This is a genomic window from Ruegeria sp. CE8 (assembly GCF_056537465.1).
The window spans coordinates 225016-280618 of record NZ_JBQFRP010000004.1; the positions used below are offsets into that span (position 1 = coordinate 225016).

General features: G+C 58.8%; 59 protein-coding genes (2 of these 59 running past the window's edge). 23 read left to right on the top strand and 36 right to left on the bottom strand.

The window, feature by feature from the left end; genetic code table 11:
- Positions 1-197 carry the start of an MBL fold metallo-hydrolase gene (locus ACR0AA_RS09575; protein WP_480755905.1) on the bottom strand. 850 nt of this gene lie to the left of the window's left edge, so only the first 197 of its 1047 coding nucleotides appear in the window; its start codon is at positions 195-197; its stop codon lies off the left edge, out of view.
- Positions 197-1900 carry an acyl-CoA dehydrogenase family protein gene (locus ACR0AA_RS09580; protein WP_480755906.1) on the bottom strand — a complete coding sequence of 568 codons (1704 nt, stop codon included), beginning with the start codon at positions 1898-1900 and terminating at the stop codon, positions 197-199. Before ACR0AA_RS09580 ends, ACR0AA_RS09575 begins: the two co-directional genes overlap by 1 nt.
- A gap of 156 nt (positions 1901-2056) precedes the next feature.
- Here ACR0AA_RS09580 and ACR0AA_RS09585 point away from each other — a divergent pair, with 156 nt between their 5' ends.
- Positions 2057-2989: an L-threonylcarbamoyladenylate synthase gene (locus tag ACR0AA_RS09585; protein WP_480755907.1), complete on the top strand. Its 933-nt coding sequence runs from the start codon at positions 2057-2059 to the stop codon at positions 2987-2989.
- Here the strand turns inward: ACR0AA_RS09585 and ACR0AA_RS09590 are convergent, their stop codons facing one another.
- Positions 2990-3544, bottom strand: coding sequence for a YqgE/AlgH family protein (locus ACR0AA_RS09590; RefSeq protein WP_480755908.1), 555 nt, complete (start codon positions 3542-3544; stop codon positions 2990-2992).
- A 145-nt stretch (positions 3545-3689) separates the two neighbouring features.
- On the opposite strand from ACR0AA_RS09590, the gene ACR0AA_RS09595 reads away from it, so the two are divergent.
- Together ACR0AA_RS09595 and ACR0AA_RS09600 are read left to right on the top strand one after the other, a co-directional pair.
- Positions 3690-4502, top strand: a complete 813-nt coding sequence (locus tag ACR0AA_RS09595) for a protein-disulfide reductase DsbD domain-containing protein (RefSeq protein WP_480664253.1) — start codon at positions 3690-3692, stop codon at positions 4500-4502.
- Positions 4503-4515: 13 nt separating this feature from the next.
- On the top strand, positions 4516-4935 hold the full coding sequence (locus ACR0AA_RS09600; RefSeq protein ID WP_480664254.1) for an NUDIX hydrolase: 420 nt from the start codon (positions 4516-4518) through the stop codon (positions 4933-4935).
- Here the strand turns inward: ACR0AA_RS09600 and ACR0AA_RS09605 are convergent.
- The 6 genes from ACR0AA_RS09605 to ACR0AA_RS09630 form a co-directional block, all read right to left on the bottom strand.
- The gene (locus ACR0AA_RS09605; RefSeq protein WP_480664256.1) at positions 4932-8330 is read right to left on the bottom strand and encodes an efflux RND transporter permease subunit; all 3399 of its coding nucleotides are present in this window, start codon (positions 8328-8330) and stop codon (positions 4932-4934) included. The genes ACR0AA_RS09600 and ACR0AA_RS09605 overlap by 4 nt on opposite strands.
- Positions 8331-8335: 5 nt before the next feature.
- Positions 8336-9790: an efflux RND transporter periplasmic adaptor subunit gene (locus ACR0AA_RS09610; protein WP_480664258.1), complete on the bottom strand. Its 1455-nt coding sequence runs from the start codon at positions 9788-9790 to the stop codon at positions 8336-8338.
- Between the two features lie 105 nt (positions 9791-9895).
- Positions 9896-10438: a molybdenum cofactor biosynthesis protein B gene (gene moaB, locus ACR0AA_RS09615; protein ID WP_480755909.1), complete on the bottom strand. Its 543-nt coding sequence runs from the start codon at positions 10436-10438 to the stop codon at positions 9896-9898.
- 6 nt (positions 10439-10444) lie between these two features.
- A complete protein-coding gene (locus tag ACR0AA_RS09620; RefSeq protein WP_480755910.1) occupies positions 10445-11065 on the bottom strand; it encodes a LysE family translocator in 621 nt (206 codons plus the stop codon).
- The gene (locus ACR0AA_RS09625) at positions 11062-11661 is read right to left on the bottom strand and encodes a metallophosphoesterase family protein (RefSeq protein ID WP_480755911.1); all 600 of its coding nucleotides are present in this window, start codon (positions 11659-11661) and stop codon (positions 11062-11064) included. The genes ACR0AA_RS09620 and ACR0AA_RS09625 overlap by 4 nt, the downstream gene beginning before the upstream one ends.
- On the bottom strand, positions 11658-12425 hold the full coding sequence (locus ACR0AA_RS09630) for a uracil-DNA glycosylase (protein WP_480755932.1): 768 nt from the start codon (positions 12423-12425) through the stop codon (positions 11658-11660). Before ACR0AA_RS09630 ends, ACR0AA_RS09625 begins: the two co-directional genes overlap by 4 nt.
- A gap of 759 nt (positions 12426-13184) precedes the next feature.
- Here ACR0AA_RS09630 and ACR0AA_RS09635 point away from each other — a divergent pair.
- From ACR0AA_RS09635 to ACR0AA_RS09670, 8 genes are all read left to right on the top strand, one after another.
- Entirely contained in the window at positions 13185-14120 is a 936-nt protein-coding gene (locus ACR0AA_RS09635) for an aspartate carbamoyltransferase catalytic subunit (protein WP_480664265.1), read from the top strand.
- Positions 14117-14635: a hypothetical protein gene (locus tag ACR0AA_RS09640; RefSeq protein WP_480755912.1), complete on the top strand. Its 519-nt coding sequence runs from the start codon at positions 14117-14119 to the stop codon at positions 14633-14635. The genes ACR0AA_RS09635 and ACR0AA_RS09640 overlap by 4 nt, the downstream gene beginning before the upstream one ends.
- Positions 14620-15006, top strand: coding sequence for a hypothetical protein (locus ACR0AA_RS09645; protein WP_480755913.1), 387 nt, complete (start codon positions 14620-14622; stop codon positions 15004-15006). The genes ACR0AA_RS09640 and ACR0AA_RS09645 overlap by 16 nt, the downstream gene beginning before the upstream one ends.
- The gene (locus ACR0AA_RS09650; protein WP_480755914.1) at positions 15003-15464 is read left to right on the top strand and encodes a hypothetical protein; all 462 of its coding nucleotides are present in this window, start codon (positions 15003-15005) and stop codon (positions 15462-15464) included. The genes ACR0AA_RS09645 and ACR0AA_RS09650 overlap by 4 nt, the downstream gene beginning before the upstream one ends.
- Positions 15461-16741, top strand: a complete 1281-nt coding sequence (gene pyrC, locus ACR0AA_RS09655) for a dihydroorotase (RefSeq protein ID WP_480755915.1) — start codon at positions 15461-15463, stop codon at positions 16739-16741. Before ACR0AA_RS09650 ends, pyrC begins: the two co-directional genes overlap by 4 nt.
- Positions 16741-17346, top strand: a complete 606-nt coding sequence (gene plsY, locus ACR0AA_RS09660) for a glycerol-3-phosphate 1-O-acyltransferase PlsY (protein WP_480755916.1) — start codon at positions 16741-16743, stop codon at positions 17344-17346. Before pyrC ends, plsY begins: the two co-directional genes overlap by 1 nt.
- Positions 17343-17612 (top strand): hypothetical protein, encoded by a 270-nt coding sequence (locus tag ACR0AA_RS09665; protein WP_480664277.1) that lies wholly within the window; start codon positions 17343-17345, stop codon positions 17610-17612. The genes plsY and ACR0AA_RS09665 overlap by 4 nt, the downstream gene beginning before the upstream one ends.
- Before the next feature lie 196 nt (positions 17613-17808).
- Positions 17809-18282: a YHS domain-containing (seleno)protein gene (locus ACR0AA_RS09670; RefSeq protein ID WP_480664280.1), complete on the top strand. Its 474-nt coding sequence runs from the start codon at positions 17809-17811 to the stop codon at positions 18280-18282.
- 81 nt (positions 18283-18363) lie between these two features.
- Here ACR0AA_RS09670 and ACR0AA_RS09675 read toward each other — a convergent pair whose 3' ends face one another.
- Entirely contained in the window at positions 18364-19347 is a 984-nt protein-coding gene (locus ACR0AA_RS09675; RefSeq protein ID WP_480664282.1) for a quinone oxidoreductase family protein, read from the bottom strand.
- A 191-nt stretch (positions 19348-19538) separates the two neighbouring features.
- Between ACR0AA_RS09675 and ACR0AA_RS09680 the strand changes: the two genes are divergently transcribed.
- Positions 19539-20396 (top strand): DUF2189 domain-containing protein, encoded by an 858-nt coding sequence (locus ACR0AA_RS09680; protein WP_480664284.1) that lies wholly within the window; start codon positions 19539-19541, stop codon positions 20394-20396.
- 37 nt (positions 20397-20433) lie between these two features.
- Here ACR0AA_RS09680 and ACR0AA_RS09685 read toward each other — a convergent pair whose 3' ends face one another.
- Positions 20434-21420, bottom strand: coding sequence for an NAD(P)H-quinone oxidoreductase (locus ACR0AA_RS09685; protein ID WP_480664286.1), 987 nt, complete (start codon positions 21418-21420; stop codon positions 20434-20436).
- A 55-nt stretch (positions 21421-21475) separates the two neighbouring features.
- Complete coding sequence (locus ACR0AA_RS09690; protein WP_480664288.1) at positions 21476-22168, bottom strand: COQ9 family protein; 693 nt, start codon at positions 22166-22168, stop codon at positions 21476-21478.
- A 111-nt stretch (positions 22169-22279) separates the two neighbouring features.
- Between ACR0AA_RS09690 and rpsU the strand changes: the two genes are divergently transcribed.
- Both rpsU and ACR0AA_RS09700 read left to right on the top strand, forming a co-directional pair.
- Positions 22280-22486: a 30S ribosomal protein S21 gene (gene rpsU, locus ACR0AA_RS09695; RefSeq protein ID WP_005614280.1), complete on the top strand. Its 207-nt coding sequence runs from the start codon at positions 22280-22282 to the stop codon at positions 22484-22486.
- Between the two features lie 291 nt (positions 22487-22777).
- Positions 22778-23875, top strand: coding sequence for a CAP domain-containing protein (locus ACR0AA_RS09700; protein WP_480664290.1), 1098 nt, complete (start codon positions 22778-22780; stop codon positions 23873-23875).
- A gap of 48 nt (positions 23876-23923) precedes the next feature.
- On the opposite strand, the gene ppk2 is transcribed toward ACR0AA_RS09700, so the two are convergent.
- Entirely contained in the window at positions 23924-24841 is a 918-nt protein-coding gene (gene ppk2, locus ACR0AA_RS09705) for a polyphosphate kinase 2 (protein ID WP_480664292.1), read from the bottom strand.
- Positions 24842-25135: 294 nt separating this feature from the next.
- Here ppk2 and ACR0AA_RS09710 point away from each other — a divergent pair, with 294 nt between their 5' ends.
- The gene (locus ACR0AA_RS09710) at positions 25136-25975 is read left to right on the top strand and encodes a CPBP family intramembrane glutamic endopeptidase (protein WP_480755917.1); all 840 of its coding nucleotides are present in this window, start codon (positions 25136-25138) and stop codon (positions 25973-25975) included.
- A 3-nt stretch (positions 25976-25978) separates the two neighbouring features.
- On the opposite strand, the gene ACR0AA_RS09715 is transcribed toward ACR0AA_RS09710, so the two are convergent.
- On the bottom strand, positions 25979-26437 hold the full coding sequence (locus ACR0AA_RS09715) for an Lrp/AsnC family transcriptional regulator (protein WP_480664296.1): 459 nt from the start codon (positions 26435-26437) through the stop codon (positions 25979-25981).
- A 138-nt stretch (positions 26438-26575) separates the two neighbouring features.
- Here ACR0AA_RS09715 and ald point away from each other — a divergent pair, with 138 nt between their 5' ends.
- Positions 26576-27694: an alanine dehydrogenase gene (ald, locus tag ACR0AA_RS09720; RefSeq protein WP_480664298.1), complete on the top strand. Its 1119-nt coding sequence runs from the start codon at positions 26576-26578 to the stop codon at positions 27692-27694.
- Positions 27695-27884: 190 nt separating this feature from the next.
- On the opposite strand, the gene ACR0AA_RS09725 is transcribed toward ald, so the two are convergent.
- Positions 27885-28691 carry a mechanosensitive ion channel family protein gene (locus ACR0AA_RS09725; protein WP_480664300.1) on the bottom strand — a complete coding sequence of 269 codons (807 nt, stop codon included), beginning with the start codon at positions 28689-28691 and terminating at the stop codon, positions 27885-27887.
- Positions 28692-28905: 214 nt separating this feature from the next.
- Here ACR0AA_RS09725 and ACR0AA_RS09730 point away from each other — a divergent pair, with 214 nt between their 5' ends.
- Positions 28906-29604 (top strand): glutathione S-transferase family protein, encoded by a 699-nt coding sequence (locus ACR0AA_RS09730; protein WP_480664302.1) that lies wholly within the window; start codon positions 28906-28908, stop codon positions 29602-29604.
- On the opposite strand, the gene ACR0AA_RS09735 is transcribed toward ACR0AA_RS09730, so the two are convergent.
- The 3 genes from ACR0AA_RS09735 to ACR0AA_RS09745 form a co-directional block, all read right to left on the bottom strand.
- Positions 29585-31192: a GMC family oxidoreductase gene (locus tag ACR0AA_RS09735; protein WP_480755918.1), complete on the bottom strand. Its 1608-nt coding sequence runs from the start codon at positions 31190-31192 to the stop codon at positions 29585-29587. The genes ACR0AA_RS09730 and ACR0AA_RS09735 overlap by 20 nt on opposite strands.
- A 74-nt stretch (positions 31193-31266) precedes the next feature.
- A complete protein-coding gene (locus ACR0AA_RS09740; protein ID WP_480664306.1) occupies positions 31267-31716 on the bottom strand; it encodes a YtoQ family protein in 450 nt (149 codons plus the stop codon).
- Between the two features lie 78 nt (positions 31717-31794).
- A complete protein-coding gene (locus ACR0AA_RS09745) occupies positions 31795-32427 on the bottom strand; it encodes a class I SAM-dependent methyltransferase (RefSeq protein ID WP_480664308.1) in 633 nt (210 codons plus the stop codon).
- 85 nt (positions 32428-32512) lie between these two features.
- On the opposite strand from ACR0AA_RS09745, the gene ACR0AA_RS09750 reads away from it, so the two are divergent.
- A complete protein-coding gene (locus tag ACR0AA_RS09750; protein ID WP_480664310.1) occupies positions 32513-33397 on the top strand; it encodes a LysR family transcriptional regulator in 885 nt (294 codons plus the stop codon).
- A gap of 42 nt (positions 33398-33439) precedes the next feature.
- Here the strand turns inward: ACR0AA_RS09750 and pheT are convergent, their stop codons facing one another.
- The 11 genes from pheT to ACR0AA_RS09805 all read right to left on the bottom strand — a co-directional run bounded on the left by pheT (position 33440) and on the right by ACR0AA_RS09805 (position 45008).
- A complete protein-coding gene (pheT, locus tag ACR0AA_RS09755) occupies positions 33440-35836 on the bottom strand; it encodes a phenylalanine--tRNA ligase subunit beta (RefSeq protein ID WP_480664312.1) in 2397 nt (798 codons plus the stop codon).
- Between the two features lie 71 nt (positions 35837-35907).
- Positions 35908-36681 carry a type 1 glutamine amidotransferase gene (locus ACR0AA_RS09760; protein ID WP_480664314.1) on the bottom strand — a complete coding sequence of 258 codons (774 nt, stop codon included), beginning with the start codon at positions 36679-36681 and terminating at the stop codon, positions 35908-35910.
- Between the two features lie 83 nt (positions 36682-36764).
- Positions 36765-37571 (bottom strand): CE1 family esterase, encoded by an 807-nt coding sequence (locus tag ACR0AA_RS09765; RefSeq protein WP_480755919.1) that lies wholly within the window; start codon positions 37569-37571, stop codon positions 36765-36767.
- A gap of 62 nt (positions 37572-37633) precedes the next feature.
- Positions 37634-38356 carry a hypothetical protein gene (locus ACR0AA_RS09770; protein WP_480755920.1) on the bottom strand — a complete coding sequence of 241 codons (723 nt, stop codon included), beginning with the start codon at positions 38354-38356 and terminating at the stop codon, positions 37634-37636.
- On the bottom strand, positions 38353-39426 hold the full coding sequence (gene pheS, locus ACR0AA_RS09775; protein WP_480755921.1) for a phenylalanine--tRNA ligase subunit alpha: 1074 nt from the start codon (positions 39424-39426) through the stop codon (positions 38353-38355). Before pheS ends, ACR0AA_RS09770 begins: the two co-directional genes overlap by 4 nt.
- Positions 39427-39491: 65 nt before the next feature.
- Positions 39492-40559: a Hint domain-containing protein gene (locus tag ACR0AA_RS09780; RefSeq protein ID WP_480755922.1), complete on the bottom strand. Its 1068-nt coding sequence runs from the start codon at positions 40557-40559 to the stop codon at positions 39492-39494.
- 118 nt (positions 40560-40677) lie between these two features.
- Positions 40678-42048, bottom strand: coding sequence for a glutamate--cysteine ligase (locus ACR0AA_RS09785; protein ID WP_480664320.1), 1371 nt, complete (start codon positions 42046-42048; stop codon positions 40678-40680).
- 66 nt (positions 42049-42114) lie between these two features.
- On the bottom strand, positions 42115-42642 hold the full coding sequence (locus ACR0AA_RS09790) for a hypothetical protein (RefSeq protein WP_480664322.1): 528 nt from the start codon (positions 42640-42642) through the stop codon (positions 42115-42117).
- Entirely contained in the window at positions 42639-43487 is an 849-nt protein-coding gene (locus ACR0AA_RS09795) for a GNAT family N-acetyltransferase (RefSeq protein WP_480755923.1), read from the bottom strand. The genes ACR0AA_RS09790 and ACR0AA_RS09795 overlap by 4 nt, the downstream gene beginning before the upstream one ends.
- Positions 43488-43545: 58 nt before the next feature.
- The gene (locus ACR0AA_RS09800; protein ID WP_480664326.1) at positions 43546-44274 is read right to left on the bottom strand and encodes an endonuclease NucS domain-containing protein; all 729 of its coding nucleotides are present in this window, start codon (positions 44272-44274) and stop codon (positions 43546-43548) included.
- 8 nt (positions 44275-44282) lie between these two features.
- The gene (locus tag ACR0AA_RS09805; RefSeq protein ID WP_480664328.1) at positions 44283-45008 is read right to left on the bottom strand and encodes a 16S rRNA (uracil(1498)-N(3))-methyltransferase; all 726 of its coding nucleotides are present in this window, start codon (positions 45006-45008) and stop codon (positions 44283-44285) included.
- Positions 45009-45020: 12 nt separating this feature from the next.
- Between ACR0AA_RS09805 and ubiA the strand changes: the two genes are divergently transcribed.
- From ubiA to ACR0AA_RS09825, 4 genes are all read left to right on the top strand, one after another.
- On the top strand, positions 45021-45983 hold the full coding sequence (gene ubiA, locus ACR0AA_RS09810; protein ID WP_480664329.1) for a 4-hydroxybenzoate octaprenyltransferase: 963 nt from the start codon (positions 45021-45023) through the stop codon (positions 45981-45983).
- Positions 45984-46048: 65 nt separating this feature from the next.
- Positions 46049-47965, top strand: a complete 1917-nt coding sequence (locus tag ACR0AA_RS09815; protein WP_480755924.1) for an OmpA family protein — start codon at positions 46049-46051, stop codon at positions 47963-47965.
- A gap of 1 nt (position 47966) precedes the next feature.
- A complete protein-coding gene (locus ACR0AA_RS09820) occupies positions 47967-48287 on the top strand; it encodes a hypothetical protein (protein ID WP_170446384.1) in 321 nt (106 codons plus the stop codon).
- A 170-nt stretch (positions 48288-48457) separates the two neighbouring features.
- Positions 48458-48988, top strand: coding sequence for a hypothetical protein (locus ACR0AA_RS09825; RefSeq protein WP_480664333.1), 531 nt, complete (start codon positions 48458-48460; stop codon positions 48986-48988).
- Positions 48989-49038: 50 nt separating this feature from the next.
- Here the strand turns inward: ACR0AA_RS09825 and ACR0AA_RS09830 are convergent, their stop codons facing one another.
- Genes ACR0AA_RS09830 through pgsA form a run of 3 tightly spaced genes read right to left on the bottom strand, consistent with a single transcriptional unit; the run spans position 49039 to position 50404 of the window.
- A complete protein-coding gene (locus ACR0AA_RS09830; RefSeq protein WP_480664335.1) occupies positions 49039-49482 on the bottom strand; it encodes a molybdenum cofactor biosynthesis protein MoaE in 444 nt (147 codons plus the stop codon).
- Positions 49483-49486: 4 nt separating this feature from the next.
- Positions 49487-49732, bottom strand: a complete 246-nt coding sequence (gene moaD, locus ACR0AA_RS09835) for a molybdopterin converting factor subunit 1 (protein ID WP_109312976.1) — start codon at positions 49730-49732, stop codon at positions 49487-49489.
- Between the two features lie 3 nt (positions 49733-49735).
- The gene (gene pgsA, locus ACR0AA_RS09840) at positions 49736-50404 is read right to left on the bottom strand and encodes a CDP-diacylglycerol--glycerol-3-phosphate 3-phosphatidyltransferase (RefSeq protein ID WP_239339191.1); all 669 of its coding nucleotides are present in this window, start codon (positions 50402-50404) and stop codon (positions 49736-49738) included.
- 178 nt (positions 50405-50582) lie between these two features.
- On the opposite strand from pgsA, the gene ACR0AA_RS09845 reads away from it, so the two are divergent.
- Positions 50583-51467, top strand: coding sequence for a DMT family transporter (locus tag ACR0AA_RS09845; RefSeq protein WP_480664337.1), 885 nt, complete (start codon positions 50583-50585; stop codon positions 51465-51467).
- On the opposite strand, the gene uvrC is transcribed toward ACR0AA_RS09845, so the two are convergent.
- The 4 genes from uvrC to ACR0AA_RS09865 all read right to left on the bottom strand — a co-directional run.
- Entirely contained in the window at positions 51464-53338 is a 1875-nt protein-coding gene (gene uvrC / locus ACR0AA_RS09850; RefSeq protein WP_480664339.1) for an excinuclease ABC subunit UvrC, read from the bottom strand. The two genes, ACR0AA_RS09845 and uvrC, sit on opposite strands and share 4 nt — an antisense overlap.
- A 290-nt stretch (positions 53339-53628) precedes the next feature.
- Entirely contained in the window at positions 53629-54408 is a 780-nt protein-coding gene (locus tag ACR0AA_RS09855; RefSeq protein WP_480664341.1) for an SDR family oxidoreductase, read from the bottom strand.
- 20 nt (positions 54409-54428) lie between these two features.
- The gene (locus ACR0AA_RS09860) at positions 54429-55400 is read right to left on the bottom strand and encodes a calcium/sodium antiporter (RefSeq protein ID WP_480664343.1); all 972 of its coding nucleotides are present in this window, start codon (positions 55398-55400) and stop codon (positions 54429-54431) included.
- A 168-nt stretch (positions 55401-55568) separates the two neighbouring features.
- On the bottom strand, positions 55569-55603 hold the final stretch of the coding sequence (locus tag ACR0AA_RS09865; RefSeq protein ID WP_480664345.1) for a S49 family peptidase. The gene runs 763 nt beyond the window's last position; the window shows 35 of its 798 coding nt (coding positions 764-798); its start codon lies off the right edge, out of view; the stop codon is at positions 55569-55571.

The following is a 55603-nucleotide window of genomic DNA, read 5'->3' on the forward strand; positions in this document are numbered from 1 at the left end:
GTCTTGTTCGACGACATGCCCGTATCGATCACGGTCCAGCCGTCGCCATCGTCCAGCGCGTAGATATTGACGTGATCCAGCGCCATAGGCAGCGGCAACCGCATCCAAAGCACACCCTCGGCGATTTCGATCGCCTCACCCTCGGCCGGAGGTTCGGGCCACGGGTACCGGATCGCCAGAGGTGTATCGCCGTCCATCAGCCTGCAAGCTCCTCGGCGCTGAGGCCATAGACATCGTCAGCCCCGTTCTGCGCCTGCGCGAGCAGACCGGCATATTCGGGCAACAACGCGTTGATGTAAAAGCGCGCCAGCTTGAAACGTGGGCCTCTCGGTTCGGCCAATGCCGCTTTGAGGTGGTAATGCGCCCCCAACACCCGGGCAAACGCATGCAGATACGGCACCGCGCCAGCAAATCTGTTGTTCATCTCGGACTGCGCGACCATCCACTCAGTGGTCTCGCGCAAGCTCTCCGTGGCTTCCCAAACCGGACCCGCCAGTTCGGGCATGGTGGCCCGAGCCTCTTCGGCGTGATCCTCGATCTCATCCAACAGACGCGAGGCCGCTTCACCACCATCCATCATCTTGCGCGCCACAAGGTCCATGGCCTGAATGCCGTTGGTGCCCTCGTAAATCGCGGTCACACGGACGTCGCGGTAGTACTGGGCCGCACCGGTTTCCTCGATAAAGCCCATGCCACCGTGCACCTGAACGCCGGTCTCGGATACGCGCATACCTGTCTCGGTACCGAAGGCCTTGCCGATCGGCGTCAGAAGGGCGGCGCGAGCGACCCAATCCGCATCACCAGTTGCATTTGCCATATCGATTGCAGCGGCGTTGGCCAACATGATGGAACGCGCGGCGAACGTGTCCGCGCGCATGCTCATCAGCATGCGACGCACATCCGCGTGGTCGATTATCGTGCCAGAGGGCGTCTTGCCCTGCTTGCGCTCCAACGCATAGGCCAGCGCATGCTGATAGGCACCTTCGGCTGCACCCACGCCCTGACCTCCAACGCCCAGACGCGCGTTGTTCATCATTGTGAACATCGCGGCCATCCCGCCATGTTCCTTGCCGATAAGCCAGCCTTTTGCCCCGTCATACTGCATCACGCATGTCGGTGAGCCGTGCAGGCCCATTTTGTGCTCCAGCGAGACAACCTTGAGATCATTGGCCGCGCCGGAATTACCGTTCTCATCCGGCAGGTACTTGGGCACCAGAAACAGCGAAATCCCTTTGGTTCCAGGTACTCCGTCCGGCAACCGCGCCAGAACCAGATGGCACACATTCTCGGCAAAATCGTTATCTCCCCATGAGATAAAGATTTTCTGCCCCGAGACAGAATAGGTTCCATCGCCATTCGGTTCCGCTTTCGAGGTCAGCGCACCCACGTCCGACCCGGCCTGCGGCTCGGTCAGGTTCATCGTGCCCGACCACTCGCCCGCCATCATCTTGGGCAGATACAGCGCCTTAAGCTCATCGCTGGCGTGATGTTCCAGCGCCTCGATCTGGCCCTGAGTCATCAGCGGCGCGAGTTGCAGCGACAGGCAGGCCGCCGACATCATCTCGTTCACGGCAGTCGTCACGGTCATCGGCAGGCCCATGCCTCCGTATTCCGGATCACCGCTCATCCCGATCCAGCCGCCTTCGGCAATGGCTTTCCAGCCATCGGCATACCCGGGCGAGGTGCGCAGAACGCCGTTTTCCAGCCGCGCGGGTTCAAGATCACCAGGGCGTTGCAGAGGGGCCATCACCTCTTCGCACATTTTCCCGGCTTCGGTCAGAATGGCACTGACCACGTCCTCGCTGGCTTCCGAGAATTTCTCGGTCGCGGCGATCTGGTCAAAGCCGATCGCGTGGCGGAACAGGAACTCATAATCAGAAATTGGCGCGCGATATGGCATGTCTTCCCTCGGGGCTGTCTGAGTGGCGTTTACGCCGGCGGGCTTGGAATTTCCAGCGCCCGCGTTTATGCATCTGGGTTCAGTCGATTACGTATCGGTCCACATGCTACACGCAATCAAAACGCGGCGTCACCACCCATGATCCCTAACGGCACAATGAGTTTACCCGCCGATCCGGCTGGAATCGCAGAGGCTGCGGACCTTCTTCGTCAGGGGCTTCTGGTCGCCATCCCAACCGAGACGGTTTACGGCCTTGGTGGGGATGCGCGGAATGGGGAAGCTGTGGCCAGCATCTATGCCGCCAAGGGGCGTCCCAGTTTCAATCCGCTAATCGCACATGTCGCCTCAGTTGAGGCCGCCCAACGTTTCGTAACATGGTCCGTTCAGGCCGAAGCGCTGGCCAATGCGTTCTGGCCCGGTCCGCTAACGTTGGTCCTGCCGCTGCGCCCGGGTCACGGGATTTCGTCTTTGGTGACTGCCGGACTGGAAACTCTGGCAGTCCGCGTTCCGGCCCATCCGGCAGCGCGTGCCCTGTTGACCGAGTTCGACGGGCCTGTCGCCGCCCCGTCGGCCAATCCGTCGGGTCAGATCAGCCCGACAACCGCAGAACACGTGTTATCTGGCCTGAACGGGCGCATTGCGGCGGTATTGGATGACGGCCCCTGCGGCGTTGGCCTTGAGAGCACAATCGTCGGCCTGTCCGGTGAGCCTGCGCTGCTGCGCCCTGGTGGTGTCGCACTGGAACAGATCGAAACTGTTCTGAACACACAGCTGCATATCCACAAAGCCGGGGACGCGCTGAACGCGCCCGGGCAATTGCAATCGCATTATGCTCCGGACGCACCTGTCCGTCTGAACGCAAACTCCACTCAGGGAGACGAAGTTGTGCTGGGGTTTGGAGCGGTGGATTGTGATCTGAACCTGTCTGCGACCGGCGACCTTACCGAGGCGGCCGCAAATCTGTTTGCCGCCCTGCACACATTGAATGACACTGGTCGACCCATCGCCGTCACGCCAATTCCGGATCAAGGGTTGGGCGCTGCCATCAATGACCGGTTGCGCCGCGCTGCGGCCCCGCGGCACACCTGATCAGGCGCGCCCTGACTCGGCCGACAGGATCAGCGGGTCGACACCCAGAGTGGCCAGCGCGGCCTCCCATTTCTCATCGTCGGGAACATCGAAGACCAGCTTGGACGACGCTTCGGTTGTCAGCCAGCCGTTCATGGCGATCTCATCCTCAAGCTGCCCCGGACCCCAGCCCGAATAGCCCAGCACCAGTGTCGAGTTCAAAGGACCCCTTCCCGACGCCAGATCCTCGAGGATGTCCAGCGTCGCAGTCATACTGAACTCATCTGTGATGTGCATGGAATGCAGGTTCGCCTCGTAATCCGAGCTGTGCAGGACGAACCCTCGCGACATCTCGACCGGTCCACCGAAGTGTACAAGGCGTTCACCCACGACCGGTATTCGGCAAGGGATATTGAGCTGGCCCAAAAGGGTCTTGATCCGCAGGTCCGAAGGCTTGTTGATTATCAGCCCCATGGCGCCATCTTCACCATAGCTGCACAGGTACACCACCGAATGGTCAAAGCGTGGATCGCCCATTCCGGGCATCGCAATCAACAGTTTACCGGTAAGATCCATAGGCCGACATCTCTTGCTGGGTCTTATTCAACAATGACCCTTGGTCACCGGTAATGGCAAGGGATCAGCGCATATTTCCGCAGATTTCATTCGGGTGACCGGAACGTGACTTGGAATCCCGGTCCTTACAGCGCATTTATAGGGAATGAGCATGAAAATGACATTTTCGGCGATTGCCGTAGCCTTGGGCGTGGGTTTCGCCCAGCCTGTAACTGCACAAGTGACCGGGTCCGTTGCTGAGTTGCAGATTCTGGACGGCGGGCGAACGGCTCAGGGCACTTATCTGGGTGCCGTGCGTGTGACGCTGAAGGATGGATGGAAAACCTACTGGCGCGCGCCCGGTGATGCCGGGATTCCGCCGGAATTCGACTGGAACCGCTCGGACAATGTGGGTGACGTGTCGATTACATGGCCTGCACCGGATGTCTTTGACCAAAACGGATTGCAGTCCATCGGGTATGAAAACCAACTTGTTCTGCCGGTAGAAATAACGCCCAGAAACCCCGCCAAACCGGTCCGGCTGAAGGGAACGATGGATTTGGGTGTCTGCAAGGACGTTTGTATTCCTGAGCAACTAGATTTCGATCACACCTTGGATGCGGAGGCTGGGCGTAACCCGGCCATCGCTGCAGCACTTGCCCAGCGTCCGTATTCGGCGCAGGAAGCCAGCGTGGTCCATACCAGCTGCCATTTGACGCCGACGTCTGACGGAATGCGGATTGAGGCGCGCGTGACGATGCCTTCGGCCGGTGGCCAGGAAGTTGCCGTGATCGAGCCGGGAAACCCCGCGCTCTGGGCCTCACAGACGGATACTAAGCGGCAAGGCAACACCTTGGTCGCAACGTCCGAGGTGATCAACGCCGCTGGTGGACCGTTTGCGCTGGATCGCTCGGAGATTCGCATCACAGTGCTTGGTTCCAATCACGCAGTTGACATTCAGGGGTGCAGCGCAGGCTGAACCCGGTGGTCCCATGACACAAACCCCGAAAATCGGCGCATTGGCGGTAGTTCTGCATGAGGATCGCGTGCTGCTGGTGAAACGCAGCAAGCAACCCGATGCAGGTCTATGGGGGTTTCCCGGTGGGCATGTCGAATGGGGAGAAACCGTTCTGCGCGCCGCACAACGCGAACTGCGCGAGGAAACCTCGGTAATCGCCGAACCGCTGCATTATCTGGACAACCTGGACCTTCTGCGCCGGGGCGACAGCGGCGAAACCCTGTCGCATTATCTGCTGGTGGGCGTGGCTTGCCGTTATCAGGCGGGCGACCCCGTGGCAGGCGATGATGCACTGGATGCGGGATGGTTCCCCGTAGATCAGATTCGCAGGGGCGAACTGCCGATGAGCGACCGTGTCGTCGACCTGCTGGAAACCGCCCTGCGCCGGGCTTAGGCAGCAGGCCCTCTGAGCCGCGCAAACAGAAGACCCGAGAGTGCGACGCTGAGGACAAGGATCAGCACTGCGCCGGCGGCAAATGCGCCCAACCCCATCTGCAGAGCCGCAAGTCCGTCTTCGCCTCCATAGAAGCCAGAAAGCACGCCGATGGGGGCGCCATTTATCGCCGGCCAAACCATTGTCATCCCGAACCACAAGATCAACACGAAACCAGTGCACGCCACGGCACCTTGCACAACGCGGTCCGGAGCACGGGCGGCGCGGCGCATTGCAGTCATCGGCCGCGACAGGTCATTCAGGATGGCCAGCAACGCGGGCACCAGAAGCAGAACCAACAGCATCCCGAAGCCAAGCCCGTAAACCAGCGTAATAACGGTGGGTTTAAGGAATTGCGCCTGCTGCGATCCTTCATACAGCAATGGGGTCAGCCCCAGAACCGTGGTCAGTGTCGTCAACATCACTGGTCGCAGACGGTCCGCTGTGCCCTCGACGATCGAAGGCACAAGCCCCCGCTCTTGTTGATAGCCGTCAATGGTCGTCACCAACACGATCGAATCGTTGATGATGATTCCGGTCATCCCCAACAGGCCCACGACGGTGAACATGCTTAGCGGGACATCCCAAAGGTAGTGACCCCAGATCGCGCCCACCAATCCAAACGGAATGATTGCCATCACCACAAGCGGCCGCGTCCAGCTGGCAAACACCCAGGCCAGCACAAGATAGATGCCCGTCAGGCACAGGATCAGACCGGTTCGGGCCTCGGACAGGAACTCGTCCTCTTGTTCGCTCAGCCCTGCCATGCGCCATTCGACTTGCCGTTCCGAGGCGATTTTGGGCAGGATTTCATCATTCATTGCTCTGGCAATTTCTTCCGCCCGTTTTGGATCATCCTCGGAGATATCGCCGTTCACCGAAATCACCCGCAGACCATTTTCACGACGAACGGTCGAGAAACCGGATTTTCGCTCGACCGAGACGATATCGGCCAGTGGCACATACACCCCCTCGGGGGTTCGCATCAGGGTGCGTTCAAGGAAATCAGCTGTCAGTTCGCCTTCGGGCAGTTCCACGCGGATCTCGGCGCTGCGCGGACCATCGGGGAAGGTCGCGGCCTCGATCCCATTCAACCGGTCACGCAACACGCGGCCCAGCGTTTCAATGCGGAAGCCCAACGCCTGACCCTGTGCCGTTAGGTCCAGAATGTACTCTTCCTTGTCATAGGCAAGGTTGTCTTCCAGTGCCGAAACCTCGGGGTATTTCGAAAGTTCACTCTGCAGGTCCTCGGATGCAGCCTTGAGCGTATTCACATCCGCGCCATAGAACTGAACATCGATGGCGTCGCCACCAGGTCCAGACCGCCAGCCGCGGAAGCTGAGCAGTTCGACCTTTGGATGGCGCGGGACGAATTCCTGCAACTCGCCGACAAATTCAAAGCTGGAATAGGGGCGCAGATCGGCGTCTATCAGTTCGATCGAAATACCGCCCAGCAAGTCAGTATCCTTGCCATCAGCAGCAGACAGTCCCCACCCGGCAGACCCACCCACCTCGGCCAGAACATAGTCGATAGGGTTGCGACCATGACGTTCTTCATAGATCTGCCCCAGCTCTTCGGTCGCGCGCTGCAGCTCGTGCATCATGGCCAGCGTATCGGCGCGTGTGGCCCCCTCGACCATGATGAAATTGCCGGTGACCGAGCCACGTTCGGGTGCATTGAAGAACCGCCAGTTTACGTCACCTTTAAGGAAAAGGGCGATCTGGCTGGCCAGGATTACGATCATAATCGCCACGACCACGTAGCGCGCCCAGACGACCCAGGCGATCAACGGTCGGAAAAGGGTGTCCCGCACCCACCGGAACCCGCGATTGACCACCCGGTTCGGAAAGTCATACCAGTGCTCTTTGGTGGAATGCGCGATGGCATGCGCCATGTGATTCGGCAAGATCAGGAAGCATTCGATCAACGAGGCAATCAGCACCGCGATCACCGTAAATGGGATGTCGCGGATCAACTCGCCAAACCGACCGCCAACCAGGGTCAGACCAAAAAAGGCAATCACCGTCGTCAAGGTCGCTGCAAAAACCGGCATCGCCATACGCCGCGCGGCGCGTTCGGCGGCGATCATAGGCGCCTCGCCCAATCTGCGCGCGCGGAAATCAGCGTGTTCGCCCACGACGATTGCGTCATCTACAACGATGCCCAACGTGATGATCAACCCGAACAGCGACACCATGTTGATCGACAACCCGCCGATATACATGAACGCGATCGCGGCGGACATGGCGACAGGTATCCCGGCGGCGACCCAAAAAGCGATGCGTGCATTCAGGAACAGAAACAGTAGGCAGACCACAAGGCCCAACCCGACAAGGCCATTGTCGACCAGAATATCCAAACGGTCGGTGATTGCCTGGGCGCGAGTTCGGATCAGCTCGACCGTGACGCCTTCGGGCAGGCTGGCCTGCATTTCGCGCACGACATCTTCGACCGTGTGCTGGATTTCAATCGCATCCCCAAGGTTCGAGCGGTCGACCCGCACGGACATCGCCGGGTTTTCGCCGACAAAGTAGCTGCGATCGCGATTGACCCCTTCCACGCGGATATTCGCTACGTCGCCCACCAGCAACTTGGACCCATCAGCAAAGTTGCGTAGGGCGATGCCTTCGATTTCTTCTGGCGTGCGTTTTTCCGTTCCTGTGCGGATGCGCGCGTTCGCTCCGGTCACATCGCCTGCAGGGTTGGCGTTGACCTCTGCTGCGACGGCCGAGGCGACCTCGGACAGCGTGATATCATTGGCAATCAGCTGGGCGGTGGGCACTTCGACCACAATGCGCGGCGCTGCAAGGCCGCGGATCGTGGTGCGAGTGACACCAACGGCAAACAGACGGTTGATCAATTCGTCCGTGAACTTGGCCAGATGATCCGGATCGACCGGTCCCGTAACAACCACGTCCGTGACCCGATCCCGCCACGCCCCACGACGGATTGTTGGCTCCTCTGCATCATCTGGCAGGCTGGTGACACTATCGACGGCGGTTCGGACCTCTTCAACAGCGCGGGACATGTCCCAGTTGGGCTCGAACTCCAACTGGATACTGGCCCGCCCCTCGCGTGAGGTCGATTCCGTGCTTGCAACACCTTCGACAGCCAGCAGGGCGGGTTCAAGAACCTGAACGATACCGTTGTCCACATCCTCCGGACCGGCGCCATCCCAATCAACGCTGACGTCCACACGTTCAAGGATTACATCGGGAAAGAACTGTGCCCGCATGTTCGGGATGGCCGCCGCGCCCAGAACCAGCATGACCAGCAGCAACAGGTTTGCCACCGTCCGGTGACGCGTGAAGTAGCTAAGGATACCGCCTGCCGCGCCGGGGATTTCGCGCATCATGGCGCCTAACCTCCTGCCCGGTTTTCAATTCTCTGGACCAGCGATGCGGGCACTTTCGCCTCGCCCAACTGCCCCAGAACCCGATCCTTGACGTCCTTTGGCATGCGCGTGCTGGCCTCAACCTGCGCCATAAGCTGCGCGCGGCGTTCTTCGGACAGTTCAACCATGTCGGGCGTTGCTTCAGCGCTGTCATCGATCCGCAATGGGCGCACACGCACACCAGACCCCAGCAACGGCGTCCGGCCGATCACAACCTCTCGCCCCACCAGCCCTTCACCGCGCAGCAGCACCTCGTCGCCCTGGCGTCTGATCAGTTGAACCGGCAGAGCCTCAAGCCGATCATCTGCGTCCAGCACCAGAACTGTTCCAACTGCATCGAGAACCGAGGATGGAAGGCGTACCACGTTATCCAGCGGCTGCTCCTGCACAGTAACCGTCACGAAATCGCCCGGCTTGAACCCCGACGCATCATCGAGGCGGGCATAGATCAAACGTCCGGTCTGCCCTTCGCCCGCCGATCCGCTGTCACGGCTTATCCGCCCTTCTGCGGTCAGATCGGTGCCCGTCACTTCAAGCGAGACCGTCACCGACGCATCAATCAGTTTGCCGTTTGCGTCCAGCAACCGAACGTATTGCGCGGTCGAGACTCGAAAGGCGACCTCAAGCGCATTCGGATCGACCAGTTCCGCCAGTTTTTCGTTCGCGGACACCAGCCGCCCTTCGACCAGCGTCACATCGGTTAGAGTACCACCAAAGCCGGCGCGGATGGTCATGTCATCCAGATCACGTTCGGCCGCTTCTAGTGCGATACGGGCGCGGGCCAAAAGCGTAGTCGCCTGATCAACTCGGGACTCGGCTTGGGCCAGCGCAATCCGGCGTGCCAGAACCGCCTGTTGCGCGGCAGCTTCGGCCAGTTCAGCCTCTTCCACAGCCGCGGCAGCACCCACTCCGCGGGCCTGCAAATCCTGTTGACGCTGCAAGGCGCGCCCGCGCAGTTCAGCCTGCGCTTCGGCCGAGTTCAGCTCATCCTGCGCCAGTAACAGGGACCGCTCCGCGTCACGCTCTTCGAATTGGGCATCCAGCAGATCCGACTTTGCCCGATCCAGCGCGGATTGGGTGTCTGCCGGATCAAGTTCGACCAGAACTTCGCCAGCGGAAACAACTCCGCCATCTTCGAAATCTTCGGCCAAAGAGACAACGCGACCGCCCAGCGCCGCCCGCAATTCCAACCTGCGGCGGCTTTGAACCTCACCAAATGCTTCCAGATACGGGGTGACCGTTTCCAGTTCCGCTGGCCGCACCGTCACTGCAAACACCCGCTCACGGGCTTGCGGCGCGGCCTGTTCCCGCGTCAGGACGTCCTGCACCGCGCCCGCGATCATCTGTGCCGCCACGAACAACAGGGCCAGCGTCAGGGACGCCAGAAAGACTCCTACAAGGCTTTGCCTCAGAAATCGCATTAATATTCACCCCGGTTGCATCAGGCTGCCATTTGCAAATGGTAGCTGGGCAACAAAAAATGCCAAGCCACAAAGCGGTTATGAACAGTTTAACGTGCGACCAGTCTACTTCCGTCGCAAATGTTCGTCCAATCTGGGCATTATTTCCACGAAATTGCAGGGGCGGTGACGGTAATCGAATTGTTTTTCCAAAATACCGTCCCACGCGTCCTTGCAGGCGCCCGGACTGCCGGGCAAGGCAAACAGATAGGTTCCTCCTGCAACACCACCCGTGGCACGGGATTGCACGGCTGAGGTGCCGATCTTTTCCATTGAGATGATCGTGAAAACAGTGCCGAACGCCTCGATTTCCTTCTCATAGACATCGCGATGCGCCTCGACTGTCACATCGCGACCCGTCAGGCCCGTGCCGCCGGTTGAGATCACCACGTCAATTTCTGGGTCAGCAACCCAGGCCCGTAGCTGATCGGCGATTTGGTTGCGCTCATCCCGGATGATTTTTCGATCGGCAACCGCGTGCCCAGCCGCTTCGATCCGGTCCACCAGCGTCTGACCTGAACGGTCGTCATCCGGCGAACGTGTGTCCGAGACAGTCAGAACGGCGATCCGAACCGGGATGAATTCCATGGTTTCATCAATGCGCGACATGTGGCGTCAGGCCCTTTCCATAACAGCAAGCCGGACGGCGAGGGCCGCGAAAATGCCCCCGGTCACCCAGCCCATAATTCGCGAGGCGCGCGGGTTCGAGATCAGAACCTTACCCGCGCCTCCGGCAAAGATTCCCACCAGCCCGTTCACCACAAACCCACCCAGCGCAATTACCGAGCCGAAAATCAGGAATTGCAGCAGGATCGAGCCTGCCGCCGGGTTCACGAATTGCGGGATGAAGGCCAGTACAAACAGGATGACCTTGGGGTTTGTCAGGTTAACCACCAAACCGTCCCGGAACGCAAATCGGGTGGGTCTGGTTGACGCATCCGCCGAGACTGCCCCATGTCGAAACACACCCCAGGCGAGATAGAGCAGATAGGCCACACCCATCCAGCGGATTACGTCAAACAGCCATGGCATGGTCGCGACAGCGGCCCCCAAACCAAGGCCTGCCACCAGAACGTGGACCATCGCACCAACAGAAATACCCGCGCTGGCGGCGATTGCCGGTTTTGCACCGGACCGCAATCCCTGCCCAAAACAGAACATCATATCCGCACCGGGCGTAAGGTTCAGGGCAATGGCCGCCGGAATAAACGCCAGAAGAGTAACGGTTTCGATCATGTGGCTGCCTCGAACCAGTTTATGGTGGGGCCGAGATTGGCGATCTGGGTGACACCGATAGTTCCTCGGTAGCCCCAGCTGTCGTGGATATGGCCGCAAAGGGCAAATTTCGGTTGCAGCCGCTCGATAGCGTCCCGAACAGCAACCGATCCAACAGCGTCCCCCATCGACGTGGTATCACCATACCCTTTGGGCGGAGAATGCGAAATCAGGATGTCGGCGGCGTCGCATCGGTTCAGCAACTCCGCCGCCTCGGGATCGCTCAGGTCGCACGACCAACCGCCGAAAGGCGTGACCGGTACGCCGTATCCAAGACCGAACAGACGCAACCCGTCGACGGTCATGCCCGTGCCATGCAGAACATGGACGCCGTCTGGCGCGGCATCGGTCAGTTCACCGGCACTTTCCGCGTTGCCGGGTATCAACACCAGTGGCGCGTTGATCCCGGACAGCATCGCCATCGCCTGATCCAACCCTTGCCGCGAGTTGCAATAATCTCCGGCGCCGATAACCAGGTCGGCTTCGTCGCTTGCAGCCACTATTTCAGCAGCGCGGTTACGCGCCATATGCAGGTCCGAGAATGCGAGGATCTTCATGCCTTGCCCTCCAGCCGCGCTTTCAGTTCAAGCAAATCTGCCCATGCCTGCCGTTTCATCTGTGGCTGTCGCAACAGGTAGGCAGGGTGGAACATCGGGATGACCGGCAGGTTCATCGCCTGATCCCACTGACCGCGCAGACGCGTGATACCGCGTTTGCCCAGAACGGCCTGACAGCTGATATTACCCATAACCACCAAGACCTCTGGCTTGGCCAGTGCCACATGCCGTTCAAGGAACGGCTTCATCATACCGATTTCTTCGGGTTTGGGGTCGCGGTTCTGCGGCGGGCGCCACGGAAGGACATTGGTGATATAGACGTTCTCGGACCGGTTCAGATCAATTGCGGCCAGCATCCTGTCAAGCAGCTGACCAGCGCGACCGACAAAGGGCTTGCCTTCCCGGTCCTCATCACGGCCCGGAGCCTCTCCGATGATCATCACCCGGGCTCCCGGCGTACCATCGGCAAAGACCAACTGGCGCGCACCGCGTTTTAGGTCGCAATGGTCAAACATACCCATCGCCGCTTGCAACTGCTCCAACGACCCGGCGGCCTGAGCCGTGGACTTCGCAACCGCAACCGGATCAACCTGCTTGGGTTTTTGCGGCGCAGTCTGCGCTTGCGCAGGCTTTTTGGCCTTGGGCGTGATGTCGGGCAACGCATAGCGATCGACCGGTGCGTCACCGATTGCATCCGTTGCGCCCAGTTCGATCTGCCATTCCAGCAGAGCCCGCGCGGTATGATAGTCCAGGGCCGATTCCATAACCCTCAATCTAACCACCTTTTGAACGAGGGAAAGCAGATAGAACTTGATCGGGCGGTCCGTCGCACCGACCATTGGCACATTCATGTTGTGTGTATTCCGATTCCTTTTCTTCAGCTTGCTGTTGACCATGCTCAGCGGTCCGGCTTTTGCGCACTTTCACGACAGGTATGGCCAATGCCGCGCCGGCCAGTTCAAGTGCGGAAACACGTGCTGTTCAGGTGGGCAGCGATGCAGCTTTGACGGCCACTGCATTCCCTTGGGTGGCACTTATTGCGGTGGTGGCAGAACCTGCGGACCGTTCGAACGGTGCGTTGCGGGCGGCACGCGATGCGCTCCGGCCGGCTTGAACAAATGCACGTCGCGTCTGGACTGCCCTGGCGGCAGCTTCTGCAATGCTCGCGGAGAATGCGAGAAGAACACGCCCGACATTCTGGAACTGCCCTCTCTGACATGCGACGACGGGAGAATCTGTGGCTCTGGATCGTCTTGCTTGCCGGGCGGTGGATGCTCGCGCCCCGGCTGGTTTGTTTGCGAAAAAACCGGGTCGCAGTGCCGTCAGGGTTTCAAATGTTCCCGCAATCAGGGCTGTGTTCCCGTCAAAGCCATCGACTGCGGATATGGCAAGTGGTGCAAGCCTGGCGAGCAATGTTTGCCCAAAGGCGGGTGCGAGAAATTGCCCGAGTGAACCGAACCTTAGGTTGCCTCGGCGCGCGGACCTTCCTATAAGCGGCGCGATTGTCAGACAGGAGCCCGCCCATGCGTTTCGCCCATCGTCACCTTCTTGGCATCGAGCATCTGTCGCAGTCCGATATCACCGCCATCCTCGATCTGGCCGAGAAATACGTCGACATGAACCGCCAGTCGACCAAGCATTCGGACGTGCTGTCGGGCCTGACCCAGATCAACATGTTCTTCGAAAACTCTACCCGGACGCAGGCCAGTTTCGAACTGGCGGGCAAGCGGCTGGGTGCAGATGTGATGAACATGGCGATGCAGGCCAGCTCGATCAAAAAGGGCGAGACGCTGATCGACACGGCGATGACGCTGAACGCGATGCACCCCGATCTGCTAGTGGTGCGCCATCCGCATTCCGGCGCGGTTGATCTGTTGGCGCAGAAAGTGAATTGCGCTGTACTGAATGCAGGTGACGGGAAGCATGAACACCCGACTCAGGCCCTGCTGGACGCTCTAACTATCCGTCGCGCCAAGGGCCGTTTGCACCGCCTGAATATCGCGATTTGCGGCGACGTCGCTCATTCCCGCGTGGCCCGGTCGAACCTGATCCTGCTGGGCAAGATGGAAAACCGCATCCGCCTGATCGGCCCCCCGACACTGGTCCCAAGCCAGTTCGCCGAATTCGGCGCCGAGGTTTACGACGACATGAACGAAGGTCTGAAAGACGTCGACGTCGTCATGATGCTGCGCCTTCAGAAAGAGCGGATGGATGGCGGGTTCATCCCATCGGAACGCGAATACTACCACCGCTATGGCCTGGACGCCGCCAAACTGGCACAGGCCAAGCCGGACGCCATCGTCATGCACCCCGGCCCGATGAACCGCGGGGTCGAGATTGACGGAACGCTAGCAGACGACATCAACCGGTCAGTCATTCAGGAGCAGGTCGAAATGGGCGTCGCCGTCCGTATGGCCGCTATGGAACTGCTGGCCCGCAACCTGCGCGAGGCCGCATGAGTGATCTGACCGTCGCCCCCCACGAACTTGGCGTCCTGCGCCTGTTTCAGCTCGACATGCGTCCGGAAGAAGCGAAGTTCCTGCGCGAACCCGGTGCCGCCGATCAGGCATTGGGCGTCGACGGTTTGGACCGGGACCAGATCGACATTTTCCCGGTATCCGACCTCGAGGATTTGGGGCTTTACGGCTATCTCAACGAAGGGTGCGGCGTGTCCCAAGACCAACTGGATCGGGACATGCTGGAAGCCATTGAAGGCTGGGTCATGGTCCTGCGCAGTGCGGCGTTCAAAGGCCGCGCCGTCACGATAAAGCCGGACCCGAAGGTCCGCCTCATCGGCCTGTACACCGAAGAAACAACGAACTGGACCGGCGGAAAAATCGAAACCGAAAGCGCGAAACCATTCTCGGCTCCGCAAACGCCGCCGCAAGACGACAGCCCCCGACGCATTGGGTCGGCCATGTTGGCGGTTGTTGCGCTGGTGGTCATCGGAGGCATCCTGTGGCTGATCCTGTGACCTTTTCCCCCGACAAGAGCGCCTATATCCGCACGAATACATGGCTGGCCGCCGGGGCGATGGCCGCCGCAATGGTCATACTCTGGCTGATCGGTAACCCCTATGTCTGGACCGGTGCACCGGCCGGCCTCGCCGCCGTTGGCATCCGCGCATGGTATCTGGCCTCGGAAGAACTGACAGCCAACTGGCAAATGTCCAAAACCAATCTCACCGGCCCCGGCCCGCGCGTTGTACCGCTGAATCAGATCAAGGCGGTCAAAATCATGGGCAGTTTTGTCCAGATCGTCACCAAGGGCGGTGACAAGCACCTGATCAAGTATCAAGCCGACCCCGCTGCCACCAAAGCGGCCATCGAAAGGGCGATTGGATGACCGCCGCCGACGACGATTGGTGGCACGAGCGGATTCCCGATGGGGAAGAGGTACTGTGGGCAGGCCGCCCGGATCAGGGGTATTTTCCACCTCGGTTTGCATGGGCGTACAAAGGCGTGCTCGTTCTGATCGCTGCCATTTGGCTGGCAAGCCCCTGGCTTTTTGACACCGTTCGGGATTATTGGAAGTTGTTTTTCTGCACTATCGCGTTTGGTTTTGTGTTGTGGGTCGATCGGTTTGTCCGGTCACAACGGATCTATGTCGTGACCTCGGAAAATGCATGGAAACTCAACAACGACCTCAAGTCAAAGTCCCTGAATATCGACCGGTTTCTGAATTTCCGCTCCGGTCGTCGAGCAGTGATGTTTTCCCGCCACCCCTTTTTCGCATTTGAACATCTGTCCGACCCCGATGCCGCATTGAAGGCACTGACCCAAGCCCGAGAGGCCTCGAAATGACTGCTGTACTGTTTTCAAACGCCCGCCTGATCGACCCGGAAACCGGTACGGACAGCCTCGGCTGGCTCCAAGTGAACGACGGACGGATTACCGCGCGCGGTGAAGGGGATGTTCCGGCCTCGGACGCGCAGGTCATTGACTGTAACGGCCAATGCCTTGCCCCCGGTATCGTTGATATCGGCGTCAAGGTCTGCGAACCGGGTGAGCGGCACAAGGAAAGCTATAAATCCGCAGGTCTGGCCGCCGCTGCCGGGGGGGTGACCACTATCGTCACCCGACCCGATACCAGCCCTGCCATCGACACGCCGGAAAGCCTGGAGTTCGTCACCCGCCGCGCGCAGGCCGACACGCCCGTCAACGTCCTGCCCATGGCTGCATTGACCAAAGGCCGTGACGGGCGCGAAATGACCGAGATCGGGTTTCTGCAGGATGCCGGGGCCGTCGCCTTTACCGATTGCGACCATGTCATTGCCAATACCAAGGTGTTTTCCCGCGCTCTGACCTATGCCCGCGCCTGCGGTGCGCTGGTTATCGCACACCCGCAGGAACCCATTCTCAGCAACGGAGCTGCGGCGACCAGCGGCAAGTTCGCCGTGTTGCGGGGCTTGCCAGCCGTTTCGCCCATGGCCGAGCGGATGGGGCTGGACCGCGACATCGCCTTGCTTGAAATGACCGGGGCCGCTTATCACGCCGACCAGATCACCACTGCCCGCGCCCTGCCCGCACTGGAACGGGCCAAGCGAAACGGGTTGGACATCACCGCCGGCACCTCGATCCACCATCTGACGCTGAACGAACTGGACGTGGCCGACTATCGTACCTTCTTCAAGGTCAAACCGCCGCTGCGGTCCGAAGACGACCGGCAAGCGGTGATCGAAGCGGTACGGACCGGCTTGATCGACACGATCAGCTCGATGCACACGCCGCAGGACGAGGAAAGCAAACGCCTGCCGTTTGAAGAGGCCGCATCGGGTGCGGTGGCGCTTGAAACGCTGCTGCCTGCGTCGCTGCGTCTGTACCACGCGGGGCAGCTGGACTTGCCTACGCTGTTCCGTGCTATGGCCCTGAACCCGGCCAAACGCCTTGGTCTGGACAGCGGACGCCTGTCCGAAGGAGCCCCGGCGGATCTGGTGTTGTTCGACCCGGATGTGCCCTTTGTGCTTGACCGGTTCTCGTTAAAATCGAAATCGCAGAACACGCCGTTTGACGGCCAGCGGATGCAGGGTAAGGTCACCGCAACTTTCGTTGCAGGACAAGAAGTTTACCGGAGACCCTGATGCCCATAATTGACAGTTCCACGGACCAGCTAATCCTCTGGGCCGCTCTCGGGTATCTTATGGGCTCGATCCCGTTTGGCATGGTCGTCGCCAAGGTGATGGGGCTGGGCAACCTGCGCAACATCGGGTCAGGAAACATCGGCGCAACAAATGTGTTGCGCACAGGCAACAAGGCCGCCGCTGCCTTGACCCTTGTTTTCGACGCCGCAAAAGGAGCGGTCGCCGTACTGGTGGCACGAGCGATGGCCGGAGAAGACGCCGCACAGATCGCCGCGCTGGCCGCATTTTTGGGCCACTGCTTCCCGGTATGGCTGGGGTTCAAAGGCGGAAAAGGCGTTGCCACGTTTTTGGGCCTTTGGCTCGCATTGGACTGGCGCGTCGGCGTTGCCTGCTGCCTGACTTGGCTGGTGGTCGCAGTGATCTGGCGCATCTCGTCCCTCGCTGCATTGGTGGCTGCAGCCATGTCGACGATCTGGGTTATGGTGCTGACAGACACGAGAACTCTGGTGCTGGGCGCTATTCTGACACTGCTCGTCTACTGGCGCCACAGCGCCAATATCGCCCGTATCCGTGCCGGGACCGAACCAAAAATCGGACAGTCTTGAGCGCCTCGGAGTCCTTTCTGAGCGCATTTTTTGCCATCCCGACGGGGTCATCAACCGGGCACGTCGGTGGCAGGCGATACATTGTCAGCCGAACGGAACTGGCCGGGGGCAAATCCCACAAACTGGTCGCGCATGAGTTGGGCGGCGGGGATTACATCAGCTTGAACCTTTATCTGACCAGGAACACTGGCGCCCTGCTGCGCCCCTGCGAAATGTCGGTGCAGAAAGTCACAGACTTTGTCCTGAGTATTAAGCCCGATCGCTAATCTGATCTCTGCATTTCTGAACAGCACCTATTCACCTCCGCACAATCACAATTGATTGCTTTGAACGTGATTGACGGTCTGCCCACTTGGGTTCCGTGACGACCAATTACAGGTCTCATGGACAAAAAAACACTTGGGTTGTCTGGGCGCAATTTTCTGCGTCGCGTGGCCGCCCCTTTCACGAAAGGTGAAAACAATGAACAAGTTCAAATCCATCATCGGCGGCGTCGCGCTGTCTGTTGCCATCGCAAGCTCGGCTCTGGCTGCAGGTGTAGAACTGAACGCAAGCTCGACCGGTCTGGCGATGCAGGGTTACGACCCGGTTGCTTATTTCACTGCAGGTGAGCCGACCAAAGGCGACTACCGCATCACCACCCTGCACAACGACGCGCTGTATCGTTTTGCCAATGAAGAAAACAAAGCCGCGTTTGAAGCCAATCCAGAAGCCTACCTGCCCGCATATGGCGGCTACTGCGCATTTGGTGCGGCGATGGGCTTCAAGTTTGACGGTGACCCGACCTATTGGAAGATCGTTGACAACAAATTGTACCTGAACCTGTCGCAGGACATTCAGGAACGCTGGGAAGGCGACATTCCGGGCTTTATCGAGCAGGCCAGCACCAACTGGGAAACCATTGCCGACAAGACCCCCGCAGAACTGCAGCAGTAACGCGCGGACACTATTAAAGAAGGCGGCGGCAGATCACTCTGCCGCCGTTTTTTGTCAAAACTCTCGATTTCCATGTGTGTCCTAGGGTTCCAGAACGGTACTACCCGTGGTTTGGCGGGCCTCAAGTACCCGGTGGGCCTCGGCCACCTGATCCAGAGAGAAACGTTGGTCGATGTGGATCTTGACCTCTCCGCCCTCGACCTTGCCAAACAGACGCCTTGCCATCGCCTGACAGACAGCATGATCAGCGATATGGGTAAACAAGGTCGGCCGGGTGATTTTCAGCGACCCTTTCTTGCCCAGAATACCGATATCCATCAATGGCACTGGTCCTGAGGCGTTGCCAAAGGAAATCATCATTCCCAAGGGCTTCAAACAATCCAGAGAGCCGTTGAACGTATCCGCCCCGATGGAATCCATGACCACGTCCACGCCTTTGCCACCTGTGATCTCGGCCACTCGTTCGGCAAAGTTCTCAGTCCGATAGTTGATGCAATGCGCGGCCCCATTGAACTGGGCAAGGCTGCATTTTTCGTCGGTTCCCGCCGTCCCGATCAAGGTGATCCCCTCAGACTTGGCCCATTGACAGGCGATCAAACCAACGCCACCGGCAGCCGCGTGGAATAACACGGTATCGCCCCGTTTCAGGGGGGTTGTGCGGTGAAACAGATACTCGACCGTCATCCCCTTGAGCATCATCGCCGCCGCCGCATCAAAGGAAATCCCGTCTGGCAGCGGGCATACCTGTGCTGCGGGCATCACGCGCGCCTCGCAATAGGCACCTGACGGGGCTGCGGCGTAAGCGGCGCGCTGTCCCGGTTCCAAATGGGTAACGCCTTCGCCAACAGCCTCGATCACGCCAGCGGCTTCCATACCCAGCGCATGCGGCAATTCCAGCGGGTACAGCCCCGTTCGCTGATAGACATCGATGAAGTTCAGCCCGCAGGCGCGGTGGCTGATGCGAACCTCTCCGGGTCCTGGGTCGCCCAATAGCCGGTCTTCGATCTTTAGAACTTCGGGGCCGCCGTGTTCGTGAATGACGACGGTTCGTGCCGTTTGCTGCATGCTGACCTCCTGTTGCCTGATGCCAAGCTAACACGACTGTGAAACAGGGCAATCGGCACGATTGCACCGGACGCAACCGCAACGCGAAAAAATGTGCTATACTGGGATCCGAGCGTTGCCGGCTGGTCCGGCCAAGGGCAACTCATGCCGGATTCACTCTGCTGCGCTGTTGGCAAAGGGAGGGGATGATGATGGCTAAAACCATTGGGAATCCAATTAGCTGGGCCGCCCGGAACCTTGGCGCGACCGGCGATCACATTGCAGAAAGCGTGAACCGTATCGGCAGCGCCGATACGCGACATCTGCCAAAGGTGCAGACTCTGACAATGCAGGATTTGCGCGAGTGTCTGTCGGCGGGATATCACGACTTTCTTGAAACACGGGCGGACGCGATTTTTGTCATCCTGATCTACCCGATCGCCGGACTGTTGATGTTCGGGTTCGGTCTGAACAGGAATATGGTGCCACTGTTGGCGCCATTGGTTATGGGGTTTGCCCTGATCGGCCCGATTGCAGCAGTTGGTTTATACGAAATCAGCCGCAAACGCGAAATGGGCGGAGAAGTCCACTGGCTGGACGCGTTCGGAGTGTTCCGATCCCCGTCATTTGGAGCAATTCTGGCGCTGGGGTTTTATCTGGTCATGCTTTTGCTGGTCTGGCTGATGGTCGCGCAGGCCATCTATGTCCATACGCTTGGTCCGGATCTGCCGACCTCATTTGGCGCGTTCGTTACCGAAGTGTTCACCACCGGCGCAGGCTGGACCATGATCATCTTCGGCAACGCCGTCGGTTTCCTGTTTGCATTGGTCGCACTGGCCGTCAGCGTTGTCAGCTTTCCCCTGTTGCTGGACCGCAAGGTCGGACTGCCAGTGGCGGTCGTGACCTCGGTACGGGTGTTACGGCACAACCCCGGTGTCATTCTGGCATGGGGTTTCATCGTAGCGGCCCTGCTGGTCATCGGAGCCATCCCGATGCTGCTGGGCCTGATCGTCGTGATGCCGGTCCTGGGCCACGCGACCTGGCATTTGTATCGCCGCGCGGTGGCCTGAGGGCAAAACGCGCGGGATAGACCCGCGCACCGAACTCTTAGCCTGCGACCTTCAGGACGATCTTGCCAATATGCCCCGAGCTTTCCATCCGCGTATGTGCCGCGGCAGCATCAGCCAGATCGAACTCGCTGTCCATGACGGGGGCAACCTTCCCGGCCTCCAGCAATGGCCAGACCGCCTCGCGCAGATCCTGCGCAATCTTCGCCTTGGCCAGATCGCTTTGCGGGCGCAGGGTGCTGCCAGTCAGGGTCAGGCGCTTGACCATCATCATTGCAAAGTTCAGCTCGACCTTCGGCCCCTGCAGGAAGGCGATCTGAACCAGACGCCCATCCTCGGCCAGTGCCTTGACGTTGCGCGGGATGTAATCGCCACCCACCATGTCGAGGATCAGGTTTGCACCACCTTCGGCCCGCATGACCCCAACGAAATCCTCGTCGCGGTAGTTGATCGCTTTCTCGGCCCCTAGCTTCTCGCAGGCCTCGCATTTTTCAGCGGAGCCGGCGGTCGCAAAGACGCGCGCTCCAAACGCGTTGGCCAGTTGGATCGCCGTTGTGCCGATACCGCTGGACCCGCCATGAACCAGAAATCGTTCGCCCGCCTTCAGGCCACCACGTGTGAACACATTGGACCAAACCGTAAAGAAGGTCTCGGGCAGACAGGCGGCCTCTTTCATTCCCATGCCCTTGGGCACAGGCAGGCAGTGCACCGCAGGAGTCGCCACGTATTCCGCGTACCCGCCGCCGGGCAGCAAAGCACAGACCTGATCACCAACCGAAAGCCCCTCAACCCCGGCACCGACGGCAACCACCTCGCCCGAGGCTTCAAGCCCGGGCAGATCGCTGGCACCCGGAGGCGGATCATAAGCCCCCGCGCGCTGCAGAGCGTCGGGGCGGTTCACGCCTGCATAGGCCACCTTGAGGATCACCTGACCGGTTTGCGGTTCTGGCACCGGGCGTTCGGTCAACTGCAAAACATCGGGGCCGCCGGGTTCGGTGATTTCGACAGCACGCATCATCTGGGTCATTGGCAAATCTCCTTTGCCCAATGCCTAACAGGCAATTTCCGGAACGCCCAGATGCTTACTTGCGCGGGTTCAGCATCCCTGGCAGATCGGCCCGCATTTTCATCGGCGGCTTTACCTGACCGGCCAGCCAGTTCGGAACCGCTAGGAACGGCTTGAACAATGGATTGTCGTTGACCTGCGCCTTGATCTTTTCGATCTGCATCACGTCCGAGATGCGCCGATCCAGAAACTCCCACGTTTTCTGATGATCGGGGGAATCGTCACCCAGCCAGTACAGCAATGTCGAGGAATACACGCCCGACAGTGTCGCCCGCTTGGTATACCAGTTCACGTCATCCGACGTGTCTCCCAACGTGTCCCAGATTTGATCGCAGGTCTGCCACAGAGCCTTTGCCCCGTCCGCCGCATGGGTTGGCAGGGAAAACAGGGTCATGCCGCGACGAACCAATTCCTTATCCGAAACAGCCTCAAGCCGAAAGCGAACAGCGGCAGCGATGCGGTCGCGAAATTTCAACTCGCTCAGGTCCGTGGATTTCAGGCGATCCACCATGGCCTCATCCCCACGTGCGTGAAATGCCAGCGCCAGATCGACCGCCCCGCGCGGGCAGATCGCACGGGCCAGAACCTCGTCCATATCGCAATCCGTGACAGCCATGCGAAAGCTGGTCTCGGACCAGCCGTCAAAGGGCACATGGTTCAGCATCGCGTCCAGCAACTGTTGCTTGGCATCTTCGTAGGTGGTGGTCATGGCGGTTCTCCGGTTCTCGGGGCCAGTACTAGACAAGATAGAGGCGCTTTGCTATACGGCCAACTCCTGCAATTTCCTTGCAACTCTATCTAGAAAGGTGGTGACAACCACATGCAGGTTAGTGTTCGCGACAATAACGTCGATCAGGCGCTTCGTGCCCTGAAGAAAAAGCTGCAGCGCGAAGGCGTGTTCCGTGAAATGAAGCTGAAGCAACATTTCGAGAAACCGTCCGAGAAAAAAGCGCGCGAGAAAGCTGAAGCGATTCGCCGTGCCCGTAAACTGGCACGCAAGAAAGCCCAGCGCGAAGGTCTGCTCTAAGATCTCACTCGTCCAGCTTTGGATGACACTATTTGACGACCCCCGAGGCATCGCCCGGGGGTTTGTCGTTTTCTGGGCCTGCGCGAATCCGCCGATCAGGCGGACGCATGTGCGACAAGCCGCCAATTCCGTGCTGGCAGGACTTTGCCCAGCATAATACAGCGTACGAATCACCCTCTGAAAGCACTGTCCCGCCGAATCCCGACCGGATTTCTCAACGCCCTGTCGGACCCGTCAGATGATTCATTAATTGGCGACGTCCACTCAAAGACAATCCCCCACGGAGGCAAAATGTCGACTGCAAGTTCTTTCGAGCGAGAAATGCTAGCGCTCATCAACCAAGAGCGCACATCCCGCGGTTTAGAGCCGCTACAACTTGAAACCCACCTGAACGCGTCATCCGAAGACCACAGCGAATGGATGTTGAACACGGACTCGTTCAGCCACACCGGTGCTGGCGGGTCATCGGCGACAGAGCGTATGCGCGACGCTGGCTTTGATTTTTCAGGCGGCTGGCGTTCCGGCGAAAACATCGCCTGGCAATCCGAACGCGGCGCACCCGGGATCAGCGATGATGTTGCCCAGCTTCATCAGAACCTGATGGACAGCCCTGGCCACCGCGCAAACATCCTAAATCCCGATTTCAAATACATCGGTATCGGGATCGAAACGGGCAATATGCAGGGCTATGACGCCGTAGTGGTCACCCAGAATTTCGCGACGACCGATGGCGAAGTTGTACTGGATACTGGCGATGCGCCGGCCACTCCGGTACCCACCCCACCGCTTGTTGTTGAGGAACCTACCGAGTCTGAGCCCGAAACGCCGGTCGTTGTGGTCGAGGAACCCGTCGAGCCGGATCCGGAAACACCACCAGTTGTTGTCGAGGCGCCAGCTGAGCCGGAACCCGAAGCGCCAGTTGTTGTGGACGAGCCGACCGAGCCGGAAGCTGAAACACCTGAGACTGTTGTGACCGACACCACCACGCCAGTCGTCGAAGAACCGGATGCAGGCGTTGTGCAGCCAGAGGAACCTGTAACTCTGACACCCGGCACAGAAGTCGCTGAAACCGAAACGCCCGAACCCGAGATGCCGGAACCAACCCCGGTTGACGCAGGCGATTCCTGGGGTGGTGGCTTTGACGCAGCAGCCCTTCTGGCGCAGCTCGAAACCATCTTCAACGAGTGGCAGACGAAATTCGATAACTTTTATTGGAAGCAATCGGCCGACACCGCCGACACCTCCAATTCAGAAATCTTCGATTTCGTGTCTGTCAGATCCAAAGACAGGGACACAGCCACTCCGGAACCTGCGCCGGAAAACAACGCGTCTTGGGGCTTTGACTGGGTCGATGAATTCGACTTCAACTGCAATGTCGAAATCGCCTGATTTACCAACTGAAACGAGGCCGGTCATGACCGGCCTCGTTTTCTTTCATCAATAGATCTTTGGAACGTAGAGCTCGTCAGGCAGAATCCGACGCTCGTATTCCGGGTTGTACTTGCGATCTGGCAGATTGACCTTTTCCTGCGGCACATCCGTGTACGGAATTTTTGTCAGCAGATGCTCGATACAATTCAGGCGCTCACGCTTTTTGTCATTCCCTTCGACGATGTACCAAGGTGCTTCGGGGATGTTCGTGCGAAAGAACATGTCCTCTTTGGCCTTGGTGTAGGATTCCCAGCGGATACGCGACTCCAGATCCATCGGAGACAGCTTCCACTGTTTCATCGGGTCGTGAATGCGCATCAGGAATCGCAGTTGCTGCTCTTCGTCGGTGATCGAGAACCAGTATTTCAGCAGGATGATACCCGAGCGTACCAGCATCCGTTCGAATTCGGGAACGTCCTGAAAAAACTGTTCCACCTGATCTTCGCTGGCAAAGCCCATCACACGTTCAACACCCGCACGGTTATACCAGGACCGGTCAAACAGAACGATCTCACCGGCGGCCGGCAGGTGTGGCACGTAACGCTGGAAATACCACTGGCTTTGTTCCCGGCGGCTGGGTGCCGGCAGGGCGACCACACGGGCAACCCGCGGGTTCAGGCGCTGCGTGATCCGCTTGATCACGCCCCCCTTGCCGGCGCTGTCGCGGCCTTCGAACAGAATGCAGACCTTGGCGCCGGTGTGCTGAACCCAGTCCTGAACCTTGATGAGCTCGGCCTGTAACCGCAGCAAGTTTCGGAAATAGACCTTACGGTCCAGCATATCCGGATGCTGATCCTTATAAATCTTGCGGACTTCCATCGAGAGCATCGGTTCGCTGAATTCGATCTCAAAATCTTCGTCCAGCGTGTCTTCCAACTCGGCTTCCAGCCAATCTTTGGGCGCATCATTGTGTTCGTAAGCCAAGGTCTGCTCCTTATCAGTCAACGGGTTCCGACCGTACCGGGGGAGTGTAACTGCCTGATGTCATAAGAAGAATTGATGAATGTCTTGCGCCAAAATGCGGCCGCCAGCAACAAGGCGAGTGCGAAGACATAGGCAGAAGATACGGTCTTTACCCATATTTGGACCTACCTGCATCGGGATACAAGCGTCAGTATTGACGCAATGCCAGCAAGTTGGTGTTGGCGGACCTGCTTTGGCCTTGCCATTCGGCAGTGCCCGGCTGCATCAACGGCCGTATCAACACATGAGAAAGTCGTGGCACATTTCGTTTCCCTTCTGCCCCAGATCTGGCCCTGGTTCATCTTGATCGCCGGTATGGTCAGTGCTGTGTCGGGCAGGCGGCAGCTTAGCCTGACATTGCTGATGGTGTTTGGTGTTGCCGCCCTAGCAATGGGACTGGTCACGCCTCTGGCCGTAGGCATTGTCATGGTCGGCCTCATCGGCGCGGCGGGCCTGCACCATCTGTCCGGTGTCCCGGCCACCTTGGGGCACATTGCCCTGACACTCTGGTGCCTGGCGTTGGGTGCGCATCTGATACCCGGCTTTCACAACCTGTTGGTTCTGGACAAAGTGCATGCCGGGCCCGAAAGTTCTGCGTTTTCCATGTACCTGAACATCGACAAGCCAATGGTGCTGTTTGCGGTTCTACTGGCCTGGCCCGGAATGATTGGTAGTGCAACGCCCATCAGAAAAACACCTTTGTTCGTTGGTCTTGCAGCCCTGCCCGCCCTGTTTGTCCTTGGGTTGGCCACAGAAGCAATCCGGCCAGAGATCGACCTGCCGCCATGGTGGCTGATCTTCGCGCTGTCCAACCTGTTTCTGACCAGCCTGACCGAGGAGGCCTTTTTCCGCGGGTACCTACAGTCGATCATCGCGTCAAAACTTGGCACGGCGCTTGGAATTGCTCTGGCCAGTCTGTTGTTTGGTCTGGCTCATTTTGCGGGCGGTCCGGCCCTTGTCGCTTATGCGGCAATCCTTGGGGCGGCCTGTGGTCTGGGGTATTACGCCACTGGTCGTCTTTGGGTCCCGGTTATGATGCATTTCGGCTTTAACGCCCTGCATCTGGCCCTGTTCACCTACCCAGCACCCGCCTGACTGTCACACGGGCAGGGCAGTCGTCTTGAACACGGTACGCAGCGCAAAAGAGCTTTGCATCTGTGCTACTCCGGGCAAGCGAGACAGGTATTGGCGGTGAATACGCGCAAAATCCTCGGTATTTTCGGCCACAACTTTCAGAATATAGTCGGCCGTTCCCGCCATCAGGTGGCATTCCAACACGTCCGGAATACGCGCCACTGCCTTTTCGAACGCATCCAATAGTTCTTCGGCCTGCCCCTGCAGAGTGATTTCGACAAACACGGTGGTCGGGACGTTCATCTTGCGGGCATCCAAAAGCGCCACGTAGTTGCGAATATACCCCTCGGCCTCAAGCCTCTGGACACGTCGGTGACAGGCGGACGGGGACAGATTCACCTGTTCCGACAGCTCTGCATTCGACATTCTGCCGTTTCGCTGTAGGGCCGCCAGAATCTTTCTATCAGTCGTGTCCAGGCTCATTCACGCAATTCCTTTGCAACATTTATCCATTATACTGAACAATCTCCTAAAGAAAATCCAAAACGCGGGCAGAGTTTCACAGAAATTGCGTCCCAGAATGCTCATAATTTAGGCAGTTTATGAACGGAGGAGCAAAACATGAAGATCGGTTGCCCCAAGGAAATCAAACCCCAGGAATTCCGCGTCGGCATGACGCCCAACGCAGCACAAGAAGCGGTTGCGCGTGGCCATGAGGTCATCATTGAAACCAACGCCGGCATGGGTTCCGGCTTTGACAACGATTCGTATATCGCCGCAGGCGCGCGCATCGTCGACACTGCGGAAGAGGTGTTCGCCACCGCAGACATGATCGTAAAGGTGAAAGAACCGCAGGCCGTTGAGCGCAAGATGCTGCGCGAAGGCCAGCTGCTGTTCACCTACCTGCACCTGGCGCCGGACCCAGAGCAGACCCACGACCTGATCGAATCCGGCTGTACCGCAATCGCTTATGAAACCGTGACCGACGCCAATGGCGGCCTGCCTCTGCTGGCGCCAATGTCCGAGGTTGCCGGTCGTCTGGCACCCCAGGTCGGTTCCTGGACGCTGCAGAAGGCCAATGGCGGCCGTGGCGTTCTGATGGGCGGCGTGCCTGGCGTAGGCCCGGCAAAAGTCATCGTCATCGGTGGCGGCGTCGTTGGTACGCACGCAGCCAAGATCGCTGCGGGTATGGGTGCTGATGTAACCGTACTGGACCGGTCGCTGCCGCGTCTGCGTTATCTGGATGACGTATTCGGCCGCACGTTCAAGAGCCAGTACTCGACAGCTGGTGCCACCGCTGAACTGATCCAGGATGCCGACATGGTCATCGGCGCGGTTCTGATCCCCGGTGCCGCAGCGCCCAAGCTGATCAGCCGCGAGCAGCTTTCGACCATGAAACCAGGTGCAGTTCTGGTGGACGTTGCGATCGACCAGGGCGGCTGCTTTGAAACGTCCAAAGCAACTACCCATGCCGAGCCGATCTACGAAGTAGACGGTGTGATGCACTATTGCGTTGCCAACATGCCGGGTGCCGTTGCACGCACTTCGACCATCGCACTGGGCAACGCAACGATGCCGTTCATGCTGGCACTGGCCGACAAAGGCTGGAAGCAAGCCTGCCAGGACGACCCGCATCTGCTGAACGGTCTCAACGTACATGCCGGTCAGCTGACCTACTACGCGGTCGGCAAAGCTCTGGGCATCGACGTGGTTTCCCCCAACGTGGTGATCAAGTCCTGATCTCTCCCGTCTCTGAAAGCGCCCTCTGACAAGGACGCTATACAGCGTTGGGCCAAGCGCCGCGTCTTTGACGCGGCGCGGTTGTTTTGGGCACAACGGTTTCGCAAGAAAAACGGCGCCGCGCGATCAGCGCGGCGCCGGGCCCAACCGGAGGAGGGCATGTAAATGCCCGCTCGACGGGCGGGAGGGCTTAACCCTGCTTTTGGATTTCGACCGAATGCGGATACGGAATCGATACGCCTTTCGCATCGAATGCTTCTTTCACGGCTTTGGTGATCTCGAACTTCAGATCCCAGTAATCCGCCGCGTTGCACCACAGGCGCGCAGTCAGATCGACCGAACTGTCGCCCAGATTGGTCACACGCACCCAAGGCTCGGGATCGCTGTGAATACGATCATCGGCCTTGGCGACATCCAAAATAATTTTCATCGCCTCATCAGCGCTGTCCCCGTAATCGATGCCGAACACCAGATCCACGCGACGCGTATCGTGGGCTGAATAGTTGGTGATGATTGAACCCCAGGATTGTCCATTGGGAACAATGATCTGAACGTTGTCCGGCGTCACCAGCTCAGTCGTGAACAGGTTCAGGTCCTTGACCGTGCCTGCGGTCCCGCCGATGTCCACATACTGACCCAGTTTGTATGGGCGGAACACAACCAGCATGACACCAGCCGCAAGATCACTGAGTGTCCCCTGCAGCGCCAGACCGATGGCAAGCGAGGCTGCACCCAAAATAGCAACGATGCTTGTCGCCTGAATTCCAAAGATGCCAAGCACGGCGACCAGCACCATGGCCAGTATCGCCCACTTCACCAGGCTGGCCATAAAATTCCCAAGCGTCTGGTCAATATGCGGCGTCGCATTGATCCGGCGCCGGACCATGCCGCCGATAGCACCTGCGACGATCCACCCAAGGATCAGTACGATCAGCGCCTTGACCGCGCTTACGATCAGCGGGGCAAAGGCACCCACCTGTGTTACGACCTCATCCACGCGTATCTCCTTTCGATTCACGACAAACCCGCGTCACCAGCGCGGGATTCGCGGAATAGTGAGCTATTCGCGTGCTTTGGTCTAGGTGTGAGATCCGCAGGTTTTCCCCGTTGTTCCAAAATACACAGGAGCTGACCGGGTATGCACAGCACAGATACTGGTATGCCGGCGTAACGCTGCCTAACTATTGTACTCAGGTAACAAGGAGCCCCTCATGCTGGACACCGCCTCACACCCGATTACGACCCGTTGGCCCGCGAAGTATCCGGACAGGATTCAGCTTTACTCCTTTCCCACCCCGAACGGCGTCAAAGCGTCTATCATGCTTGAGGAAACCGGCCTGCCGTATGAGCCTCATCTGGTGACCCTGTCGGATACGGACGTCAAAAGCCCCGAGTTCCTTTCGCTGAACCCGAACAACAAGATCCCAGCGATCATCGACCCAAATGGTCCGGACGGCGAGCCGCTTGGGTTGTTCGAAAGCGGAGCGATCCTGATCTACCTCGCCGAGAAAAGCGGGAAGTTCCTGGGTCAGACCAAAGCCGACAAGTATCGCGTGATCCAATGGGTGATGTTCCAGATGGGAGGCATCGGCCCGATGTTCGGACAGCTTGGCTATTTCCACAAATTCGCAGGCAGCGAAATCGAAGACCCGCGCCCGCGCGAGCGATACATCAACGAAGCCAAGCGCCTTTTGAACGTTGTGAACCAGCAGTTGGAAGGTCGGGACTGGATCGCGGGCGAGTATTCGATTGCCGATATTGCCATCGCGCCGTGGCTGCGCGGGCTGGAGTATTACGGTGCCCGTGATCTCGTTGGCTGGGATGACCATGCCAATGTTACGGCTTATCTGGACCGGTTCCTTGAACGGCCCGCCGTACAAAAAGGGCTTATCACGCCTGCGCGGGACTGATTGCGTCGGCGATCTTTTCAGCAATCATGATGGTGGGCGCGTTGGTATTGCCGCCGATCAGGGTCGGCATGACCGACGCGTCCACCACGCGCAGCCCTTCCGTTCCATGCACGCGTCCCTCGAGATCAACGACGGCCATATCATCGACGCCCATCTTGCAGGTCCCTACCGGGTGGTAAATCGTGTCGGCGCGGTTGCGAATATCCGCCTCGAGCGCCTGATCGCTGCCATCATGCGCATACAACCGTTTGGCCCGCCACGGCTTCAACGGCGGTGCTTCGAGGATCGACTCCATAATCCGCGCGCCCTGCTTCAGCAGGTCTAGATCCCGGTCATCGCTTAGATATGCCGGATCAATGCGCGGCGGTTCCCCGGCGCGGTCCGAGCTCAACCCGACGTTGCCCCGGCTGAATGGACGTAAAACGCAGACATGGCAGGAGAACCCGTGTTTCAGGTGCATCTTGCGCATGTGATCGTCGACGATACCGACGACAAAGTGCAGTTGAAGATCCGGCTTGGACACCACAGGTTCGGACTTGAAGAACGCGCCACCTTCGGCGAAGGGGGTCGAGAACAGGCCCGCTCCGGTCCGGCGCCAATCCATACCTGCCTTTGCCAAATCCCATAATCCGCCCGGTGTCAGCCCGATCACATCCTTGCGTTTGGAATGATAGCTCAGCACGTAGTCCAGATGGTCCTGAAGGTTTTGACCAACGCCCGGCAGGTCATGCAAAACCGGGATACCATGCTGTGCCAATTCCGCCTCGGGCCCGATTCCCGACAACATCAACAATTGCGGTGAACCAAAAGCACCGCTGGAAACGATCACTTCCTTGCGCGCGCGTGCTTCAACAACCTTGCCCTTTCGGCGCAGTTGCACTCCAGTGGCGCGCTTTTCCTCAAACAGGATTTTCTGCACCTCGGCCCCGGTCATTATCGTAAGGTTTGGTCGCGATTTGATACCACGCAGATAGGCCGCCGAGGCAGAACACCGCTCGCCCTTATGAGCGCCGTCGTGGAACTGAGTGACCTGATACAGCCCCGCCCCTTCCTGATCGGGCCCGTTGAAATCTTCCGTTTTTCGTATCTGCTGCTGGCCGCAAGCCTCAACAAATGCATGCGAGATGGCGCGCGGCTCGGACTGATCCGCAACCTGCAAAGGACCTTCCGCGCCGTGAAACTCATCCGCCCCGCGTACATTGCCTTCCGCCTTGCGGAAATAGGGCAGGACACTGTTCCAGTCCCACCCATTACAGCCCAGCTCAGCCCACTCGTCGTAGTCGCTGGGATGCCCCCGCACATAGAGCATTGCATTGATCGCGGACGATCCGCCAAGCGCCTTGCCGCGTGGCTGAAACCCTTTCCGGCCGTTCAGCCCGGGTTGTGGCACCGTGTGAAAAGCCCAGTTGTTCAACTTTGGCCGTCCGGAAATCATCGCCGCCACAAGGGCCGGCGCCCGGATCACCAGGTCTTCCCCCGCGCCGCCGGCCTCAAGCAAACAAACAGTCGTGTCAGGACGTTCGCTGAGGCGTGAGGCCATGACACAACCGGCGGAACCGCCCCCCACAATGACATAGTCAAATTCCACGACTGCCTCCCCGTTACTGCCTGACGCAACGGTAGAAAGCACCCAATACTCGGGCAAGAAGAACGTAACGTGAGTTACTGCGGCAGCTTGCCTGTCAGAACATAACGCAAAACCTCAACCACCTGCGAGGGATGCTCAGCCACAGCCAGGGCAGCAGCATCAACCTCTTTTAGCGCATGCTGGTGGTCAGGACCGTGCAGAACGATCAGTGATTTTCCCAACGCCGCCGCGTATCCCGCATCAAAGGCCGCGTTCCACTGTTTGTATTTCTCACCAAACCGCACGACGACCACATCCGCCTCTGAAATCCCCTTTCGGGTACGAATCGCATTGACCATCGCGCCCTTGTGGTCGTGCCAGTACTTGTTTGGCTCTGCACCCAGAATGGCTACACCGCAATCGTCGCTGGCATCGTGATCGGTCACGGGGCTGTTGAAGGTAATGTCCAAACCCTGTGCACCGTCGATAATCTGTTCGCGCCAGTCGGTGTGGATTTCACCAGAGAGGTATACGTTCAGGCCCATAGCAAACTCCGAATTTGTTTCAGAGCATGCATAGGGCACAATGGGCGCTGGCCCAATGCGGAAAGTGCCGGTTCGGGCTTAAATCTTGCGCGCCACCAAAAACCGTCTTGCATCGCGTGCCGGGAAACTGTCGCATTCGACGATTTCGAACCCGGCCCTTTCAACGGCTGCATCCAGCTCTGCTTCGGACAGGAACCGCACAAATGGCGCCTTTCCCAGCAATTGCATAAGCGGCAAAGCCAACCGTATGGCTTGAAACCGCAGGTTTATGCCGCGTTGTGGCGGGCAGAAGGTTTTTGAGATGAACAAACCACCCGGCTTCATCACCTCATGAACAGAGGCCAGAGCCGCATTCAGGTCTTCGACCAGATGCAACACGTTGAATGCCAGCACCACATCGTAGGACCAGGAGGGAGGACGGCTTGCATCAGCCTGAACAAAGGCCACGTTTTCGATCTGTTGCTTTGCCGCGTTCTTCTGACCGACCGCCAGCATGCAGGGGGAAACATCGCTGGCGGTAATCGTGTCGGCATAGGGGGACAGGCGCAGCGCGGTCATTCCCGTGCCACATCCCAGTTCCAACACGTCGTCGGTTTTCTTGAGATAGGAAGCTGTCCGTTCGAGCGTATGCTCATAGGAATCCATATCCTTTATTGGAGTTCGGGCATATTTTTCAGCCACTCCGTCCCAGAATTTCGCGGCGGTCGTCATGAGGGGGTCTCCTTTGCAGGCAAACTACTCATGCACATACAGAATAAAAATTGCCGAAATTTGCAGATTACTTATACATATTTGTATGAAACAACTCGGCGACTTTGACTGGAATCACATCCGCGCCTTTCTGGCGACGGCCGAGACCGGGTCGTTTTCTGCAGCCGCCCGTAAATTGGGACAGACGCAACCAACACTCAGCCGGCAGATCGCTGCACTCGAGCAAGATCTGGGTGTGATGCTGTTTGAACGCATCGGGCGCACGTTAGAGATCACACAGTCCGGAATGGAATTACTGGAGCATACCCGGTTGATGGGTGATGCAGCGAACCAAATCGCACTGACTGCTTCGGGGCAGGCACAATCCATCGACGGGTTGGTCCGCATCACCGCCAGTGATGTGATGTCTGCTTATTTCCTGCCAGACCTGTTGCGCGAAGTCCGGGCGCAGGCCCCGCGCCTGAGAATTGACGTGATCGCATCGAATGACATTCAGGACCTGATGCGCCGAGAGGCAGATATCGCGATCCGTCATGTACGACCGGAACAGCCCGAACTGATCGCCAAACTGGTGCAGGAAGCCTCGGGTCATTTCTATGCCACGACCGAATATCTGAACCACGCAGGGCGCCCGAAATCCAAGCGCGCCCTATCACAGCATGAATTCATCAGCTTCGGCAATACGGATCAAATGATCGCCTATCTGAAGCCACTGGGCATTCACCTGAGCGATGAGAACTTTAGGTTGGGATCCCAGAACGGAATCGTGGCCTGGGAATACGCCAAGCAGGGTTTTGGCATCGCACCCATGTCTGAGGTTGTTGGCGATGCAACGCCCGGCGTCGAACGAGTGATTCCCGGAATGGAACCCATCAAATTTCCAATCTGGCTGACCACCCATCGCGAGTTACATACCAGCCGCCGCATCCGGTTGGTCTTTGATCTGCTGGCTGACTACCTGTCCAAATAAACGCGCCCGAAGGCGCGTTTAATAAAAGATATGCAGTGGATTTTATCCGCGCAGGACGCCGCCGGTTGCCTTGGTGACCTTGGCGATGATCTTCTCGGCCACCGCTTCGATGTCTTTTTCCTTCAGCGTCTGGTCCGTGGGCTGCAAACGCACGGTGATTGCCAAGGATTTCTTGCCCTCACCCAGGCTGCCGCCGATGAACTCGTCAAAGACGCGGACGTCTTCGATCAGCGCCTTGTCGGCACCGGCCGCGGCATTGACCAGCGTCAGCGCCTCGACGCCTTCGTCGACAACAAAGGCAAAGTCACGCTCGACCGCTTGCAGGTCTCGCAGTTCCAACGCGGCGCGAGTCGCGCCCGATTTACGCGGCAGAGGCACCTCGTCCGGCCAGATGGTGAAGGCCATTGCCGGGCCTTTTATGTCCATCGCCTGCAGGATGCGCGGGTGCAGTTCGCCGAACACGCCCAGAACCTTTTTCGGGCCCAGACAGATCTTGCCGTGACGGCCCGGATGCCACCAGGCATCGCCGTCGCGCAGGATCTGAACCTTCGCGGGCGCACCAATGGCGGCCAGAACAGCCTCGGCATCCGCCTTTGCGTCGAACACGTCAACCGGGCGCGAGGCTCCGTGCACATCTTTGGGGCCATTGCGGCCAACCAGAAGACCGGTGATCTGGGTCTTCTGGTCGCCGGGCTCACCATCATGGAATACGGGGCCGACTTCGAACAGAGCGACATCCGCGTAGCCACGCGCCTGATTTCGGGCCGCGGCCTGCAGCAGACCGGGCAACAGATCGGGACGCATATGGCTCATCTCCGACGAGATCGGGTTTTCTAGCTGGGTCGCTTCATCGCCGCCACCGAACAGAGCTGCCGAGGCCTGATCAATGAAGGTGTAGGAAACGCACTCATTGTACCCCAGCGCCGCACAGGTGCGACGTGCCATCGACTGCCGGCGCTGCGTCGGGGTCATCACCGGCTTGGGGATGCCATCGGTCACACGCGGCAGCGGTTTGCCCTGCAGTTTGGTCAGGGATGCAATCCGCGCGACCTCTTCCACCAGATCAGCCTCGCCCATAATGTCGGGACGCCAGCTTGGGACGTGGGCCATCTCTCCTTCCAGACGGAAGCCCAGACGGGTCAAAGTCTGGCGCTGTTCAGCCTCGGGAATGTCCATGCCGACCAGCGACTGCACACGCTCGGCGTCCAGCTTGTAGGCCCGCGCGTGGTTGGGTGCTTTGCCGGCCTCAACGACCTTGGACGCTTCACCGCCGCAGATATCCAGAATCATCTGTGTCGCGTGTTCCAACCCCTCCAGCGTGTATTCAGGGTCCACGCCGCGCTCGAAGCGATAGCGGGCATCCGAGTTAATCTTCAGCGCGCGGCCCGTCAGAGCGATTTGAACGTGATCCCAGAACGCGCTTTCAAGAAACACGTTAACGGTCTCTTCGGTACAGCCAGTTTCCTCACCGCCCATGATACCAGCGATGGATTCGGGACCTTTGTCATCCGAAATCACCATCATACCGGGCTGCAGGGTGTATTCCTTCTCATCCAGCGCGACCAGCGTCTCACCACCCTTGGCGCGATGCACCCGCAGGTTACCCTGAACCTTGTCTGCATCAAACACATGCAGCGGACGGTTCTGGTCGAAGGTCATGTAGTTGGTGATATCGACCAGAGCCGAGATCGGACGCAGACCAATTGCCTTCAACTGATCCTGCAACCATTGCGGGCTGGGGCCGTTTTTGACGCCTGTTATCAGGCGTCCGGTGAAATGAGGCGCGCCGTCCAGCGTATCCTCGTCGATCGTTACCTTGATCGGGCTTTCGAAATCCCCTGGCACCGGCACATAATCACGTTCTTTCAACGTACCGACGCCGCGCGCAGCCAGATCGCGCGCAATACCCGCGACTCCCAATGCATCGGGGCGGTTCGGCGTGATCGCGATCTCGATCATCGGATCGACCTTGGCTGGTGCGTTCTCGGCCAACCATTCAACAAAGCTGTCACCAACTTCGCCCGATGGCAGCTCGATAATGCCGTCATGTTCGTCCGACAGTTCCAGCTCGCGCTCGGAAGCCATCATTCCATAGCTTTCGACGCCCCGGATCTTGCCGACGCTGATGGTCAGGTCCAGACCGGGGATATACATGCCAGGTTTGCAGACGACGACGGTAATGCCCTCACGCGCGTTCGGCGCGCCGCAGATGATCTGCAAATCACCCTCATCGGTCGCAACCGTGCACACGCGCAGCTTATCGGCGTCGGGATGTTTCTCGGCATGCTTCACATAGCCCAGCGCAAAGCCCGCCAGCCGGTCCGCAGGGTTCACGATCTCTTCGACTTCAAGTCCAAGATCGGTCAACGCCTCAGCAATCTCATCAACCGACGCATCGGTGTCGAGGTGGTCTTTCAGCCAGGAAAGAGTGAATTTCATCGGTCGCTATCCGCCAGAATTTTCGGGTCGGATCGCGTGTAGCGGATATTCCCCGCAGGTGGAAGGGCCGCTTAGCCGCCAGACACGAAATGCAGCCAATTGGCCAACTCACGGCTGCGCTGGGGCAACACAAGGGCCTCGGGATGGGTTCCCAGGCGCGCGGCAGAAGAAACATCCGCCTCGGCTTGCTCAAGGTCTTCGGCGAGATTTGCGTGATGGGCGAAAATACCTCTGCCGCGGACATAGATGCCGATATCCGCAAGGCTTAGTTCCGGGTGATATTGCGTGCCCCAGAATCTCAGATCGCCCTTTTCGTACACGGCGGCCTGCACCGGGGAATGGTCATTACCCGCCAACAGCGTTGCGCCTTCGGGCAGCCCCTGGACCTCATCCCGGTGGATGCACGGAACGCCAAACCCAGACCTACGCCCCGCCATCATCGGGTGCTCACCGCCCTCGCGGGTCAGAGCGTTGTTCTGTGCCATACCGACCTCCATGCCAACCGGCGAAGCGCCGACAGAACCGCCCAGCACAAGCATGGCAAGCTGCAGCCCGTTGCACGATCCCCATACCGGTGTGCCTGAGGCCAGCACGACCTCGGCCGCTGCGCGTTGGGGGGCCGCCTCGGGCGCGTCCACAGACCAACTGACGCCTGACCCGGTCAGTACGATGCCATCGACGCCACGCAGTTCCTCGGGGCGCAATGCGGCGGCATAGGGATTTATCAGATGAATTCGGACATCAGCAGCCAAGGCCGCAAAGGTGCGAATGAACCCGCTCGCGCCTGCATGGCCTTTGGCAACCATGTCTGGTGTATTGCCTTCTACGATCAGAATTGTGGTCATGACATCCCCGTTTTCGCTTGGATAAACGGGCGGCATTCACCGCAGCAAACCTGTTCGCGACAGGGCCATGTCGTATTCCGGGCTCAGGGGTAAGTCGGTTCGCGCCCCAACAGCTCATCCAGTTGCCGCCCGACCCAGCCGTGGGGGATAAAATGCCCGCCGGGATGCGTATCCAGCGCGACCTGGCCTTGAGCGCAATCGGTCCACTCCACCCGGCTGAGCGTCAGGATCGGTACCACGCTCCAGTCCCCACGCGGCATGGCTGTGCCACAGCCGAATTTCTGCCGCCACAGCGCCACCGGATAGGTCGTGTCGCCGCCCGGCCCAAACGGGAAGTCCATCACAGTATCGCTGGTTCCGTGCACATGGCGCACCTCTGCCGGGGCCTGAGGGCAATCCTCGGTCTGCCGGATGCTGCCTGCGATGCCCAGCAAAGCCGCCGTATCATTGCCCGACTGGCAGACATAGCGCCACGCCATCGCGCCACCGTAGGAATAGCCCGAGACATAGATACGGTCCGGATCAATCGGATAGCGCTTGGCCACATCCTCCAGCACCCGGTCCGCAAAGGGCACATCATCGGTGTCCGAGGTCCAGAAATCCCAGCTTTTGCCCAACCCGTTCGGGGCCACCAACAACACACCGCGCAGCTTGGTCGCGCCTGCGATCCGTTCATGGTTCACCACCACGGTCCCCTGCCGCGCCCAGCCGTGGAAATGCATCAACACAGGCAGAGGCGTTTTGCCGTCCCACCCGTCCGGCTCCAGCACATGGTACGAGCGGTCGCCAACCAGACAGGCGGTATCGCCGTGGCAGTCGTCATCCCAGGGGCCCATGGCATAGGCGACGGAGGCGGTCATCAGAAAAAGGCTGAGCAGTCGGTATATCATCTGACGAACCCTAGCGACCCTGCGCCGGCTGTCACGTCACATATATGTCAGCGTGTAAAATGCTATTTCGAAGCGGAGGAAGTCCCGGTTTTTTCCGCGTTTTCTGGTTCGCGATTCAAAACCGAGCTTGCGGCATCAAAAACTGCAATTGAAGTTACGATCACCAACAGAGCAACAGTGATTGTATTCCACAACCTATTTTTGGAATTGAACTTTTTCTCTTCCAAATACCGCAATGGGATCAAGTCAGGTCTGTTGTACTCATTTACCTTCACCCCGTTCAAAGTGACACTTCGTACTTGGAACGCCGCAATCCCAAAGAATGTAACTTTCACTTGGTTTGAAGGTTCAATCGCACCTAACCGCAACTCGACATTCCCGTCAGCGGTCTCTTTCTGATGTACCGCTACATCGGAACTTACCCTAATTCTTAGGGGTTCCTTTGAAAGTAAAATTGAAACTTCATTCGCGGGAATTTTCCCCAAATTGTGGATGACTATGCCCGTTGTTTCATAACCGCGGTTGATACTCTGCTTTAGATCAAAAAACTGGTCGCGATCCATAATATTGGCATCCGCGTCTCTCGCGGACCGATAAATCTCAAACAGATGGTTGTCGATTTCCTTTGGCAGTTCATAAGAAGCTTCATGCGTTACAAACCACAGCAGATTTGCAGAGCCGTTTAAGGCTTGCTCAATGTATTTCCAAAGGAATCTACCTACTAACGCCAACAAGAGCGTAAGAAATCCACCTACTAAGAGCGATGGAAGTTCCAATGCACTCAACGTGACAAACCACCATGCAGGTTCGGCATATCCAGCGCGGCAAACCCGTAGTGACGCAGCCAGCGCAGGTCGCTATCAAAGAACGCTCGCAAATCCGGAATGCCGTATTTCAGCATCGCCAGACGGTCTATTCCAATCCCGAACGCAAAGCCCTGATAGACCTCAGGATCAATCCCACCGGCGGCGATCACCTTAGGGTGGACCATGCCCGAGCCCAGAATCTCCATCCAGTCGTCGCCCTCGCCGATTTTCAGCTGGCCGTTATCCCAAGAACAACGGATATCAACCTCGGCCGATGGTTCGGTGAAGGGGAAGTGCGAGGCGCGGAAGCGCAGTTCGACGTCGTCGACCTCGAAGAAGGCCTTCACGAACTCTTCCAGAACCCATTTCAGGTTCGCCATCGAGATATCCTTGTCGAGGGCCAGCCCCTCGACCTGATGGAACATCGGCGTGTGGGTCTGGTCATAGTCGGCGCGGTACACACCACCCGGACAGATCACGCGGATCGGCGCGCCCTGTTTCTCCATCGAACGGATCTGGACCGGCGACGTATGGGTGCGCAGCACATGCGGCGGGCGATTATCGCCCTCGGCGCGGTGCATGTAGAACGTGTCCATCTCGGCCCGTGCAGGGTGGTGGCCGGGGATGTTCAGGGCGTCAAAGTTGTGCCAGTCAGTTTCGATCCGCGGCCCTTCAGCCACCGAGAAGCCCAGTTCGGCAAAGATCGCGGTCAGTTCCTCGGTCGCCTGGCTGACCGGGTGGATCGAACCCTGACGGCGCGCGCGGGTCGGCAGGGTGACGTCCAGCCATTCGGTGCGCAGACGCTCATCCAGTGCGGCGTCGGCCAGCGCGGATTTCTTGGCGGACAGGGCCGAGTTGATCTCATCCTTCAGGGCGTTCAGCGCGGGGCCTGCGACCTGGCGCTCCTCGGGTGTCATCTTGCCCAGCTCGCGCATCTTCAACGCGACCTCGCCTTTTTTCCCGACGGCCGCAACACGGATCGCTTCGAGCGCGTTTTCGTCGCCTGCATCGGCGATCTGACCCAGATATTTTGCCTTAAGATCGTCCATGACGGTTCCCTGAATGCTGTTGAGGCTCTGCTATCACAGCAGTCCGCGAAAGCAAGAGGGGCGGATCAGATCGCCTGCAGCATTGCCGCTTGCGGGCCGCACCTGACAGGGCGAATGGTCTGACCGTAGGTCTGCGGCTGCTTTTGAAGTTCCGGGAACAGCGCAAACAGCTCTTGCGCGACTTCTCGTTCGAGGCTCGAAAGAGCCTGTGCGCCCGGGAAAAAGCTTTCCGAGATCAGGCCGGACGTCGACACAAGCTGGTGCCGGTCAAAGAACAGGTGGACATAGCGGACGATGTCACAGGGCACCGACGTAATCGTGGTTCCATTGACCAGCGATTTGGCGGCGACAAGCACTTCATCTTCTCCGAACAGCAGCTGTGCCTGCCAACCTGTCATCAGCAGACGGTGCTGGGGCGACACGAAGATATCCTCCTCTGCCCCCAGCGCCCCGGCGCGTATGCGAACGGGTGCAAAACGACCCCGGCCCGCGACGGTTCGCCCGCCAATCCAACGGATGGGACAGGCACCATCGTCCTGCGTCAGAACCAGATCGCCCGGCTTCAGCGTCTCAACACTGCGCGGTCCATCCGGCGTGTCCACCAACGTCCCGGCCGCAAAACACGGCGCGCCTGTGTCACGGGGTGAGAGCGGTGCATGAACCAGAGTGTCCGGGTTCGGCTGGTTGAACTGCAACGTCGTCGTTGTCTGATTCGGCCCGACCAGAACCGGCAGGTTTTCCGACACGGCCCCCGCCGCCAGCCCGTTTTGCGCTACGATGTTCTGGGTTCCGCCCCCGATATCGTAGAAATCTATGACTTCGCTCGTTGCCGTGTTGGTCAGCGCATAAGCTTCGTAGTTGTTCGACCCGCCGCCATTGGGGTCCGTCAGCAGGATCGGAAAAAAATCCGCTGAAATGATAAAGATCTGCTCGTTGTTATCCGGATCAAACGATACGTCGACCAACGGGTGGTCCAGCGGGATCTCGATGCCGACCTGACCGTTCGCCTGATAGAAGGAGACCGTGAAGTCCGCCGGATCCTCATCGGATCTCAGCGCGACCTCGAGAAACTCCGATACACCACTTTGCGCGGCGTAGGCATTGGAATAGTGCAGTTCGCTGATACGGGCCATCGGTCATCACGCTCAGGAGTAGTTCGCAGAGAATAACCGAGTACCCCAGTCGGATGACAAGGGCACTTCGAAACATTTGGCAAATGCTCTCCTAATGGCAACACGCCTCTGCGCGGGCTTAGTAGCTGAACTCGGGGTAAATCCGGGTCAGGTCGCCATTCCAGTCGCCGTGGTAGTGGTCCAGCAGCTCATCCGCCGGAACCTTGCCGGATTCGAGACTGTCTTTCAGCGCATTCAGGAAGTGCGTTTCGTCCGGCACCAACCCGCCAGCGCCCGGACGCGCGCGTGCCTTCAGTCCGGCATCGGCGATCGACACGACCTCGCGCGCCAGTTCGTGCATGCTGATGTCGCCGACCTTGGCCTGCAATCCGTCCTTGGCGGCTTCGACCCGCAGTGCCTCGCGCGTCTCGTCATCCCAGCCCTTAACCAGATCCCACGCTGAATCCAGCGCGCCCTGATCATATGTCAGACCAACCCAGAACGCAGGCAAGGCACACAGGCGGCGCCACGGACCACCATCGGCCCCGCGCATTTCCATGAACTTCTTGATCCGTGCCTCGGGGAACGCGGTAGTCAGATGATCGGCCCAATCGGAAAGAGTCGGCGTTTCGCCTGGAAGAGCGGGCAGTTTGCCTTCCAGAAAATCACGGAAGGACTGGCCCAAGGCGTCGATGTATTTACCGTCGCGATAGACAAAATACATCGGCACATCCAAAGCGTATTCGACCCAGCGTTCAAAACCGAACCCGTCCTCGAACACAAAGGGCAGCATGCCTGTGCGCGCATCATCCAGATGCCGCCAGATATAGCTGCGCCAGCTTTTCTGACCGTTGGGCTTGCCCTCGAAAAACGGCGAGTTGGCGAACAGGGCGGTTGCCACCGGTTGCAGAGCCAGCGCGACGCGCAGTTTCTGCACCATGTCGGCCTCAGAACCGAAGTCGATGTTAACCTGCACAGTGCAAGTTCGGCGCATCATCGACCGGCCCATGGTGCCGACCTTTTCCATGTAATCGTTCATCAACCGGTAACGCCCCTTGGGCATCAGCGGCATTTCGTCATGCGTCCAGATCGGCGCGGCCCCGAGGCCAATGAAACCAACACCGATCTTGTCCGCGATATCCTTCACGTCGCGCAGATGCGCGTTCACCTCGTCGCAGGTTTCGTGAATGGTCTCCAGCGGCGCTCCCGACAGTTCCAACTGTCCGCCGGGTTCCAGCGAGACATTGGCCCCGTCTTTTTCCAGACCGATCAGCTTGCCGGCCTCTTCCACCGGGGCCCATCCGTGCAGATCGCGCAGCCCCTGCAGCACCGCAAGAATCGACCGCTCGCCCTCATACGGCAGCGGCTTCAGCGTGTCTTTGCAATAGCCGAACTTCTCGTGCTCGGTTCCGATGCGCCAATCCTGCCTGGGCTTGCAGCCCGATTCCAGATATTCGGCCAATTGCTCATGGCGTTCGATCGGCCCGCCGCCGGACTGAGGGATGGACATGAGACCCGTGCTCCGATCCTGATGTGTCTTTCGTTCGGTCTTTCGTGGTCTTAAACCGCGCCAGTGTCAATGCAGCCGCAGGTGGGCTGGACGCGAAGGGGTGCGTTCCCAGATAACCACCGGATGCGTCGCGCCACCGTTCAGTTCCGACAACATTTGTTCGGTTTTCAGCCCCGGAAGGGCTGAGAACACATCGAACAGAGCCTCAGCCCCCTCGGCATTCACAGGAATGTGAAGCGTCGGCTGCCCCGGCTGATCCAAAACCCAATGCGCCGGAGACGATGTCGGGTCCAACGCAAGGCGTTCGATTTCCCCTGTAGCAACGATTCCGCCGTCGAGCGGACCGAGATAGGTGATCTGGCCTTCGTCGATCGTCACCAGACCCGGTCCTCCTGCGCCAGTTCGGAACCGAGCGCGTTGCACGCCGACCACTGTCAACGCAGCCGAAACGGCGATCAGAACCCAACCCAACCAGCCCAGCAACCCGCCGGGTCCGCTGATCCAGCTGAGGCCGACCAACAGAACGACGCCAGCGATCAGAACTTCGCGCCAGCGCCACAGGGCCAGTTTGGCTTCAGGTCGGATGAAACTCATGCCGTGTCCTCGGGGTTTTTGAACAAAATCAGGGAATAGTGGCCGGCTGGCCGAAACCCAATTGCTATATAGGCACGTGCAGCGGCATCGCTAGCGGCAAACAGAACAGCGCGGGCCGCGCCATTTCTATGAGCTTCTAGTAGATGCAGCGCCACTGCCAGTCGTGCGTATCCGCTGCCGCGCGAGTCCGGCGGGGTATACACACCTCCGATCTGGACGACCTCGGGCAAGCGAGCGTTGAACCCGGTCATGGCAACCGGCTGCCCATCCATCAACAAGGCCCGGTGCGAGTCACGTTCAATATAGGCGGCGATGTCTTTCTTTGCCTGCCCGTGCGCGCGCGCAGCGTCGAAGTCCATCGCTTCGATCAGATAACTCTGCCGCCAGCCTTCGGTGATGTCCCGGTCCAGATCGCCAAGTGGCACAAGGTCAGCCCCGGCCGCGTCGGGCGTCACGATCTGATCCAAATCCAAAGTGAACCCCGGCTCGTCACTGTTCAGCGTTGCGGGCCTGTCTTCCCAACCGGCAAGCCGCATGATCCGGCGGGCCTGCGTGGCCTCGGCCGCCAGACCGAACAGCTTGCGCCCCCGGATCAGGCGAATCGCCGCGTCCAGTTCTTCGTCCGAACATTCAGGGCATTGCGGCAGGACCATGCCTTCATTCGTAATCCCAAAAACGGCGCGCGGGCCATCGCCCAACGTCCACATGTGTACGGCGCGCTGATCTGAGCCACGCAATCCGAAATCTCGCAGGTTAGCCAAAGGGAACATCGACGTCTGGATATGTTCGAACAGGAACCTGTCGATCCGTGGAACATCCTCTTCCTGCGCCAACTTCCAAGTCATGACCTATTCCCCGGTTTGTGTTGGGCCGTGACCCTTCCTGGTGAGAGACCAGGCAGGCTCATGCCAGCGCTTCAAACGAAAACGATATTGCGTAGCGGACAAGCAAAAGGTTGGGCACTGCTCTGGCCGCAGAAATCGTTCGTTGGTCAAAATCATGCGCAACGATCACACCTCTTATAGGTTGCTCCTCTCCCTCATCGATCAGATCACCCATGTATCCAAGGGCTTGCGCAACAACTCGTGCGTCGGTCTTCCCCGCCTTGAGTTCGACCACGACCAGCCCGCCCTTCACGTCCCGGCACAAAATGTCGATGAAGCCAGACGCTACCGCTCGTTCTGCACCGTCGTCGATGATCGTCAAATCGCTGTCCAACAGGCTGATTTCACGCCGAAGGGCCGCCTGCATGTCGCGTTCCAACGCAAATCTTTGCTTTTCGGCAACCATCGAGTCCGTCTGCGCCAGCGCTTCAGAAGGTATCGGTTCGGCCTCGACTTCGCCTGCTTCCCGGCGGAATCTCACATAGCGTTGAACGGCGTTTTTGTAAGACTGCAAGCCATTGCGCAAACTTCCATTGATCGGAATACGCGAAGGGTTCGCGGCCCCTTGCCGTTCATCGGCTGTTGAATAGGTCAAATCGGTTATGATTTCAGTCAGTTTTCCGGAGTTCAGCGCCTCATCCAGTGATCCATAATGATCTTCGACCTTCTGAACTCTATGCATTTGCGCTTGGCAGGTATTCTCGGCATAGCCCGCCGAAACGAGCCAATCGCGGTAGTTATCGAGCATTTTCTCTCCTAGTTCCAATCCCCAAGCGCCTGCTGCCACATGGCCAGCGCCGCAACGGCAGCCGTGTCGGCGCGCAGGATGCGCGGGCCAAGGCTGACTACATGAGCATAGGGCAACGCGGTAAGTCGTGCGCGTTCGCGGTCGGAAAAGCCGCCCTCGGGTCCGATCAGAATGGCCCAGGGCTGACCTTTTTCATTGGCCGCCAGCCGCAAAGCTGATCCGACCTCGGCCTCATTGCAGAACATCAGTTGGCGCCCGTCGGGCCAGTTATCCAGCACGCGGTCCAACCGCTGCAGGTCTGCGACCTCAGGCACATAGGTACCGCCGCATTGCTCGGCCGCCTCAACCGCATGAGCTTGCAGGCGGTCCTGACGGATGCGTTCGGAATTGGTGAATTCGGTCTGCACGGGCATGATCCGCGCCGCACCCATTTCTGCCGCTTTTTCAACGATGAAGTCGGTGCGCGCCTTCTTGATCGGAGCGAACAGGAACCACAGGTCAGGTGGCAGTTGCAACGGTTTGGCCTGTTCCACGCAGGTTAGAATACCGCCGCGTTTGCCGGCCTCGGCAACCTCGGTCAACCATTCCCCGTCCTGCCCGTTGAACAGGGCAACCTGCCCGCCAACCCCCAGACGCATGACGCCGAACAGGTAATGCGCCTGCTCACGCGTCAAATGAACCGATTGCCCCTGACCCAGAGGGTGCTCTACATACAGTCTGATCTTTGCACTCATGAGACCTTACATATGCAAGGCAATGCTCCAACACCAGACGGTCAGGTTGCCGACGCTGTCAGCGGCAACTGGGTCGACATCCATGCCCCTGCGTTCGCCCGCCCCTACCTGCGCCTCAGCCGCGCGGATCGGCCAATTGGCACGTGGTTGCTGTTGATCCCGTGCTGGTGGGGACTGGCGCTGGCAATCCTCAGCGACGGAAACCCAAGATGGGAGGATCTGTGGATCGCAATCGGCTGCGCGATCGGAGCTTTCCTGATGCGCGGCGCAGGTTGTACCTGGAACGATATCACTGACCGGGAATTCGACGGTCAGGTCGAGCGCACCCGATCTCGCCCAATCCCGTCCGGACAAGTCAGCGTACGTCAGGCCGTGATTTGGATGGGGTTGCAATGCCTGCTGGCGTTGGCGATTCTGCTGACCTTCAATCAGGCCGCTATTGCAATGGGTGTGCTGTCACTCTTGCCGGTCACGATCTATCCCTTTGCCAAGCGGTTCACCTGGTGGCCTCAGGTGTTTCTGGGACTAGCATTCAACTGGGGCATCCTGCTGGCTTGGGCTGCCCACACGGGAACCGTGGGTGCGCCTGCAATCATTCTGTATTTGGCGGGTATCGCGTGGACGCTGTTCTACGACACAATCTACGCCCACCAGGATGCCGAAGATGACGAACTTATCGGGATCAAATCCACAGCCCGCCTGTTTGGCACCAACACCGCGCAATGGCTGAAGTATTTTCTTGTGGCAACAGTCGCGCTGATGGGGCTGGCCGTTATCGACGCGGCAACCACGCAGGCTTCGGTCATCGCACTGGTCGTGGCGCTTGGCGGCCCTTGGGCAATGGGTTGGCACATGGCATGGCAGTTGCGCGGTCTGGATATCGAGGACAACGCCAAACTGCTGCAATTGTTCCGCGCCAACCGCGATACCGGCCTCATTCCGCTGATCTTCCTTTGCGTCGCCCTGTTGCTCTGATTGCACCTCGGCTTGGGCCTCTGTAAGAGTTCTGCACACTCACCCGAGGAGTCGATTGACCGCACATGCGTCTGCCTTATTTCTTCGTCGTTGCCCTTGTATTTCTCGTGTCGGCCGGGTTGTCCCTGCTTGCGGCCAGCTTTGCTGTGACAAAGGTCGAAGAAGCATCCGAATTTGCCGTCCGTCGTGCACTGGATCTGAAAGGCCACGACTGGGCCGAGGTACAGTCAGACGGTCTGCGCGTGGTTCTGACCGGCACCGCCACAGATGAGGCCATGCGTTTCAACGCGCTGACGGCGGCAGGCACTGAGGTCGATACGTCTCGCGTTATCGACGAAATGGAGGTTGCCCCGACAACACAGCTGGCAGCCCCGCGCTTTTCGGCTGAAATCCTGCGCAATGACAGTGGAATTTCAGTTATCGGTCTGATTCCGGTCAGCGAAGACCGCGAGGTGTTGACGGATCGGCTGCGCGATTTGGATGGCGGACCAGTATCTGACCTGATGGAAACCGCCGACTATCCCAAGCCCAAAGGGTGGGATGATGCCATATCCTATGCGGTCGAGGCGCTGTCCCGACTGCCACGAGCCAAGATTTCCGCCAGCCCCGGCCTAGTGAAGATCACGGCAATTGCAGACAGCCAGCAGGAAAAGGAACGGTTGGAGCAGGAACTGACCCGCACCGCGCCGCCCAGTCTGCGCATCGGCCTTTCAATCTCGGCACCGCGCCCCGTCATTACTCCGTTCACCCTGCGCTATCTGATCGACGAAAATGGTGGGCAATTCGATGCCTGCTCGGCCCAGGACGAAAAAGCCCGCGATAAGATCATCGCTGCTGCGCAAAATGCGGGTCTGACCGGCCCCTATTCCTGCACCATCGGTCTGGGTGAGCCGTCGCCCCGCTGGCCTGACGCCGCCGCGCTGAGCATTCGGGCGCTGTCAGAGATCGGCCAGGGAACAGTCACCATTTCCGATGCGGACATAACCCTGGTTGCGGCTGAAGGCACCGACACCATGGTGTTCGACAGAACGGTCGGGGAATTGGAAAACGCGCTGCCCGAGGTGTTTGTCCTGCATGCTGTTCTTCCGGAACCTGAGACAGAAAAGCAATCTGGCCCGCCGGAATTCTCAGCCACACGCAGTCCGGAAGGTCTGGTGCAGATGCGCGGCCGGCTTAGCGACGAAACAACGCGCGATATGGTCGACAGCTATGCCCGCGCCGCTTTTGGATTCGAGCATGTGCATACCGCTACCCGCATCGCCCCGGACCTGCCCGCCGATTGGCCTATCCGCGTCCTGAGCGGGCTGGAAGCTTTGTCCCAATTGCATAATGGGGCGTTGACCGTAACTCCGGACGAGGTGGTTCTGACCGGTGTCAGCCACGACCCAAAAACCCGAGCCTATGTTGCGGGCTTCCTGTCGGAAAAACTGGGCGAGGCACAGGACTATACCCTGTCGATCACCTATCAGGAGCCACCCGAGCCAGCAGACAAGCTGCCTGATCCCGAGGTTTGTGAGGAACGCATCGCCGAAGTTCAGGCGCGCACCAAGATTGCCTTTGAACCGGGATCATCCACCGTTGCCGCGGATTCACGCGATACAGTAAACCAGATAGCTGATATCCTGCGCGAATGCGGCCCTATCCGGCTGGAAATTCAGGGCCATACCGACAGTCAGGGCCGTGAAGAGATGAACCAGCAGCTCAGCCAGTCGCGGGCGCAGTCCGTCCTGAACGAACTGCGCGGACGGCGTGTGCCAACAGCCAGCTACACCGCCGTCGGCTATGGTGAGACCCAGCCAATTGCCGACAATGGTACCGAAGAAGGCCGCGAGGAAAACCGACGCATCGAATTCCGCCTGATCCGGCCCGAACCCGTCGCAAATTCCCAGACAACTCTGGAAGCGATGGAAGAAGAATCAGAGACGTCACAAGACGCAGAGCCAGACGCCGAAGCATCGGACGCGGACTCAGGGGACCAGTAAGTTGAACAGAATCGAATTCATCATCGCCACCGCCATCATCCTGTTTGCAGCTTTCTGCATGGGGTGGTTTGCCAACTGGCTTGCACATCGCCTGTCACGCGTTCGCCAAAGCGACGTGGCCGATCTGGACCGCATGAGCCAGGAACTGCACGAGGCCGAGGAAACCCGCGATCAAGCGATCACTTACCTGCAGCAGCGCGAGGCGGAGCTGACCAACCAGCTGACCCAGACCGAAGCGGAACTGGCTGCAGCAATGGATGGCCTGCGCGCAGCACGGCAAGAGGCCGAAGAACTGCGCGGCCGCATTAACAACGCTGATTGATCCTAACCGCCTTAGGCGGCCAAAGGTCAGCTTGGGCAGATTAAGTCGTCGGCACAAATCGGCCGATCAAAGGCGAGTGTCTTCAACCTCAACAACAAATTCAATAGTATGAATTGGTGGGTTTTGCCTGCGCGCATCACTGTCCACTACCCTGAAAATTGGAGTGTACTATGAATTTCAAGTCATCATTAACTACTGCTGCAACTCTAAGCATCTTCACCGCTGCCACCGCTTGGGCGTCAAGTGACGTGATCCCGTCCGAGAATGACACCTTCACCAACTGGGGTGAAGAATCCGGCTGGACCATCTTTGTGGATGACACCCGCGGGTCCTGCCTGATCGAGCGTATGGACGAAAACCAGAACGTCGTTCAGATGGGCCTGACCAAAGACCACGAGATGGGTTATCTCGGCGTATTCACCAAGAATGACATTGGCCTGAAGGGTAAGAAGGAAAAGATATTCCTGTCACTTGACGGCAATGTTTACGAAGCAGAAGCCCACAAGAAGACCAAACATCTCGCCGAGGGATATACCGGAGGATACATCCTCGCGAACAACGCTCAGTTTGTGGACGACGTCATGAACAAATACGAAATGACCGTGTTTCCGGAAAAAGAGTTTGCATTCACCGTTAGCCTTGATGGCACCAAAAAGGCCATCGAAGCAGCACGACAGTGCAATACCGAGCAAAGCGCCTAACCTGATTTGAACAACCCCGGCACCTGTTGACCCGGTGCCGGGCAACGCACTTACCACCGGGTCAGTGCGTCTTCGTCCTCATCCTTGGCATCGACCCATTCCGCGCCGGAAGACGTGATTTCCTTTTTCCAGAACGGGGCGCGGGATTTCAGATAATCCATCAGATACTCGGCCGCCTCGAACGCGTCCTTGCGGTGCCGCGCAGCCGTGGCCACCATCATGATCCGATCACCGGGGGCCAGACGCCCGTGCCGGTGGATCACCAGTACGTCGCCCAATGACCAGCGCTGCTGCGCCTCTTCGGCGATTTTGGTCAGGGCGCGTTCGGTCATACCGGGATAATGTTCGATCTCCATCACATCCAGATCGCCAGACGCCAGATCACGTACTATGCCGGTGAAGGTCACGATGGCACCATTGGCGTCGTCTCCAGCAGCAAAGGCATTGGCCTCCGCACCCAGATCAAACTCTTCTTCCTGAACCGCGATACGCATGGTCTCAGCCGCCGGTCATCGGCGGGAAAAAGGCCACTTCGCGCACGCCCGTAAGCGATGCATCGAAATCCGACAGTTCCTGATCCAGCGCAACACGCAACGCAGACAGGTCAGCGAAAGCCGCAGCGTAACGGTCTTCGCGTGCGCTCAGCTCGGCCACCAGATCGGACACGGTTGCGGCCTCTGTCTCGATCCGCTCTTTCGGCAGGCCGATCCGTTCGCGCACCCATGCAAAATACAGCACATCCATCCCTTAGCTCTCCTTCAGATGGGGCATGGCTTTACGTAGGTAGTCATAGCCGGTGATCAATGTCAGAGCCGCAGCAATCCACAGCAACCACAGCCCTATCCGTCCAGCCCAGAACATCCCCTCGAGGTGCCAGCGCATGTGATTCAGGTCTTCCAACTGTCCGGTCAAAACCAAATCCATCGTAGCGGCATCCATGCCGAACGTCGCCATCACGAAATAGTGCTCGAAAATCCCCTGCGAAAACAGAATGGCAATCGCCACCATCTGCGCGGTCGTTTTCCATTTCGCCAGTTTGGTTACTTTCAGCGTTCCGGCCGTATCGCCCAGATATTCGCGTAGGCCCGAGACGAAAACCTCTCGAAACAGGATTACCGTTGCAGGCAGCACCAGCCAGGGTGTCCAGTGTTCGGTCGAATAACCGACAAGGATCATCAGCGCGATCACGACCATCGCTTTGTCGGCAATCGGGTCCAGCATCGCGCCCATCTTGGTTTCCTGCTTCCATGCACGCGCTAGGTATCCATCGAACCAGTCGGTTATGGCGGCCGACAGGAACAGGATCAACGCAAACCAATCCGCGTAGGGTCTGGTGAAATACAAAAACATTACGGCCAGACCGGGTGCGGCCAGCAAGCGCAGGACAGTCAGGATATTTGGCAGGTTCCACTTCATGCAGCGGACCCTACATTGCTGGTCCGGGACAGAAAAGACAGGGCGGAAAAAAACTGCACCGATCACAGAGGCTTGGTCAAAGCGCCGCAGCCGTGGTCGGCATTTGTTATTGGCCTTGGCCTCGAACCAGATTGTCGTCAGATTGCGAGGCAAATCAGGCCAGGGGCGCGCGACCGGAATGACTACCCAAATACAAACGGACCCACGGTCAAACCTGATCGGCAGCGCCTGGATGATTGGTGCCATGGCTTGTTTTGCGTTGGAAGACGCATTGCTGAAGGCGGCCGCGGTCGCATTGCCCATCTGGCAGATTCTGGTTCTGTTCGGCGCTGGCGGAGCGGTGATCTTTGCCTGTGTCGCTGCGGCGCGAGGGACACGCCTTTTGCAGCCCGACGTGCTGTCGCCGGCGATGAAGATCCGCGCCGTGTTCGAAATTCTCGGACGGTTGTTCTATGTGCTGGCCATCACATTGACCCCCCTTTCCTCAGCCACTGTTATCCTCCAGGCCACCCCGCTTGTGGTCGTCGCCTGCGCCGCACTTCTGTTTGGCGAGATGGTCGGTTGGCGGCGATGGAGCGCAATTTTTGTCGGCCTGGTCGGCGTTGTGATCATCATCCAGCCGACCGGAGACAGTTTTACCGCATTGTCCCTGTTGGCCGTGCTTGGGATGTTGGGATTTGCTGGTCGCGATCTGGCCAGTCGCGCCGCCCCGGCCAGCCTTGGAACCGAAGTGCTTGGTTTTTATGGTTTCGTCTGCGTGGTCATTGCCGGGTTCGCCTACAGCTTTTGGGAACAGGCCCCGATCGCGCCTGTGTCCTTACACACAAGCCTCCACGTGTCCGGAGCCGTAGGCCTTGGCGCAATCGCATATGCGTCTTTGATGAAGGCCATGCGGACTGGAGAGGTCGCGGCCGTCACGCCGTTCCGCTACACCCGACTGCTGTTCGGCGTCGCCCTGGGTGTGATCTTCTTCGGCGAAGATCTGGATCAGACCATGTGGATCGGTAGTGCACTGATCGTGGCCTCGGGGCTGTACATCCTATGGCGTGGTCGCCAGACCTAGCCCTTATCGTGGAAGAAATCGTAAACCTTCTGCGCCAGTCCGGCTGAGATCCCCTCAACCGCTTTTAGATCCGCCAGATTGGCGCGGCTGACGGCTTTGGCGCTGCCGAAATGCGTCAACAACGCGCGTTTTCGCGCTGCGCCCACGCCGGGGATTTCGTCCAGCGGCGTCACGCCGACCGCCTTGGCCCGTTTCGCACGGTGCGTTCCAATGGCAAACCGGTGCGCCTCATCCCGCAGGCGCTGAATGAAATACAGCACAGGATCGTTGCGTTTCAGCGCGAAGGCGTGCTGGCCGATACGGTGGAATTCTTCCTTGCCGTGGTCACGGTCGACCCCTTTGGCGACACCGACCATGGGGATGTCCTCTACCCCATACTCGACCATGATCTCATGCACGGCACTGACCTGCCCCGCGCCGCCGTCGATCAGCAGAAGGTCGGGCCAGTGGCCCTTGTCGCGGTCGGGGTCTTCCTTTTGCAATCGGGTGAACCGGCGGGTCAGAACCTCTTTCATCATGCCAAAGTCATCTCCGGGGGTCAGGTCATCGCCCCGGATGTTGAACTTGCGATAGGCATTTTTCATGAACCCTTCCGGGCCTGCCACGATCATGCCGCCAACGGCATTTGTTCCCTGGATATGAGAGTTGTCGTAAACTTCGATCCTGTTAGGGGGGCTATCCAGATCAAACGCCTCGGCCACGCCGCGCAACAGTTTGGCCTGCGTTGCGCTTTCAGACATCCGCCGCGCTAAGGATTCCCTTGCATTGCGCAAGGCACCTGCGATCAGTTCCTGTTTCTCACCGCGCTGGGGAACCAGGATTTCGACCTTGCGCCCCGCCTTTTCGCTCAGCGCCTCTTGCATCAGGTCGGCATTGTCGATGGCATCCGACAGGATCAGTTGCCTGGGCGGTTCCTTGTTGTCGTAGAACTGGCCAATGAACGCCTCCATCACCTCGGCCGGTGAAACATCCGCCCCAACCCGAGGATAGAAATCCTTGTTGCCCCAGTTCTGGTTCGCCCGGATGAAAAACACCTGCACACAGGCCTGCCCGCTGTCCATGTAAAGACCGATCACGTCTGCCTCGGCCACACCGCGTGGATTAATGCCCTGAGAGGTCTGCACCTGCGTCAGCGCCCGGATACGGTCGCGCAGACCGGCGGCGCGCTCGAACTCCATAGCCTCGGAGGCGGCCATCATTTGCTCGGCCAATTCTTCCTGCACTTTGGTCGAGCGACCGGAAAGGAACCGCTCGGCATCCTTGACGCTTTCGCGGTAACCCTCCTCCGAGATCAGTCCGACGCAGGGCCCTGAACACCGTTTGATCTGATACAGCAGGCATGGCCGCGTACGACTGTCGAACATGGAATCCGAGCAATTGCGCAGCAGGAACGCTTTTTGAAGCTGATTCAGCGTCCGGTTTACCGCGCCGGCGCTGGCAAAGGGTCCGAAATAAGCCCCCTTTTCCTTCTTCGCCCCGCGATGCTTTTTGATCTGCGGAAAGGCATGATCCTTGGCGACAAGAATGTTGGGAAAGCTTTTGTCGTCCCGCAGCAGAACATTGTATTTGGGCTTGAGCTGTTTGATCAGGTTCTGCTCAAGCAGCAGCGCCTCGGTCTCTGTCCTTGTAGTCAGGAACATCATCGACGACGTCGCGGCGATCATCCGTTCGATCCGCCCGGAATGGCCGGGCCGCGCGTAGTTCGACACCCGCGCCTTCAGGTTTCGCGCCTTGCCCACATACAGCACTCGGCTGTCGCCATCCAACATCCGATACACACCGGGTGAGCTGTCCAGCGTCTTCACATAGCGTTGAATACACGCATAGCCGGTCTGTTGTGTATCGGGTGTGGATTCGCTGTCGGTTTTCATATGTCAGAAATATGATTCTCTGGGCATAGCTGCAATCTTGCGGGCTTCAAATCAAGAGAAAACAAATCCACGGATTCTGTGGATAACCATGAAGATAAGTTTCTCAGCTTGGCGAATTCCCCTTAATTCATTAAGAAAACCTTGATTTGCACAAAAATTGGGCAGATATGTAACTATTTGTTTTTATTTAAAATAATTTCATTCACAAGGCAAGTGTATGAAAAAAAAGACAATTTTGTAACGTGCAGGTAACAGGATCGAGAGCGGTGCAAAACTTGCAGCGATTTTACCTATTCAAGGCCCACGACGTCTGGCGTTTTCCAACCCAGATGCTGACCACCATCCACGCACAAAAGCTGACCAGTGACAGAGTGTGCGTCCAGAAAATACCCCAAAGCGGCGGTGATATCCGACTGGTTTGCCCCCCGTTTCAAAACCGTATTTGCCCGCTGCGCCTTGAAGTGGTCTTCGCTTTGCCGATGGCCTTGCATCGTGGGGCCCGGCCCGATTGCGTTGACCCGTATCGCCGGCGTCAGAGCCTGCGCCGAGGTGCGGGTCAGCGCCCACAAACCCATCTTGGCGATCGTGTATGTCATGAATTCCGGCGTCAGCTTGCGAACGCGCATGTCGACCATGTTCACGATCAGACCGGTGGCAACTGGCTCACCCGCCTCGTCCGTTTCCTCCTTTAGCCCCTGGGCGGCCATGGCCTGCGTCAAAACGAAGGGCGCGCGCAAATTGCTATCGAGGTGCCTGTCCCAGCTTTGCCGCGTGGCCGAGTGGATATTGTCGTATTCAAAGATCGACGCGTTATTCACCAGACAGGTGATCGGCCCGCCCAGCGCGTCTGCCGCGCGGGGCAGCAAGGTTTGGACCTGCGCCTCGTCCAGCAGATCCGCCTGCAGAGCGACCGCTTTGCGCCCAAGCGCCTGTACCTCGGCCACGGTGACCAAAGCGGGCTGCTCTGACGTTGCATAGTGCACGGCAACGTCATACCCCCGCCCGGCCAGATACAGGGCCATTGCCCGACCAAGTCGAATTCCGGCACCAGTCACCAAGGCTCGGGTCATGGATCTCCCCCTATGTCAGATCACGCCAGCAGGGAAACGATGTATACGGCGTACAGCAACGTCAACACAAAGCCCCAGACACGTGTGATATCTTTTTTTAAGAACACGAACGGGATCAGCAACAGCGATGCGCCCAGCATGACCCAAAGATCGAACTGCAGGAATTCCGGGTCCACAGGGATTCGCCCAAACCACGTGGCGATGCCGACAATTGCCAGCAGGTTGAACATGTTCGAGCCGATCACGTTTCCCAAGGCGACATCAGCCTGCCGGCGCAGCGCTGCCATCACGGTCGTCGCCAGTTCCGGCAGAGAAGTACCTACAGCGACCAGTGTCAAGCCAATCACGGTTTCGCTGACACCATAAGTGCGGGCAATGATCGTTGCGTTGTCGACCAGCAGGTGCGCGCCCATCGGCAAACCGATCAGGCCAAGGACCAGATAGATCGACAACTTCCAATACGGCATGTCCGGGTCGGCCTCTTCGAGACCTTCCAATTCTTCCAGTTCGTCCTCTTCCGCGCAGGCCGCGCCGCAGGCTTTGCGATGGGCATGTGCCTCGTGAAACGCATTCCAAAGGACCAATGCCAATCCCGCCAGCAGGATGGCACCGCTGGTCAGGTTAAATACGCCGCAGAATGCCAACCCGATGAACAACACCGTCGCCAACAGCATGAAGACATAGTTCTTTCGGCTGTCACACTCGCTGGTGTGCAGCGTGGCCAGCAATGCCGGCAAACCCAGAACCAGCAGGACATTCGCCGTGTTCGAGCCAACCACGTTACCCAAAGCAATCCCGGGCGCATTTTCCTTGATCGCGCTGATCGCAATCAAAAGCTCGGGGGCTGAGGTGCCGAAAGCCACAATTGTCAGGCTGACAATCAGGGCTGGAACCCCAAGACGCAGGCTCAGGTTCACCGCCCCGCGTACCAGTGCATCACCCGCCAAAAGCAGGATCAGCAATCCAAGGCCGGATAACAGCCATGCCGTCATGTACGGCCTCCTTTTTCGCAGGCACAGGGGCCTTTACCGATCCTGAACCGTCCACAGCGCGGACATCTTGCAGATTGCAGCTTTTTCTGCCCCGGAAAGCGCAGCTTGCCGAACATTGCCAGGACGCCCATGGCAATCAGAAACAGGGTGACAATCTTGATAATCACGTCACAAACCGAAACGCGCGTAGGCCGCCCGCTCCT

What these genes read in the sequence shown, in the direction of transcription:
- ACR0AA_RS09795 (WP_480755923.1), bottom strand. Translation starts at nt 43,487, where the DNA reads ATGACTTGGAAGTTGGCGCAGGAAGAGGATGTTCCACGGATCGACAGG.
- ACR0AA_RS09765 (WP_480755919.1), bottom strand. Translation starts at nt 37,571, where the DNA reads ATGATATACCGACTGCTCAGCCTTTTTCTGATGACCGCCTCCGTCGCC.
- ACR0AA_RS09800 (WP_480664326.1), bottom strand. Translation starts at nt 44,274, where the DNA reads ATGCTCGATAACTACCGCGATTGGCTCGTTTCGGCGGGCTATGCCGAG.
- pheS (WP_480755921.1), bottom strand. Translation starts at nt 39,426, where the DNA reads ATGGACGATCTTAAGGCAAAATATCTGGGTCAGATCGCCGATGCAGGC.
- ACR0AA_RS09860 (WP_480664343.1), bottom strand. Translation starts at nt 55,400, where the DNA reads ATGACGGCATGGCTGTTATCCGGCCTTGGATTGCTGATCCTGCTTTTG.
- ACR0AA_RS09630 (WP_480755932.1), bottom strand. Translation starts at nt 12,425, where the DNA reads ATGGAATCGGCCCTGGACTATCATACCGCGCGGGCTCTGCTGGAATGG.
- ACR0AA_RS09675 (WP_480664282.1), bottom strand. Translation starts at nt 19,347, where the DNA reads ATGCAGCAAACGGCACGAACCGTCGTCATTCACGAACACGGCGGCCCC.
- rpsU (WP_005614280.1), top strand. Translation starts at nt 22,280, where the DNA reads ATGCAGGTTAGTGTTCGCGACAATAACGTCGATCAGGCGCTTCGTGCC.
- ACR0AA_RS09690 (WP_480664288.1), bottom strand. Translation starts at nt 22,168, where the DNA reads ATGACCACCACCTACGAAGATGCCAAGCAACAGTTGCTGGACGCGATG.
- ACR0AA_RS09685 (WP_480664286.1), bottom strand. Translation starts at nt 21,420, where the DNA reads ATGACCCAGATGATGCGTGCTGTCGAAATCACCGAACCCGGCGGCCCC.
- ACR0AA_RS09605 (WP_480664256.1), bottom strand. Translation starts at nt 8,330, where the DNA reads ATGATGCGCGAAATCCCCGGCGCGGCAGGCGGTATCCTTAGCTACTTC.
- ACR0AA_RS09855 (WP_480664341.1), bottom strand. Translation starts at nt 54,408, where the DNA reads ATGACCCGAGCCTTGGTGACTGGTGCCGGAATTCGACTTGGTCGGGCA.
- pyrC (WP_480755915.1), top strand. Translation starts at nt 15,461, where the DNA reads ATGACTGCTGTACTGTTTTCAAACGCCCGCCTGATCGACCCGGAAACC.
- ubiA (WP_480664329.1), top strand. Translation starts at nt 45,021, where the DNA reads ATGCAAGGCAATGCTCCAACACCAGACGGTCAGGTTGCCGACGCTGTC.
- ACR0AA_RS09715 (WP_480664296.1), bottom strand. Translation starts at nt 26,437, where the DNA reads ATGAGCCTGGACACGACTGATAGAAAGATTCTGGCGGCCCTACAGCGA.
- ACR0AA_RS09700 (WP_480664290.1), top strand. Translation starts at nt 22,778, where the DNA reads ATGTCGACTGCAAGTTCTTTCGAGCGAGAAATGCTAGCGCTCATCAAC.
- ACR0AA_RS09805 (WP_480664328.1), bottom strand. Translation starts at nt 45,008, where the DNA reads ATGAGTGCAAAGATCAGACTGTATGTAGAGCACCCTCTGGGTCAGGGG.
- ACR0AA_RS09580 (WP_480755906.1), bottom strand. Translation starts at nt 1,900, where the DNA reads ATGCCATATCGCGCGCCAATTTCTGATTATGAGTTCCTGTTCCGCCAC.
- ACR0AA_RS09750 (WP_480664310.1), top strand. Translation starts at nt 32,513, where the DNA reads ATGAAACAACTCGGCGACTTTGACTGGAATCACATCCGCGCCTTTCTG.
- ACR0AA_RS09740 (WP_480664306.1), bottom strand. Translation starts at nt 31,716, where the DNA reads ATGGGCCTGAACGTATACCTCTCTGGTGAAATCCACACCGACTGGCGC.
- ACR0AA_RS09845 (WP_480664337.1), top strand. Translation starts at nt 50,583, where the DNA reads ATGACTACCCAAATACAAACGGACCCACGGTCAAACCTGATCGGCAGC.
- pgsA (WP_239339191.1), bottom strand. Translation starts at nt 50,404, where the DNA reads ATGAAGTGGAACCTGCCAAATATCCTGACTGTCCTGCGCTTGCTGGCC.
- ACR0AA_RS09590 (WP_480755908.1), bottom strand. Translation starts at nt 3,544, where the DNA reads ATGGATCTTACCGGTAAACTGTTGATTGCGATGCCCGGAATGGGCGAT.
- ACR0AA_RS09620 (WP_480755910.1), bottom strand. Translation starts at nt 11,065, where the DNA reads ATGATCGAAACCGTTACTCTTCTGGCGTTTATTCCGGCGGCCATTGCC.
- ACR0AA_RS09670 (WP_480664280.1), top strand. Translation starts at nt 17,809, where the DNA reads ATGAACAAGTTCAAATCCATCATCGGCGGCGTCGCGCTGTCTGTTGCC.
- ACR0AA_RS09825 (WP_480664333.1), top strand. Translation starts at nt 48,458, where the DNA reads ATGAATTTCAAGTCATCATTAACTACTGCTGCAACTCTAAGCATCTTC.
- ACR0AA_RS09680 (WP_480664284.1), top strand. Translation starts at nt 19,539, where the DNA reads ATGGCTAAAACCATTGGGAATCCAATTAGCTGGGCCGCCCGGAACCTT.
- ACR0AA_RS09730 (WP_480664302.1), top strand. Translation starts at nt 28,906, where the DNA reads ATGCTGGACACCGCCTCACACCCGATTACGACCCGTTGGCCCGCGAAG.
- plsY (WP_480755916.1), top strand. Translation starts at nt 16,741, where the DNA reads ATGCCCATAATTGACAGTTCCACGGACCAGCTAATCCTCTGGGCCGCT.
- ACR0AA_RS09790 (WP_480664322.1), bottom strand. Translation starts at nt 42,642, where the DNA reads ATGAGTTTCATCCGACCTGAAGCCAAACTGGCCCTGTGGCGCTGGCGC.
- ACR0AA_RS09640 (WP_480755912.1), top strand. Translation starts at nt 14,117, where the DNA reads ATGAGTGATCTGACCGTCGCCCCCCACGAACTTGGCGTCCTGCGCCTG.
- ACR0AA_RS09595 (WP_480664253.1), top strand. Translation starts at nt 3,690, where the DNA reads ATGAGCATGAAAATGACATTTTCGGCGATTGCCGTAGCCTTGGGCGTG.
- moaB (WP_480755909.1), bottom strand. Translation starts at nt 10,438, where the DNA reads ATGTCGCGCATTGATGAAACCATGGAATTCATCCCGGTTCGGATCGCC.
- ACR0AA_RS09585 (WP_480755907.1), top strand. Translation starts at nt 2,057, where the DNA reads ATGAGTTTACCCGCCGATCCGGCTGGAATCGCAGAGGCTGCGGACCTT.
- ald (WP_480664298.1), top strand. Translation starts at nt 26,576, where the DNA reads ATGAAGATCGGTTGCCCCAAGGAAATCAAACCCCAGGAATTCCGCGTC.
- ACR0AA_RS09600 (WP_480664254.1), top strand. Translation starts at nt 4,516, where the DNA reads ATGACACAAACCCCGAAAATCGGCGCATTGGCGGTAGTTCTGCATGAG.
- ACR0AA_RS09785 (WP_480664320.1), bottom strand. Translation starts at nt 42,048, where the DNA reads ATGTCCATCCCTCAGTCCGGCGGCGGGCCGATCGAACGCCATGAGCAA.
- ACR0AA_RS09760 (WP_480664314.1), bottom strand. Translation starts at nt 36,681, where the DNA reads ATGACCACAATTCTGATCGTAGAAGGCAATACACCAGACATGGTTGCC.
- ACR0AA_RS09610 (WP_480664258.1), bottom strand. Translation starts at nt 9,790, where the DNA reads ATGCGATTTCTGAGGCAAAGCCTTGTAGGAGTCTTTCTGGCGTCCCTG.
- ACR0AA_RS09625 (WP_480755911.1), bottom strand. Translation starts at nt 11,661, where the DNA reads ATGAAGATCCTCGCATTCTCGGACCTGCATATGGCGCGTAACCGCGCT.
- pheT (WP_480664312.1), bottom strand. Translation starts at nt 35,836, where the DNA reads ATGAAATTCACTCTTTCCTGGCTGAAAGACCACCTCGACACCGATGCG.
- uvrC (WP_480664339.1), bottom strand. Translation starts at nt 53,338, where the DNA reads ATGAAAACCGACAGCGAATCCACACCCGATACACAACAGACCGGCTAT.
- ACR0AA_RS09635 (WP_480664265.1), top strand. Translation starts at nt 13,185, where the DNA reads ATGCGTTTCGCCCATCGTCACCTTCTTGGCATCGAGCATCTGTCGCAG.
- ACR0AA_RS09780 (WP_480755922.1), bottom strand. Translation starts at nt 40,559, where the DNA reads ATGGCCCGTATCAGCGAACTGCACTATTCCAATGCCTACGCCGCGCAA.
- ACR0AA_RS09815 (WP_480755924.1), top strand. Translation starts at nt 46,049, where the DNA reads ATGCGTCTGCCTTATTTCTTCGTCGTTGCCCTTGTATTTCTCGTGTCG.
- ACR0AA_RS09745 (WP_480664308.1), bottom strand. Translation starts at nt 32,427, where the DNA reads ATGACGACCGCCGCGAAATTCTGGGACGGAGTGGCTGAAAAATATGCC.
- ACR0AA_RS09830 (WP_480664335.1), bottom strand. Translation starts at nt 49,482, where the DNA reads ATGCGTATCGCGGTTCAGGAAGAAGAGTTTGATCTGGGTGCGGAGGCC.
- moaD (WP_109312976.1), bottom strand. Translation starts at nt 49,732, where the DNA reads ATGGATGTGCTGTATTTTGCATGGGTGCGCGAACGGATCGGCCTGCCG.
- ACR0AA_RS09650 (WP_480755914.1), top strand. Translation starts at nt 15,003, where the DNA reads ATGACCGCCGCCGACGACGATTGGTGGCACGAGCGGATTCCCGATGGG.